60 protein-coding genes, 2 tRNA genes and 3 pseudogenes (2 of these 65 running past the window's edge) are annotated in these 53,807 nt (G+C 57.5%); 32 read left to right on the forward strand and 33 right to left on the reverse strand.

Translation table 11 applies throughout. From position 1 onward, the window contains the following. The 3 genes from MEB48_RS10320 to MEB48_RS10330 form a co-directional block, all read left to right on the forward strand. Positions 1-521: the end of a cyanate transporter gene (locus MEB48_RS10320; RefSeq protein WP_237884170.1), read on the forward strand. Its footprint begins 664 nt before the window's first position; the window shows 521 of its 1,185 coding nt (coding positions 665-1,185); the start codon falls outside the window, past its left edge; the stop codon is at positions 519-521. Positions 522-535: 14 nt separating this feature from the next. Next, positions 536-1,483 carry a DMT family transporter gene (locus MEB48_RS10325; protein ID WP_237884171.1) on the forward strand — a complete coding sequence of 316 codons (948 nt, stop codon included), beginning with the start codon at positions 536-538 and terminating at the stop codon, positions 1,481-1,483. Positions 1,484-1,630: 147 nt separating this feature from the next. Then, positions 1,631-2,566 (forward strand): LysR family transcriptional regulator, encoded by a 936-nt coding sequence (locus MEB48_RS10330; protein ID WP_237884172.1) that lies wholly within the window; start codon positions 1,631-1,633, stop codon positions 2,564-2,566. Positions 2,567-2,569: 3 nt separating this feature from the next. Here MEB48_RS10330 and MEB48_RS10335 read toward each other — a convergent pair whose 3' ends face one another. After that, positions 2,570-2,935, reverse strand: coding sequence for a 5-carboxymethyl-2-hydroxymuconate Delta-isomerase (locus tag MEB48_RS10335; RefSeq protein WP_237884173.1), 366 nt, complete (start codon positions 2,933-2,935; stop codon positions 2,570-2,572). Between the two features lie 126 nt (positions 2,936-3,061). Beyond that, on the reverse strand, positions 3,062-3,253 hold the full coding sequence (locus MEB48_RS10340; protein ID WP_237884174.1) for a YegP family protein: 192 nt from the start codon (positions 3,251-3,253) through the stop codon (positions 3,062-3,064). 441 nt (positions 3,254-3,694) lie between these two features. Between MEB48_RS10340 and MEB48_RS10345 the strand changes: the two genes are divergently transcribed. Beyond that, positions 3,695-4,441 (forward strand): hypothetical protein, encoded by a 747-nt coding sequence (locus MEB48_RS10345; protein WP_237884175.1) that lies wholly within the window; start codon positions 3,695-3,697, stop codon positions 4,439-4,441. A 193-nt stretch (positions 4,442-4,634) separates the two neighbouring features. Here MEB48_RS10345 and MEB48_RS10350 read toward each other — a convergent pair. The 5 genes from MEB48_RS10350 to dapA all read right to left on the reverse strand — a co-directional run bounded on the left by MEB48_RS10350 (position 4,635) and on the right by dapA (position 8,324). Then, positions 4,635-4,724: transfer RNA gene (locus MEB48_RS10350), tRNA-Ser, on the reverse strand. An 83-nt stretch (positions 4,725-4,807) separates the two neighbouring features. Continuing rightward, a complete protein-coding gene (gene purC, locus MEB48_RS10355; RefSeq protein WP_007898671.1) occupies positions 4,808-5,521 on the reverse strand; it encodes a phosphoribosylaminoimidazolesuccinocarboxamide synthase in 714 nt (237 codons plus the stop codon). 28 nt (positions 5,522-5,549) lie between these two features. After that, complete coding sequence (locus MEB48_RS10360; RefSeq protein WP_237884176.1) at positions 5,550-6,308, reverse strand: MBL fold metallo-hydrolase; 759 nt, start codon at positions 6,306-6,308, stop codon at positions 5,550-5,552. Positions 6,309-6,312: 4 nt separating this feature from the next. Then, positions 6,313-7,428 (reverse strand): outer membrane protein assembly factor BamC, encoded by a 1,116-nt coding sequence (gene bamC, locus MEB48_RS10365; protein ID WP_237884177.1) that lies wholly within the window; start codon positions 7,426-7,428, stop codon positions 6,313-6,315. A 17-nt stretch (positions 7,429-7,445) separates the two neighbouring features. After that, complete coding sequence (dapA, locus tag MEB48_RS10370) at positions 7,446-8,324, reverse strand: 4-hydroxy-tetrahydrodipicolinate synthase (protein ID WP_007898664.1); 879 nt, start codon at positions 8,322-8,324, stop codon at positions 7,446-7,448. Between the two features lie 324 nt (positions 8,325-8,648). On the opposite strand from dapA, the gene MEB48_RS10375 reads away from it, so the two are divergent. Both MEB48_RS10375 and MEB48_RS10380 read left to right on the forward strand, forming a co-directional pair. Next, positions 8,649-9,209 (forward strand): glycine cleavage system protein R, encoded by a 561-nt coding sequence (locus tag MEB48_RS10375; protein ID WP_030132651.1) that lies wholly within the window; start codon positions 8,649-8,651, stop codon positions 9,207-9,209. Positions 9,210-9,219: 10 nt separating this feature from the next. Next, positions 9,220-9,693 (forward strand): peroxiredoxin, encoded by a 474-nt coding sequence (locus tag MEB48_RS10380; RefSeq protein ID WP_237884178.1) that lies wholly within the window; start codon positions 9,220-9,222, stop codon positions 9,691-9,693. Positions 9,694-9,834: 141 nt separating this feature from the next. Here MEB48_RS10380 and MEB48_RS10385 read toward each other — a convergent pair whose 3' ends face one another. Both MEB48_RS10385 and MEB48_RS10390 read right to left on the reverse strand, forming a co-directional pair. Beyond that, complete coding sequence (locus tag MEB48_RS10385) at positions 9,835-10,905, reverse strand: AI-2E family transporter (protein WP_237884179.1); 1,071 nt, start codon at positions 10,903-10,905, stop codon at positions 9,835-9,837. Between the two features lie 31 nt (positions 10,906-10,936). Beyond that, a complete protein-coding gene (locus MEB48_RS10390) occupies positions 10,937-11,176 on the reverse strand; it encodes a sulfurtransferase TusA family protein (RefSeq protein ID WP_237884180.1) in 240 nt (79 codons plus the stop codon). Positions 11,177-11,273: 97 nt separating this feature from the next. Between MEB48_RS10390 and MEB48_RS10395 the strand changes: the two genes are divergently transcribed. Continuing rightward, positions 11,274-12,707 carry a M48 family metalloprotease gene (locus MEB48_RS10395; RefSeq protein ID WP_095051507.1) on the forward strand — a complete coding sequence of 478 codons (1,434 nt, stop codon included), beginning with the start codon at positions 11,274-11,276 and terminating at the stop codon, positions 12,705-12,707. 76 nt (positions 12,708-12,783) lie between these two features. Here MEB48_RS10395 and MEB48_RS10400 read toward each other — a convergent pair whose 3' ends face one another. The 4 genes from MEB48_RS10400 to rpoE form a co-directional block, all read right to left on the reverse strand. Next, complete coding sequence (locus tag MEB48_RS10400; RefSeq protein WP_237884181.1) at positions 12,784-14,214, reverse strand: DegQ family serine endoprotease; 1,431 nt, start codon at positions 14,212-14,214, stop codon at positions 12,784-12,786. Between the two features lie 242 nt (positions 14,215-14,456). Next, complete coding sequence (locus MEB48_RS10405; RefSeq protein ID WP_237884182.1) at positions 14,457-15,419, reverse strand: MucB/RseB C-terminal domain-containing protein; 963 nt, start codon at positions 15,417-15,419, stop codon at positions 14,457-14,459. Positions 15,420-15,427: 8 nt separating this feature from the next. Next, complete coding sequence (locus MEB48_RS10410) at positions 15,428-16,015, reverse strand: sigma-E factor negative regulatory protein (RefSeq protein ID WP_237884183.1); 588 nt, start codon at positions 16,013-16,015, stop codon at positions 15,428-15,430. Between the two features lie 31 nt (positions 16,016-16,046). Then, on the reverse strand, positions 16,047-16,628 hold the full coding sequence (rpoE, locus tag MEB48_RS10415; protein ID WP_003172477.1) for an RNA polymerase sigma factor RpoE: 582 nt from the start codon (positions 16,626-16,628) through the stop codon (positions 16,047-16,049). A gap of 560 nt (positions 16,629-17,188) precedes the next feature. Between rpoE and nadB the strand changes: the two genes are divergently transcribed. After that, complete coding sequence (nadB, locus tag MEB48_RS10420; RefSeq protein ID WP_237884184.1) at positions 17,189-18,805, forward strand: L-aspartate oxidase; 1,617 nt, start codon at positions 17,189-17,191, stop codon at positions 18,803-18,805. Here nadB and MEB48_RS10425 read toward each other — a convergent pair. After that, a complete protein-coding gene (locus MEB48_RS10425; RefSeq protein ID WP_237884185.1) occupies positions 18,774-19,226 on the reverse strand; it encodes a protein YgfX in 453 nt (150 codons plus the stop codon). The genes nadB and MEB48_RS10425 overlap by 32 nt on opposite strands. Further along, positions 19,210-19,464, reverse strand: a complete 255-nt coding sequence (locus MEB48_RS10430; RefSeq protein ID WP_030132661.1) for an FAD assembly factor SdhE — start codon at positions 19,462-19,464, stop codon at positions 19,210-19,212. Before MEB48_RS10430 ends, MEB48_RS10425 begins: the two co-directional genes overlap by 17 nt. Before the next feature lie 149 nt (positions 19,465-19,613). On the opposite strand from MEB48_RS10430, the gene ygfZ reads away from it, so the two are divergent. Both ygfZ and MEB48_RS10440 read left to right on the forward strand, forming a co-directional pair. Then, positions 19,614-20,555: a CAF17-like 4Fe-4S cluster assembly/insertion protein YgfZ gene (gene ygfZ / locus MEB48_RS10435; RefSeq protein ID WP_237884186.1), complete on the forward strand. Its 942-nt coding sequence runs from the start codon at positions 19,614-19,616 to the stop codon at positions 20,553-20,555. Between the two features lie 35 nt (positions 20,556-20,590). Continuing rightward, the gene (locus MEB48_RS10440; RefSeq protein WP_237884187.1) at positions 20,591-21,412 is read left to right on the forward strand and encodes an HDOD domain-containing protein; all 822 of its coding nucleotides are present in this window, start codon (positions 20,591-20,593) and stop codon (positions 21,410-21,412) included. 126 nt (positions 21,413-21,538) lie between these two features. Here MEB48_RS10440 and MEB48_RS10445 read toward each other — a convergent pair whose 3' ends face one another. Continuing rightward, positions 21,539-22,924, reverse strand: a complete 1,386-nt coding sequence (locus tag MEB48_RS10445; RefSeq protein ID WP_237884188.1) for a sensor histidine kinase — start codon at positions 22,922-22,924, stop codon at positions 21,539-21,541. Next, entirely contained in the window at positions 22,917-23,588 is a 672-nt protein-coding gene (locus MEB48_RS10450; protein ID WP_007898613.1) for a response regulator, read from the reverse strand. Before MEB48_RS10450 ends, MEB48_RS10445 begins: the two co-directional genes overlap by 8 nt. Positions 23,589-23,823: 235 nt before the next feature. Here MEB48_RS10450 and MEB48_RS10455 point away from each other — a divergent pair, with 235 nt between their 5' ends. Genes MEB48_RS10455 through MEB48_RS10475 form a run of 5 tightly spaced genes read left to right on the forward strand, consistent with a single transcriptional unit; the run spans position 23,824 to position 29,203 of the window. Then, positions 23,824-25,116 (forward strand): OprD family porin, encoded by a 1,293-nt coding sequence (locus MEB48_RS10455; RefSeq protein WP_237884189.1) that lies wholly within the window; start codon positions 23,824-23,826, stop codon positions 25,114-25,116. Between the two features lie 43 nt (positions 25,117-25,159). Beyond that, positions 25,160-26,137 (forward strand): Bug family tripartite tricarboxylate transporter substrate binding protein, encoded by a 978-nt coding sequence (locus MEB48_RS10460; RefSeq protein ID WP_237884190.1) that lies wholly within the window; start codon positions 25,160-25,162, stop codon positions 26,135-26,137. A 58-nt stretch (positions 26,138-26,195) separates the two neighbouring features. Beyond that, positions 26,196-26,654, forward strand: coding sequence for a tripartite tricarboxylate transporter TctB family protein (locus tag MEB48_RS10465; protein ID WP_237884191.1), 459 nt, complete (start codon positions 26,196-26,198; stop codon positions 26,652-26,654). Position 26,655: 1 nt separating this feature from the next. Next, the gene (locus tag MEB48_RS10470) at positions 26,656-28,170 is read left to right on the forward strand and encodes a tripartite tricarboxylate transporter permease (protein ID WP_237884192.1); all 1,515 of its coding nucleotides are present in this window, start codon (positions 26,656-26,658) and stop codon (positions 28,168-28,170) included. Continuing rightward, positions 28,163-29,203: an AbrB family transcriptional regulator gene (locus MEB48_RS10475; RefSeq protein ID WP_237884193.1), complete on the forward strand. Its 1,041-nt coding sequence runs from the start codon at positions 28,163-28,165 to the stop codon at positions 29,201-29,203. The genes MEB48_RS10470 and MEB48_RS10475 overlap by 8 nt, the downstream gene beginning before the upstream one ends. 257 nt (positions 29,204-29,460) lie before the next feature. Here the strand turns inward: MEB48_RS10475 and ung are convergent, their stop codons facing one another. Next, positions 29,461-30,153 carry a uracil-DNA glycosylase gene (ung, locus tag MEB48_RS10480; RefSeq protein ID WP_237884194.1) on the reverse strand — a complete coding sequence of 231 codons (693 nt, stop codon included), beginning with the start codon at positions 30,151-30,153 and terminating at the stop codon, positions 29,461-29,463. A 132-nt stretch (positions 30,154-30,285) separates the two neighbouring features. On the opposite strand from ung, the gene MEB48_RS10485 reads away from it, so the two are divergent. Continuing rightward, positions 30,286-31,398, forward strand: a complete 1,113-nt coding sequence (locus MEB48_RS10485; RefSeq protein WP_237884195.1) for an enoyl-CoA hydratase/isomerase family protein — start codon at positions 30,286-30,288, stop codon at positions 31,396-31,398. Positions 31,399-31,449: 51 nt separating this feature from the next. Here the strand turns inward: MEB48_RS10485 and MEB48_RS10490 are convergent, their stop codons facing one another. Continuing rightward, positions 31,450-31,938: a hypothetical protein gene (locus tag MEB48_RS10490; RefSeq protein WP_237884196.1), complete on the reverse strand. Its 489-nt coding sequence runs from the start codon at positions 31,936-31,938 to the stop codon at positions 31,450-31,452. Positions 31,939-32,148: 210 nt separating this feature from the next. Next, positions 32,149-32,388 carry a hypothetical protein gene (locus tag MEB48_RS10495; RefSeq protein WP_237884197.1) on the reverse strand — a complete coding sequence of 80 codons (240 nt, stop codon included), beginning with the start codon at positions 32,386-32,388 and terminating at the stop codon, positions 32,149-32,151. Between the two features lie 190 nt (positions 32,389-32,578). Here MEB48_RS10495 and MEB48_RS10500 point away from each other — a divergent pair, with 190 nt between their 5' ends. From MEB48_RS10500 to MEB48_RS10525, 6 genes are all read left to right on the forward strand, one after another. After that, complete coding sequence (locus MEB48_RS10500) at positions 32,579-32,797, forward strand: cysteine-rich CWC family protein (protein WP_052964783.1); 219 nt, start codon at positions 32,579-32,581, stop codon at positions 32,795-32,797. A 32-nt stretch (positions 32,798-32,829) separates the two neighbouring features. Then, positions 32,830-33,522 (forward strand): pseudouridine synthase, encoded by a 693-nt coding sequence (locus MEB48_RS10505; protein WP_237884198.1) that lies wholly within the window; start codon positions 32,830-32,832, stop codon positions 33,520-33,522. Positions 33,523-33,837: 315 nt separating this feature from the next. Beyond that, positions 33,838-34,722: an alpha/beta fold hydrolase gene (locus MEB48_RS10510; RefSeq protein ID WP_237884199.1), complete on the forward strand. Its 885-nt coding sequence runs from the start codon at positions 33,838-33,840 to the stop codon at positions 34,720-34,722. Positions 34,723-34,903: 181 nt separating this feature from the next. Beyond that, positions 34,904-34,977, forward strand: a tRNA-Gly gene (locus MEB48_RS10515). 333 nt (positions 34,978-35,310) lie between these two features. Beyond that, entirely contained in the window at positions 35,311-36,855 is a 1,545-nt protein-coding gene (locus tag MEB48_RS10520; RefSeq protein ID WP_237884200.1) for a Fic family protein, read from the forward strand. Between the two features lie 225 nt (positions 36,856-37,080). Next, positions 37,081-37,641, forward strand: a complete 561-nt coding sequence (locus MEB48_RS10525) for a magnesium transporter (RefSeq protein ID WP_237884201.1) — start codon at positions 37,081-37,083, stop codon at positions 37,639-37,641. 32 nt (positions 37,642-37,673) lie between these two features. Here the strand turns inward: MEB48_RS10525 and MEB48_RS10530 are convergent, their stop codons facing one another. Genes MEB48_RS10530 through MEB48_RS10550 form a run of 5 tightly spaced genes read right to left on the reverse strand, consistent with a single transcriptional unit; the run spans position 37,674 to position 42,693 of the window. Further along, complete coding sequence (locus tag MEB48_RS10530; protein WP_237884202.1) at positions 37,674-37,991, reverse strand: cytochrome C oxidase subunit IV family protein; 318 nt, start codon at positions 37,989-37,991, stop codon at positions 37,674-37,676. Positions 37,992-38,004: 13 nt separating this feature from the next. Beyond that, entirely contained in the window at positions 38,005-38,718 is a 714-nt protein-coding gene (locus MEB48_RS10535; protein ID WP_237884203.1) for a heme-copper oxidase subunit III family protein, read from the reverse strand. Between the two features lie 6 nt (positions 38,719-38,724). Further along, complete coding sequence (locus MEB48_RS10540; RefSeq protein WP_237884204.1) at positions 38,725-39,417, reverse strand: cytochrome c oxidase subunit 3; 693 nt, start codon at positions 39,415-39,417, stop codon at positions 38,725-38,727. Then, positions 39,414-41,189 carry a cytochrome c oxidase subunit I gene (gene ctaD, locus MEB48_RS10545; RefSeq protein WP_237884226.1) on the reverse strand — a complete coding sequence of 592 codons (1,776 nt, stop codon included), beginning with the start codon at positions 41,187-41,189 and terminating at the stop codon, positions 39,414-39,416. Before ctaD ends, MEB48_RS10540 begins: the two co-directional genes overlap by 4 nt. 49 nt (positions 41,190-41,238) lie before the next feature. Beyond that, on the reverse strand, positions 41,239-42,693 hold the full coding sequence (locus MEB48_RS10550; RefSeq protein WP_237884205.1) for a cytochrome c oxidase subunit II: 1,455 nt from the start codon (positions 42,691-42,693) through the stop codon (positions 41,239-41,241). Between the two features lie 280 nt (positions 42,694-42,973). Here MEB48_RS10550 and MEB48_RS10555 point away from each other — a divergent pair, with 280 nt between their 5' ends. The 3 genes and pseudogenes from MEB48_RS10555 (at position 42,974) to MEB48_RS10565 (ending at position 44,343) form a co-directional block, all read left to right on the forward strand. Beyond that, complete coding sequence (locus tag MEB48_RS10555) at positions 42,974-43,309, forward strand: hypothetical protein (protein WP_237884206.1); 336 nt, start codon at positions 42,974-42,976, stop codon at positions 43,307-43,309. Positions 43,310-43,721: 412 nt separating this feature from the next. Continuing rightward, positions 43,722-43,899: pseudogene (locus MEB48_RS10560) on the forward strand (type II toxin-antitoxin system HicA family toxin). 60 nt (positions 43,900-43,959) lie between these two features. Further along, positions 43,960-44,343 (forward strand): type II toxin-antitoxin system HicB family antitoxin, encoded by a 384-nt coding sequence (locus MEB48_RS10565; protein ID WP_237884207.1) that lies wholly within the window; start codon positions 43,960-43,962, stop codon positions 44,341-44,343. Positions 44,344-44,399: 56 nt separating this feature from the next. Here MEB48_RS10565 and tam read toward each other — a convergent pair whose 3' ends face one another. Beyond that, entirely contained in the window at positions 44,400-45,170 is a 771-nt protein-coding gene (gene tam / locus MEB48_RS10570) for a trans-aconitate 2-methyltransferase (protein ID WP_237884208.1), read from the reverse strand. Between the two features lie 392 nt (positions 45,171-45,562). Here tam and MEB48_RS10575 point away from each other — a divergent pair, with 392 nt between their 5' ends. Together MEB48_RS10575 and MEB48_RS10580 are read left to right on the forward strand one after the other, a co-directional pair. Continuing rightward, the gene (locus MEB48_RS10575; RefSeq protein WP_237884209.1) at positions 45,563-46,066 is read left to right on the forward strand and encodes an inclusion body family protein; all 504 of its coding nucleotides are present in this window, start codon (positions 45,563-45,565) and stop codon (positions 46,064-46,066) included. A gap of 125 nt (positions 46,067-46,191) precedes the next feature. Next, on the forward strand, positions 46,192-46,731 hold the full coding sequence (locus MEB48_RS10580; RefSeq protein ID WP_237884227.1) for an AidA/PixA family protein: 540 nt from the start codon (positions 46,192-46,194) through the stop codon (positions 46,729-46,731). Between the two features lie 197 nt (positions 46,732-46,928). Here MEB48_RS10580 and MEB48_RS10585 read toward each other — a convergent pair whose 3' ends face one another. Next, complete coding sequence (locus tag MEB48_RS10585; protein ID WP_008074520.1) at positions 46,929-47,075, reverse strand: hypothetical protein; 147 nt, start codon at positions 47,073-47,075, stop codon at positions 46,929-46,931. Positions 47,076-47,271: 196 nt separating this feature from the next. On the opposite strand from MEB48_RS10585, the gene MEB48_RS10590 reads away from it, so the two are divergent. Then, complete coding sequence (locus MEB48_RS10590) at positions 47,272-47,673, forward strand: low affinity iron permease family protein (protein WP_237884210.1); 402 nt, start codon at positions 47,272-47,274, stop codon at positions 47,671-47,673. A gap of 56 nt (positions 47,674-47,729) precedes the next feature. On the opposite strand, the gene MEB48_RS10595 is transcribed toward MEB48_RS10590, so the two are convergent. From MEB48_RS10595 to fos, 5 genes and pseudogenes are all read right to left on the reverse strand, one after another. After that, complete coding sequence (locus MEB48_RS10595) at positions 47,730-48,233, reverse strand: DUF4142 domain-containing protein (RefSeq protein ID WP_237884211.1); 504 nt, start codon at positions 48,231-48,233, stop codon at positions 47,730-47,732. 73 nt (positions 48,234-48,306) lie between these two features. Next, on the reverse strand, positions 48,307-48,462 hold the full coding sequence (locus tag MEB48_RS10600; protein WP_237884212.1) for a KGG domain-containing protein: 156 nt from the start codon (positions 48,460-48,462) through the stop codon (positions 48,307-48,309). 123 nt (positions 48,463-48,585) lie between these two features. Beyond that, a complete protein-coding gene (locus MEB48_RS10605) occupies positions 48,586-49,935 on the reverse strand; it encodes a sensor domain-containing protein (protein ID WP_237884213.1) in 1,350 nt (449 codons plus the stop codon). A gap of 103 nt (positions 49,936-50,038) precedes the next feature. Further along, positions 50,039-50,248, reverse strand: a pseudogene (locus MEB48_RS10610) (LysE family translocator); the annotation flags it as partial. Between the two features lie 138 nt (positions 50,249-50,386). Then, positions 50,387-50,803: a fosfomycin resistance glutathione transferase gene (gene fos, locus MEB48_RS10615; protein ID WP_237884215.1), complete on the reverse strand. Its 417-nt coding sequence runs from the start codon at positions 50,801-50,803 to the stop codon at positions 50,387-50,389. 168 nt (positions 50,804-50,971) lie between these two features. Here fos and MEB48_RS10620 point away from each other — a divergent pair, with 168 nt between their 5' ends. The 3 genes and pseudogenes from MEB48_RS10620 to MEB48_RS10630 all read left to right on the forward strand — a co-directional run. After that, positions 50,972-51,211 (forward strand): CopG family ribbon-helix-helix protein, encoded by a 240-nt coding sequence (locus tag MEB48_RS10620; RefSeq protein ID WP_237884216.1) that lies wholly within the window; start codon positions 50,972-50,974, stop codon positions 51,209-51,211. Continuing rightward, positions 51,201-51,485 (forward strand): type II toxin-antitoxin system RelE/ParE family toxin, encoded by a 285-nt coding sequence (locus tag MEB48_RS10625; RefSeq protein ID WP_237884217.1) that lies wholly within the window; start codon positions 51,201-51,203, stop codon positions 51,483-51,485. The genes MEB48_RS10620 and MEB48_RS10625 overlap by 11 nt, the downstream gene beginning before the upstream one ends. Positions 51,486-51,542: 57 nt before the next feature. Beyond that, positions 51,543-51,708: pseudogene (locus MEB48_RS10630) on the forward strand (MFS transporter); the annotation flags it as partial. Between the two features lie 77 nt (positions 51,709-51,785). Here the strand turns inward: MEB48_RS10630 and yiaY are convergent. Beyond that, positions 51,786-52,934, reverse strand: a complete 1,149-nt coding sequence (yiaY, locus tag MEB48_RS10635; protein ID WP_237884218.1) for an L-threonine dehydrogenase — start codon at positions 52,932-52,934, stop codon at positions 51,786-51,788. Between the two features lie 156 nt (positions 52,935-53,090). On the opposite strand from yiaY, the gene MEB48_RS10640 reads away from it, so the two are divergent. Continuing rightward, positions 53,091-53,807: the 5' portion of a DUF4917 family protein gene (locus MEB48_RS10640; RefSeq protein ID WP_237884219.1), read on the forward strand. Its footprint extends 303 nt past the window's final position; only the first 717 of its 1,020 coding nucleotides appear in the window; the start codon lies at positions 53,091-53,093; its stop codon lies off the right edge, out of view.

Below are 53,807 nucleotides of genomic sequence, written 5' to 3' on the forward strand. Positions count from 1 at the left end.
CGTCCTATACCTGTGTGCTGGCCTGGCTGGCGCCGTACTACGTGGAAAAAGGCTGGAGCGAACAACAGGCCGGTTTGTTGCTGGGCTTTTTGACCGCCATGGAAGTGTTGTCGGGGCTGTTGGTACCCGCCATCGCCAATCGCAGTCGCGACCGGCGGCTGGTGCTGGTGGTATTGCTGACGCTGATCATGGCCGGTTTCTGCGGGCTGATTCTGAACCCGCAACACCTGAGCCTGTTGTGGCCCTGCCTGCTTGGACTGGGCATCGGCGGGCTGTTCCCGATGAGCCTGATTGTGTCATTGGATCATCTGGACAATCCTCAACGCGCGGGCGGGCTGACCGCCTTCGTACAAGGTATCGGTTACCTGATTGCCGGCCTCTCGCCGCTGATGGCCGGGATAATTCGCGATCAGTTGGGCAGTTTCGAATGGGCCTGGTGGTCACTGACTGGCGTCATGGCGTTGATGATCCTGATGGCTCTGCGCTTCGATCCGCGGCATTACGCCAAACACATTCACTGACCCGGCCCCCCATCATGAAACGCACAGGTTTTGTTGCCGCTCACGTCGGCATGCTGCTCTGGGCACTGTTGATTGCCGTCTCGTTTTCCGCGGCAGCCCAGGTCAGTCAGGCCATCGACCCGATTCTGCTCACCGGTTTGCGCTTGCTGTTTTGCGCCCTGGTGTTTTTCCCCCTGCTGCTGTTCAAGGGCGATACCGCCATGAACATCCAAGGACTGCTCAGTCATGCGGTGCTCGGTATGCTGCTGGCGCTGTATTTCGGCTCGTTGTTCGAAGCGCTGCGCTACACCTCGGCAGTGAGCACCGGAACGATGTTCGCGCTGGTGCCGTTGCTGACGCTGCTGTTCGAAGCCTTCCTGATACCCGACAACAGACTGAAACAACGCGTATTGCCTATGCTGATTGCCGCAGCCGGTGCCGTGCTGCTGGTGTGGAAAGGTGCAGGCCCCGGCGAACTGCCATCGCTGTATGCAGTGTCGGTGTATGGGGTCGGTTGCCTGGCGATGGCGCTCTACTCGCCTCTGAGTCAACGATTCAAGGCCAATAGCCTCAAGGGGCGCGGCCCGGTGGGCATGACTTTCTGGAACATGCTGTTCGGGGCGCTGTTTCTATTGGCGTTCTGTGGGTTCAGCGGCGGCTGGCGATCGGCGTCGTTGCTGACGGTGAGCGATCTTTGGTGGTTGATCTATCTGGCACTGTTCGCCACCTTGGCGACCTTCTGGTTACTGCATCGAGCCATTGGCGTCATCGCACCCTCCTCGGTCATTTCCTACATCTACCTGAGCACTCTATTCATCACGCTGTTCCACTGGTTCTGGCTAGGCCAATCGCCACTTGCCCAGGAAATCATCGGCGCGTTACTGGTAGGCGCTGGCATGTTGGCGCTGCTAATATCCAGCCGCGACGCGATCCCCGCGCAGCCATCAGCGTTAAAGGCCTCTGGCCAGCTTTCGAGAGATTGAATTCATAGGTCGTGTTCGTAACATTTTCTGTCCCACAACTGACCATGAAAAATCCTACAAGGCATTCTCTTGGCACCATCGTTCCGTTAGGATCGTTCGCACACGTTTGCGCACAGTCAGCGCAAAGGGCACAGCGAGACAGAATGGATGCTGAACAGTAACTTGCTTAGAAAGCTCGACATGCAGGACCTCATGGTGTTTGTCGCCGTGTATGAGCAAAGCAGCGTCACCGGTGTATCGGAGGCGCTCTGCGTCAGCCAGTCCACAGTGAGTTACTGCCTGAAAAAACTGCGCACCAGCTTCGAAGACGAGTTATTCATCAATACCCGCATGGGGATGCGCCCCACCTACAAAGCCAGCACCATGCATACCCATGTGCTGAAAATTCTCGAAAGCATCAACCTGTGTCACGCCGGGACACCAACCTTTGACCCGACCTTGCAACCGGTCACCTTCAATATCTGCGCGCCGGAGTACTTCGAGCAGTTGATCCTGCCGCGCCTGCTGAAAAGCTTTGATTTCGCCGACCTGCCAGTGATGGTCAACATGCACAAGTTCGAAACCGACATCCCGGCCGAAGAACTGCGCGACGGCAGCCTCGACCTGGTGATCTGTTTCGGCCCGAATTTTCATCGCAGCCACACCGATTTCAACTTCAGGATGCTGCTGGAAGATGATCTGGTCTGCGTCTTCGACAAACGCGCCACGCCGCTGGAACCGCGCTTGAGCCTGCAAGCATTCACTCAACGCCGGCATGTGTTCCCGACGCCCTGGACGTCCACTACCAATATGGTCGACGGCTGGCTTGCTCAACAAGCCCACAAACGACAGATAGTCGCTCGCTCCAACAGCTACAGCGCGGCGCTGAAGATGATCACCGGCACCGATTTCATCCTGACCCTGCCTCGACGCATCCAGCAATTGCTGGCCAACGAGGCAATTTTCAATCACTGCGAAGCGCCCAACGGCCTGCCGGGCTTCACCCTGAACATGCAGTGGAGTCAAAGCGTCGATCAGGACAGCGCCAACACCTGGCTACGCGAGCAAGTGATCAAAGCCTGCGCCGAGCAGGAAATGGCCTGAAACTTAGTGGCCAATGGCAGTCTTGGTGTAGGACTCTCGATCGATATCGAGGATTTCAACACACAACTGGACCTCAACTCCCGTCGGCCATTCACACACATCCTGCACCACGGCCAGCAGGCTTTCAGACAACTGCTTTTTGATCTCCGGCGAACGACCGCTCAACAGCGCCAGCTTCACATGCACGAACCCCCGCTCGCCGAGCGCAGTGCCCACCCTGAAAGTCTCGACCTTCACGGCACGAGCCTTGATGTCGAACTCAGCGCCAAACTGGCCGGAAGCGACCAATGCGTTGTTGAGTCGCATCAATGCTACATCGGCGTTCAATTCGGGCAAATTGGTGGTGTATTCCATGTGCAGGTGAGGCATTACGGGGCTCCTGAAGATTGGCAGAAAGGTCGTACATATAACACAGTGCCGCCCTACTCACTGGGACAGTGGAAAAGCCCGATCAGAACGAAGCTGCTCTGATTGAGCAGCTTCAACGCCTGCAGCCTATATCTCCTTTACCGGGGTCCGATCCTCAGTCCCTTTGATCAAACTGATGGCATGCACACAATCAGACTTGTTGACGTACGCCTCTCCACTGGCAATCGTTTCATGATTCCCCGCCCGCAAACGCCAGCGCCATTGGCCCTTGCCGGTCTGCGCGGTACCACGGGTTTGCCTGTAAATCTCAAAATACATTGATCGCTCCTTGCGATTGCTGATTACGACAGATCAGTGATCTGCGAAACCAGAGTAGATGAGGAATTTCTAAGGCAACGTCTTTCAATGTGTAGGGATATTTCGAAGAAAACCCCATGATTCACGAAACAATCAATAAATACGGGGGGCGGTAATTAAAGAGACTTGAAGGGATCAATTTTCCCATTAACAGGCATACTTTTCTTACGCTGCTATGCTGATTCATCCGACACTAAAACTTCCTCCCTCAACAGAGTTAGCCGTGCTCGAATCGGTTTTTCCGAAAGTGGACAGGCTGAACCCCTTCACTTACATCAGGACAGGCTGACCTATCACGTTCATAAGCAGCTCCTCTCGATGATCGATCCAACACCTGAAAAAACGACTATGGTTGTAAGTAATCGGTCTACTCCGGACCAGTAGTGCACTGATGGAGTTCTTATGAAAAGAACCAATCTTGCTGCTATTGTCACCACCGTTCTCGCGGGAACCCCATCAACAATCTGTAGCGCTGCACCTTCTACAGATCCGGTTTTCGCATTTGGCTTGCAGGGAAGCTACAGCGTACTAGAATTCACAGGACGCAGAAGCACGGCCACCGAGCACATGCCGGAAGGAGGATTATTTCTCAGTTTCGGCAACAAGATGACCGCTCAGACCGGCCTTGTTTATCATGCAGAAATGAGTGGGCAGTACTCTGAACAACAAAATCAGAAAGTAGAGGATGGTCAAGTCGATCTGGACTTTGGCTGGAGGATTGCTTTGGATGCGCGTAATTTTGTAGATATCTTGCTGGGCGGAGGATACAAATGGAATCGCTTTCAGCCGGACTTTAACAAGTACGACGTCGAACTCACCAGCCGCACCCCCTTCGCTAAAGTTGCTGCTGGCTACAATCATCAGTTCAGCACTACAACCCTGCGTCTTGAAGCGGGAACTCGCAAGGCAATCAATGGTGACTCGAAGCTGAAGATCAATGGCCTCGGCAGCGAGAGCCAGGATTTAAAAAACACCCTCAATCCTTTTGTCGAACTGAGCTTCCTGTTCAATCAGCAAGGAGCGATTCCGGTTATAGCATCCCTATACTACAACCGCTTCAAATATGACCTGGATGGTCAATTTGTGGTGACCGATTTCGACAAACAAACAAGGGACGAGTATGGCCTAAAACTAGGCCTCGCATTTTAACGCTGCGATGAGAATTTCAACGACTAACCGACTGAAACAAGCCTCGCCCTCGAGGCCAGCCCTGAGGCGCAAACAGGATTGAGCGGTCTGTAGAGAGAGCTTTCTGCCCTGAAAAATGCCCTGGATCAAATCGCAGAAACGAAAAAGCCCCTGAAATCTTTAACAATTTCAGGGGCTTAGTCTTATTCAATAATGGCGGAGAGATAGGGATTCGAACCCTAGGTACCGGTGAAGGTACAACGGATTTCGAATCCGTCCCATTCGGCCACTCTGGCATCTCTCCAACGGCGCGCATCATAACAACACTTTTGCCGGAAGCGAACCCCCTAAGCGAAATTTTTCCGTGCTATCAGATGCTTGCGTCGATTACAGCGGTACGCCCAGACGATTGGCGACTTCTTCGTAGGCTTCGATAACGTCACCGAGGCCTTGGCGGAAGCGGTCCTTGTCCATTTTCTTACCGGTGGCCTTGTCCCACAGACGGCAGCCGTCCGGGCTGAACTCGTCGCCCAGGACGATGGAGCCGTCGGAGAACACGCCGAATTCAAGCTTGAAGTCGACCAGCAGCAAGCCGGCGTCGTCGAACAGTTTGCTCAGGACTTCGTTGACCTTGAGCGACAGTTCTTTCATGCGAACCAGTTGCTCGGCGGTGCCCCAACCGAATGCCACGACGTGGGATTCGTTGATGAACGGGTCGCCCTTGGCATCGTCCTTCAGGAACAGTTCGAAGGTGTAAGGATTGAGCTTCATGCCTTCTTCGACGCCCAGACGCTTGACCAGGCTGCCGGCGGCATAGTTACGCACGACGCACTCGACCGGAATCATGTCGAGTTTCTTCACCAGGCATTCATTGTCGCCCAGCAGTTTGTCGAATTGAGTCGGCACGCCGGCTGCTTCGAGTTTCTGCATGATGAAGGCGTTGAACTTGTTGTTCACCATGCCTTTGCGGTCGAGCTGCTCGATGCGCTTGCCGTCGAACGCCGAAGTGTCGTTACGAAACAGCAGGATCAAGCGGTCAGCGTCATCGGTCTTGTAAACCGATTTGGCTTTGCCGCGGTAAAGTTCTTCACGTTTTTCCATGATGGGCTCCGCTTGCTAAGTAGGTGGGCTAGGCGATGTGTCGCCAGTCGAGCCCTGAATCTTGATCGGCCAGTTGCAGCCAGTCCGGGTCGCACCCGAGGGTGTCGACAAAACATTGCCGGGCCAGCTGCGGCAGGTTGTTCTTGCTGCTCAGATGGGCCAGGACCAGGTGTTGCAGGCCTTGCCAGCCCAACTCGGCCACCAGGAATGCCGCCTGATGGTTGTTCAAATGTCCCAATTCACCGCCCACCCGCTGCTTGAGAAAGTACGGGTAGTGACCGCGAGCCAGCATGTCACGGCAATGATTGGACTCGATCATCAATGCATCGAGGTCCCGGTAGCCATCCAGCACTGTATTGCAGTATGAGCCCAGGTCGGTCAACAGGCCGAAACGCCGCTGACCGTCGCTGAAGACATACTGCGTTGGCTCCTGTGCATCATGGGCCACGGCAATGACGCCAATGTTCAGATTGCCTATTTGCAGTTGCTCGCCGCCAGCCAGAAAGCCTGCGGGTTCAATCGGTTTGCGCATCCCGCGCAGGGTTCCGCGACTGAGGTAGACAGGCAGATTGTAACGCCGAGACAGCAAACCCACGCCATGCACGTGGTCGGCATGTTCGTGGGTCACGAGTATCGCGCTCAGCTGTGCAGGGTTCACACCCAGTCGCAGCAGGCGTTTTTCGGTTTCTCGCAAGGAGAAACCACAATCCACCAGTACAAACGTGTCGTCACTGGCTATCAGCGTGCCGTTCCCTTGGCTACCGCTGCCGAGAACGGCAAAACGCATGTGATCAGCCCAGATTGTCCTGAATCACGGTCAACACTTTGCGCGCCACGTCTGCAGGCGCCACGGTGTTGATGTTTTTCTCGACGGTGACTTGTACGTTCTCGCCGACTTTGCTCAGGCGAACCTGGTAACGCTCGGCGCGGGCTTCAACTTCTTCCTTGTTCGGCTTGCTGCCGAACAGGCCGCTGAAGAAACCTGGCTGCTCGTCCTTTTTCTCGGCTTTTTCGGCGAGGTTGATGTAGTACAGGCCCAGGCTGCGGTTGATGTCTTCAACACGCCATTCGCCCTGCTCCAGGGCACGGCCAACGCTCGACCAGGCACGATCCAGGTCATTACCGACGTTCAGCACCGGGTTACCGCTGCCGTCTTCGGTCAGGCTGACACGGCTTGGCGTATCGAAATCACGAGAGGCCAGCATGGAGACCGAACCGCCCTTCTCCGAAGTACGGCTCATGCTCGCGAGCATGTCGTCGACCAGTGCTGCGTCCAGGCCGGTGTTGACCGAACGATTGGTGAAATCCACGTTGGCGGTGCTGCCGGCAGGACGCTCGGCGCTGACCACATAGACTTCACTGGTGTTGCGCTGCACGCCTGGCTCGATACGCACCCGCACGCGGGTTTCGCTGTCGGCACCGACACCGGCTGCGCTCAGGCGCTTGGCCATCGCTGCGGACAGTTCGTCGGAATGCTGCCAAGTGGTGGTGAATTCGCCGGTTTGCGGGCGTTGTTCGTCCAGACGGAAACCATTGTCCTGGAAGAACTGCACGGCCACGGGCCAGACTTCGGCCGGTGGGGTCTGAGCCAGGATCGAACGCGAGTCGCCGCTCTTCTGCAGGGAGTAGGCACTGGCGTCAGCCGATGCAGACAGCGGCTGTGGACGAGGCACGATGTATTCGCCCTTGGCGGTGTCGTCGGCTACGTTGCGCGGGATCGGCAACAGCGGATCCAGACGCTTGGCGGTGCTGACCTCTGGTGGCAGTTGCATCGGTGCAGTCTGTTGCGCTTCCAGGTAATCGCTACCACGGTCACGGAAGTAACCTTCCGGGCCCCAGATCCATCCGCAGCCACTGGTGCTGGAGATAATCAAGGCAAGTGCGGAAAGTCCGGCCATTCGCTTCATGCGTTGTACTTCCTCAATTAAACCAGGACGCCGGACTGGCGCATGGCCTGCCGCAGCGGTTCGTGACAGGCAGCGCTGAGCCAGGTGAGCGGCAGACGGATACCGTCCGGCATCAAGCCCATTTCATGCAGTGCCCATTTCACGGGGATAGGATTGGATTCGATAAACAGGGTTTTATTGAGCGGCATCAGCTTTTCGTGGATTGCCCGGGCTTTGACGGCATCACCGGCCATGGCCGCGGCACACAACTCGCTCATGGCGCGCGGTGCGACGTTGGCGGTCACCGAAATATTGCCCTTGCCGCCGAGCAGCATCAGCTCGACCGCGGTCGCGTCGTCACCGGAATAAACCAGGAAGTCGCTGCTCACGCCGGCCAGAATGTCCTTGGCGCGCTGCAGGTCACCCGTGGCTTCCTTGATGCCGATGATGTTCTTCACGGTCGACAGGCGAATCACCGTCTCGGCTTGCATGTCGCACGCGGTTCGGCCTGGCACGTTGTAGAGGATCTGCGGGATGTCGACGGCTTCGGCGATTGCCTTGAAGTGCTGGTACAGGCCTTCTTGCGTCGGCTTGTTGTAGTAAGGGGTTACCAGCAGGCACGCGTCGGCGCCGGCGTTCTTCGCGTTGGTCGTCAGTTCGATCGCTTCGCGCGTCGAGTTGGCGCCCGTACCGGCGATCACCGGAATACGCCCTGCAACCTGGGCAACCACGCGACGAATCACTTCGATGTGCTCGTTCACGTCAAGCGTGGCCGACTCACCCGTAGTGCCGACTGCCACGATGGCGTTGGTGCCCTCTTGCAGGTGGAAGTCCACCAGTTTGCTCAGGCTGTCCCAGTCGAGACGACCCTGTGCATCCATGGGTGTGACCAGTGCCACCATACTGCCCGCAATCATGCAACCGCTCCTGCCGGAAAAAGAGAGCGGTAATGGTACTGGCGCCAAGATGCTTGTACAAGCGAAGTACTGCGCTGCTGCCATTCCCCTTGGCGCTGCTTTTCGCTACCCTTCAGACTTTGATCGGTACTGATAAGCTCGTACGCCGCGTTCCAGCCTCCATTTTCGGCATCACAAGCCCCGATCCAGCGTTGCCACTCCTCGCTCTCGCCATACTGGAGCACGTTGCAACCTTCGGCCGGGTTTTCTGAATTCGCATCCGCAGGCTCGTCCGGTAAAAAAAGCCCATAAAGTATCGACCGCTCATCGCTTTAGGAATGCTGCATGTCCACCCCCACAGTTCGCGAACAATTCCTTGTCATCAGTGCCCTCGGCGCCAACCCCATGGAGCTGACTAACGTCCTGTGCCGTGCCAGCCATGAAAACCGCTGCGCCGTGGTCACCTCTCGCCTGACGCGCCATGGTGAATGCAGTGCGCTGATTCTCGAAATCTCTGGCAGCTGGGACGCCCTTGCGCGCCTCGAAGGCAGTCTGCCAGTGCTGGCTAAACGGCATGCATTCACTGTCAATGTGATCCGTAGCGCAGCCTTGGAGAACCGTCCCCAAGCCCTGCCGTACGTCGCCTACGTCAGCTCGGCCTACCGCCCGGACATCATCAACGAGCTGTGCCAGTTCTTCATGGATCACAACGTCGAACTGGAGAACCTGACCTGCGATACCTATCAGGCCCCGCAGACCGGCGGCACCATGCTCAACGCCACGTTCACCGTGACCTTGCCGGCCGGCACCCAGATCAGTTGGCTGCGCGACCAGTTCCTGGATTTCGCCGACGCCATGAACCTGGACGCCCTGATTGAACCGTGGCGCCCACAAAACCCAATGTAAGGAAGCTTTCATGGCCGTAGCCATCGACCAACCGGTTGCCGACTTCGAAGCACCCGCCACCAGCGGGCAATCCGTCAGCCTCGCGGGCCTCAAAGGCAAGCAAGTGGTGATTTACTTCTATCCGAAGGACAGCACGCCGGGCTGCACCACCCAGGGTCAGGGTTTTCGTGATCAGCTTGAAGCCTTTAAAGCCGCCAATACCGAAATCTTCGGCGTGTCACGCGACAGCCTGAAATCCCATGAGAACTTCAAGGCCAAGCAGGCGTTCACCTTCGAGCTGATCAGTGACAAAGAAGAAGCGCTGTGTCAGCTGTTCGACGTGATCAAGCTGAAAAAGCTCTACGGCAAGGAATATATGGGCGTCGATCGCAGCACGTTCCTGATCGACAAAAACGGCGTGCTGCGTCAGGAATGGCGCGGCGTGAAAGTGCCGGGGCATGTGGATGCGGTTTTGGCTGCTGCTCAGGCGCTGAACAAGGCCTAAGTTTTTTGGGCGTTTGTTCGGACGCCTTCGCGAGCAAGCCCGCTCCCACATTAGACCGTGCCGGTCTGGACAACTCGGTCAATTGTGGGAGCGGGCTTGCTCGCGAAGAGGCCATCAGCCTCACCGAATAATCACGCTTAGTTAAAGCAGCGGCGCCACCATCGGTTCCTTGCGCGGCCAGGCATCCAGCACGGCTTTGAACAGCGTCGCCAGGGGAATCGCAAAGAACACGCCCCAAAAACCCCATAGCCCGCCAAACAACAGCACCGCACAAATGATCGCCACCGGGTGCAGATTGACTGCTTCAGAGAACAGCAGCGGCACCAGCACATTGCCGTCCAGCGTCTGAATGATCCCGTAGACCGCCATCAAATAGATGAACTGATCACTCCAGCCCCATTGGAACAGCGCAATCAGCAGCACTGGCACGGTCACCACCACCGCCCCGACGTAAGGCACCACCACCGAAATACCCACCAGCAACGCCAGCAGCGCCGAATAGTTGAGCCCTAGCGCCACGAATGCGATGTAAGTCACGCCACCGCAAATGAAGATCTCGATGACCTTGCCGCGAATGTAATTGGCGATCTGCCGGTTCATTTCCTGGGCGACCCGGGTGATCAGCGCCCTCTCGCGCGGCAGATAACCGCGCACCCACTGGCCGATCATCTCCCGGTCCTTGAGGAAAAAGAACACCAGGATCGGCACCAGCACCAGGTAAATCATGATGTTCACCAGCAATGGCAGACTGGACAGCGAGAACGTCAGCGCCCACTGGCCGAACTTGCCGATCTCGCCCCGCGCCACTTCGATCGCCTGCAGCACTTGCTCATCCGACACCAAGTGCGGATAGCGCTCGGGCAGCAGCAACAGCAGCGACTGCCACTTGGCGAGCATGCCGGGCAATTCGTTGAACAACGTGATCAGTTGGTGCCAGAGCAGTGGCACCACGATGATGATAAAGACCAGCAGCAACCCCATGAATAACGCGAAAACCAGCCCCACCGCCGCGCCACCCGGCATGCGCAGGCGCTCGAGGGTCACCACCAATCCCTGCATCAGATACGCTAGCACCATACCGGCCAGTACCGGCGCCAGCATGCCACCCAGGGTGAGCACCGCGGTAAATGCGAGAAACAGCAGCACCGCCAGCACTACGGCTTCTTCATCCGAGAAGTAGCGCTGAATCCAGTCGCGTAACACTTTGAACATCAATAATCCTTAGAAACGAACGCAGCTGATTTCAGGCTTTTTTTAACCAATAACGGTAAACGCCCGCCTCATCTTCTTCACGAAGCAGCGTATGACCGGCCAACCGGGCAAACGTGCGAAAGTCGCGCTGGGAGCCTGCGTCGGTGGCGATCACCTTGAGTACCGCACCGCTGGCCATCCGATTGAGCTCCAGCTTGGCCTTGAGCAACGGCAACGGGCAATTCAGACCGCTGGCGTCCAGTTCGGCATCGTGGGTTACAGCATCAGTCATCGAATCACTCCAGGCGGGGGGTTGAGCCGCTTAGAATATCTGGTCCCAAGCGTAGTGTCCGGCTACAGTAAGGTCTTTGTCGACTAAGGCTTTGTGCATGACTTTTTTGCGCCCTACCCTGCTGACGCTCGCTTGCCTGCTCGCCTCACCGGGCTTCGCCGACGACTTGCCGTCACTCGGTGACGCCAGTTCTGCCATCGTCTCGCCGCAACAGGAACACCAACTGGGCCGCGCGTGGCTGGCGCTATTGCGCAGCCAGGTGTCGCAGCTCAACGATCCGCAGCTCAAGGATTACGTCGAATCCAGCGTCTACCGCCTGGTGGAAACCAGCCAGGTCAATGACCGGCGCCTGGAGTTCATCCTGATCAACAGTCCACAGCTCAACGCGTTCGCCGCGCCGGGCGGGATCGTCGGCGTCAACGGTGGTTTGTTCCTCAATGCCCAGACCGAGGGCGAATATGCCTCGGTACTCGCCCACGAACTGGCTCACTTGTCGCAGCGCCACTTCGCCCGCGGTGTCGAAGCCCAGCAGCGCATGCAAGTGCCGATGATGGCTGCCCTGCTGGCCGGCATCGTGATTGCCGCGGCCGGTGCAGGCGATGCCGGGATCGCGGCCATTGCCGGCACTCAAGCGGCAGCAATTCAAGAACAACGACGCTTCTCGCGCCAGAACGAACAGGAAGCCGACCGTATCGGCATCATGAATCTGGAAAAGGCCGGTTACGATCCGCGCTCGATGCCGACCATGTTCGAACGACTGATGCGCCAGTACCGCTTCGACGCCAAGCCACCGGAATTCCTGCTGACTCACCCGGTGACCGAATCGCGGATTGCCGACACCCGCAACCGCGCCGAACAGGCCAAACCGGGCGGTATCGAAGACAGCATGCGTTATCAGCTGATTCGGGCACGTGTTCAGTTGATCTATGAAGAAACCCCGGGCCTGGGCGCCAAACGCTTTCGGGCCCAACTCGATGAAAACCCGAAAAACGACGTTGCGCGCTATGGCTTGGCGATCGCCCAGATCAAAGGAGGTCAGCTGAATGAGGCTCGCGAGAACCTCAAGCTGCTGCTGGCCAAATCGCCGAACGAGATCATCTACAACCTGGCGCAGGTCGATCTCGATATCACCAATAACCGTCTGCCCGATGCTCAGACACGGGTCGACCGGATGCTCACTCAATACCCCGGCAACTACCCGCTGAACCAGGTGCGTGTCGATCTGCTGCTCAAGCAGAATCGAGCAGCCGAAGCGGAAAAAGCGCTGGAGAACCTGCTCAAGAGCCGACCCGACGATCCGGACGTCTGGTACATGGTGGCCGAGACTCGCGGCCTGTCGGGCAACATCATCGGCCTGCATCAAGCTCGTGCGGAGTACTTTGCACTGGTCGGCGACTATCGCCAGGCGATCCAGCAACTGGACTTCGCCAAGCGTAAGGCTGGCAGTAACTTCCCGCTGTCCTCGCGGATCGACGCACGGCAACGTGAGTTGATGGAGCAGGAACGCATGGTCAAGGACATGATGGGCTGACTGATTCAGAAACAAAATTTCAATCAAAAAAAACCGCCTCTTTCGAGGCGGTTTTTTTATTCAGCCGACAACCGGTTTATTCAGCCAGTTTGAAGGTGATGAAGCTGGCGCGACCCTGGCGCAGGACCCGCATCGACACCGAGCGGTTCTTCGGCAGCGCCTTGGCAATCTCAGTGAACTCCTTGGAGGAGCCGATCGCCTGATTATTCAGGTGAGTGATCACATCGCCCGGCTGCAAGCCGATCAGGGCAGCAGGACCGTCCTGAACTTCCTTGATAACCACTCCACTCTTGAGGTCGAGGGCTTTCTTCTGTTCCTCGGTCAACTCGGCCACCGAAACACCCAGGCGATTGCTGCTGCGCTCGACACTGGATTTAGGCAGGGCTTCCAGTTCTTTGCCTTCTTCGGGGATAGCACCGACGGTCAGCTCGATGTTCTTGCGCTTGCCTTCGCGGATCACTTCAAGATCGGCTTTCGAGCCAGCCTTCAGCGCGCCCACTAGGTGCGGCAGATCGGCGGACATGACGATCGGTTGACCGTTCATGCTAAGGATCACGTCGCCCACTTGCAGGCCACCCTTGGCAGCCGGACCGTCATCCTGGATCTGAGCCACCAGTGCACCGGCCGGCTTCTCGAGACCGAACGATTCAGCCAGATCCTTATTCACTTCCTGGATCACTACGCCCAACCAGCCACGACTGACTTTACCGCCGCTTTTCAGCTGATTGGAAACGTCCATCGCCACATCGATAGGGATCGCGAACGATACGCCCATGAAGCCGCCAGAGCGGGTGTAGATCTGCGAGTTGATGCCGATTACTTCACCGGCCAGGTTGAACAGTGGACCTCCGGAGTTGCCCGGATTGATCGCCACGTCGGTCTGGATGAACGGCACATAGTTTTCGTTCGGCAGGGTACGGCCGATGGCACTGACGATGCCTTGGGTCACCGTGTGGTCAAAGCCGAACGGCGAACCGATCGCCACCACCCACTGACCGGCTTTCAGTTCCTGCGACTTGCCAAGCTTGAGAACTGGCAGGTCTTTGCCTTCGATTTTGAGCAAAGCGACGTCAGAGCGCGGATCGGTACCGATCAGCTTGGCTTTCAACTCACTGCGATCGGCGAGGCGCACGAGAATCTCGTCGGCATCGGCAATCACATGGTTGTTGGTCAGGATATAGCCGTCAGACGAAATGATGAAACCCGAGCCCAGGGATTGAGCCTCACGCTGACGATCGCCGCGAGGGGAACGTGGTTGCTGCGGCATGCCCCGCTCAAAGAACTCACGCAGCATCGGCGGCAATCCTTCAAGGTCAGGCATTTGCTCGCTGGACACCCGGCGGTCCGGCAGTTTTTGGGTAGTGCTGATGTTAACCACCGCGGGCGAGGCTTGCTCGACCAACTGCGTGAAATCAGGCAACTCGATCGCTTGTACAGCGACCGCCTGACCAAGCACCAGCACGGTGGCAAAAATGGAGAGATAAGACTTCAAGCGTGGTATCGACATACGGCTCCCGTTACGACGAGCAGGGTTAAGCGATATGGAGCAAGGAACACCGGAAACGATACGCCGGTATTTTTGTTCCGGGAACAACAAACAAGGCCAGAGCCGAGGGGGCTCTGACCTATAAAAAATTTTCGGGATATTTGCAAATGAAAATGCTGGCAAAACATTTCGAGACATCAACGGCAGGGACAGTCATTGCCAACCTCTCGCACCCTTCAGGCACCGAAGCATGGCTGATCAGCTCATTGCTTGCTGGTGGCCGCAGCATCGTTGCGCATGGAGAGAGCAATCCGTTCAGCAGTGCCGATGGGAATTTCACCGACCACGGTCACCATCATATCGCCTTGCGGGGTAGTCAATCGCCGAGAAACAGCAACGGTTGGCCCCAACTGGGTACGTGTGTCAGTGACTGTTGCGCCATTCAACGGCTCCAGGAACACCGAGAATCGGGCCAGACCATCGTCGAACATCAGACTGCTGACCTGAACCTTGGTTTCCGGGTCCTTGTGAGAGGTACTGCTGGTCAGCTCGAAACCTGGCGGTAACCAGTCCGAATGCCAGACCTGAACAGTTTTGATGGCGGAAGCCTTGTCACTGTCGAGGGTAATGGGTTTGCAATCAGCACCTGCCTGCAAATCGCTGTCGGAAGGCACTTCGGCGGTGTCCAGTCGGGTGAACTGGAATCGCTCCAGCAGTTGCCCTTTGTCATTGAGCAACAATGACTTCAACGGTAAACCGGTTTCCTTGTCCAGATGCAGCTCAAAACCATAGCGATGTTGATCGCGAGGCCTCAACGATACGATCACAGCCGCACGCCCGGCCACACGGGACTTGCCGATGACGGCAAGCTCATACCAATTCTTTAGCTTTTGGGGATCGAGCGCACGAGCGGCGGAGTTGGGTGAGTCCCCCAGCCCGGCTATCAGAGTGCCGCTCACGCATTGAGTATGCCCATCAATGCGTACGACTTCCTGTGCCGAGCCGTCGAGCTGGAGTAAACGCTCGCGGACCTTGCCATCCTGGACGCGATGCCAGATGTTATGGGTAGAGAAACTACCATTACGCTCGTAGACGAAAGTACCGTGAAAGCTCTGCGTTTGCTCGGCCTGTCCCAGACGCTTCAGCCAGTCCTGGGCTTCATCGGCGTGGGCTGGAACAACAAACCAGCCACTGATCAGAAGCGTGAGTAGAGGGATGGCGCGCATGATCCTCCTTAACGGTTTTCCAGGCTTGCTGCACGAGCGTAAGGCAGAGCGCTCTCAGTACCTTTCAGTGCAGCCTGTTGAGCATGTTGACGCAAGTAACCTGGCAAACGCTGATCGTGCCAGCCTGGCTGACCTTGCAATACGCCGTTGGCCATAGGGCCAGTGGCTTGCGAACTCTCATTGTAGCCTGCCAATACAGCGGGACCCTTGACCTGAGGAGCGGTCAGACCCGGTTGACTGGATTGCTGAGCCAGTTCGACACCGGCGATCTCGTCCTGGTTATACAGACGAACACCCGCCAGCACGGCAACCGTCACCGAAGCAGCGACTGCCAGACGACCAAGGCTGCGCCATGGGCCGCGAGAGGCTTTTGCCGGTACGGCTTCGTCAGCCAGCGCAGCAGAGACTGCCGCAGCGATGTCCAGACGAGGAAGCAGCAGATCTTTGTGCATGACTGCCCGAGCGATCTGGTAACGAGCCCAGGTTTCGCGGGTTTCAACATCGTCGAAGGCATTCAATACCCGACGCAACTCCAGCTCATCCGCTTCGTTATCCATCACTGCGGACAGCGATTCCTGCAGGGCTTCACGACTCATGGCGTTCCTCTCTTGGCTGTCGCCGCTGTCTTCAGTTTTCCTGCAACAACGGCTGCAGGGCTTTATCGATGGCCTCCCGAGCGCGGAAAATCCGGGAGCGCACGGTACCCACCGGACATTGCATGACGCTGGCAATGTCCTCGTAACTCAGACCATCGAATTCACGTAAAGTTAAAGCCGTACGCAAATCTTCTGGCAGTTGCTGAATGGTTCGATGGACGGTGCCTTCGATCTCATCCCGCAGCAATGCACGTTCTGGCGACTCGAGATCCTTGAGGCCATGATCGCCATCGTAGAACTCTGCATCCTCGGAACTGACATCGCTATCCGGCGGCCGGCGGCCGCGTGAAACCAGATAGTTTTTCGCCGTGTTAATGGCGATGCGGTAAAGCCACGTATAAAACGCGCTGTCTCCGCGAAAATTACCAAGTGCACGGTATGCCTTGATAAAGGCTTCCTGTGCGACATCCTGGGCTTCATGGGTGTCGTGCACGAAACGCACGATCAACCCGAGAATTTTGTGCTGGTATTTCAGCACTAGCAGATCGAAAGCTCGCTTGTCGCCGCGTTGAACGCGCTCGACCAGCTGCTGATCCTCTTCCTGGGTTAGCATGAACACTCCTCGATAAGCTCGGAGGAGGCTTGCATCACTGAACGACCAGACTTGCAAACATAGACTCGGGCTTTTCGCAAAAGTTCTCCCCCCCTCCAAGCAAGTTTCCTGCGGGCTCTGATTTGGCACGCACGAAAAGCGCAGTGCGGAATAACCCGGCTGCGCGAATAATCTTGTCATCGGATTCGCCAGCTAAGGACCCAACCGCAAGTCCCGCACCGAAGCCGACGCTGTCCCTTGTCTCAGGCAACCGTCTATTGATCTTGAGCCTTTGGCAAAAGTTCCATATTTATAGCTGCCCGAAACCGATAGTGTGCATCCGTGAAGCGAAAAAGACTGTTAAATCCGCGATACAGTCGCCTTGTCTCCAAAGCAGTCAAAAAAACTTCCGACGAAGCGACCGGTCTTTTCCGCCACCGTAGTTTCACAATGCCATGTGGGCCCGGCTATTGTGCCGCGCCCCCCCTCTATATACTAGTGGGCTGTGTGGCTGTCTTGACTCGCCGATCCAGCTGTCTTGCGCCAACCCCGTCCCGGGTCGCTTTGAGCGGAATCCTGAAATGAGCCAACAGTTTCAACACGATGTTCTGGTAATTGGCAGCGGTGCTGCCGGCTTGAGCCTTGCACTGACTTTGCCCGGTCATTTGCGCATCGCCGTATTGAGCAAAGGCGACCTCGCCAATGGCTCGACGTTCTGGGCCCAGGGCGGTGTCGCTGCCGTTCTGGATGACACCGACACGGTCGAATCCCATGTCGATGACACCCTCAACGCCGGCGGTGGCCTGTGCCATGAAGACGCTGTGCGCTTTACGGTGGAGCACAGCCGAGAGGCGATTCAATGGCTGATCGACCAAGGCGTGCCCTTTACCCGCGATGAACAGTCAGGCACCGAAGACGGTGGTTTCGAGTTTCATCTGACCCGCGAAGGCGGTCACAGCCATCGGCGCATCATCCATGCCGCCGATGCGACGGGCGCCGCGATCTTCAGAACCCTGCTCGATCAAGCCAGGCAGCGTCCCAATATCGAACTGCTGGAGCAGCGGGTCGCGGTCGACCTGATCACCGAAAAGCGCCTGGGCCTTGAAGGCGACCGTTGCCTCGGTGCCTATGTGCTCAACCGCGGCACCGGCGAAGTCGACACCTATGGCGCGCGCTTTGTGATCCTTGCATCGGGCGGCGCAGCAAAGGTCTACCTCTATACCAGCAACCCCGACGGCGCCTGCGGTGATGGCATCGCCATGGCTTGGCGTTCGGGCTGTCGGGTGGCGAACCTGGAGTTCAACCAGTTCCACCCCACTTGCCTTTATCATCCGCAGGCCAAGAGCTTTCTGATCACCGAAGCCCTGCGCGGCGAAGGCGGCCACCTGAAGCTACCCAATGGCGAACGTTTCATGCAGCGCTTCGACCCACGGGCCGAGCTGGCACCGCGGGATATCGTCGCCCGCGCCATCGACCACGAGATGAAGCGCCTGGGTATCGACTGTGTTTACCTCGATATCAGCCACAAGCCCGAAGACTTCATCAAGACGCACTTCCCGACGGTCTATGAACGCTGCCTGGAATTTTCCATCGACATCACCAAACAACCGATCCCGGTGGTGCCGGCGGCGCACTACACCTGCGGCGGCGTGATGGTCGATCAGCGGGGGCGCACCGATGTTCAGGGCCTGTATGCGATTGGTGAAACCAGCTTCACCGGCCTGCACGGCGCCAACCGCATGGCCAGCAACTCCCTGCTGGAATGTTTCGTTTATGCCCGCTCGGCGGCGGCGGACATTCTTGAGCAATTGCCAGAGGTATCGATTCCAACCGCCCTGCCCGCATGGGATGCGAGCCAGGTCACCGACTCCGACGAAGACGTGATTATTGCGCACAACTGGGACGAACTGCGGCGATTCATGTGGGACTATGTCGGCATCGTGCGTACCAACAAGCGCTTGCAACGAGCCCAGCACCGAGTGCAACTGTTGCTGGACGAAATCGATGAGTTCTACAGCAACTACAAGGTCAGCCGGGATTTGATCGAGTTGCGTAACCTGGCGCAGGTGGCTGAGTTGATGATCCAGTCAGCCATGGAGCGCAAGGAAAGTCGCGGCCTGCATTACACCCTCGACTACCCGAACATGTTGCCGGTCGCCCTGGACACTATTCTGGTGCCGCCCACCTACGCCGGCTGAACTTGAGCCGAACCCGCAGGCGTCGGTGCACATCCGCCGCCTGCGAATCCCGCGGCACACAGATCGACCTGACCCGTCGTTCATCGCGCAGACGAAAACGCAGCACCACAATCAATGGCAACGCCAGACTGTCCGGGCGCAATTGCACGGCCTGCCAACCCGCCGCCTGATTCCACAACTGCCAGCCATCGGCATTGCGACGCAAGCCGCGAAAGGCCTGCGGGTGTGTCAGCAAAATCTGTCGCGGCAATGCCCAAACGCCATGAACCAGACAGCAAAAAGCGCCGAGCAAACTGGCCCAAACCGGTATGGAAAGAAGAAACAACGAACCCAGCGCGAACAGTTGGGCCAGAAGATAGGCCGCCAGCAACTGCCGTGAGGCATGCCAGCGGCATTCGAACACGTTACTTGGGCTGGACACGATCCAGGATCATGCGAACCATGCGCTGAAGCTCCGGATCTTCGGATTCGTTGCGCTCCATGAACCAGCCGAACATGTCCTGATCCTCACACGTCAGCAGACGGACGTACAGATCACGATCCACCTGGTTGAGGTGCGGATAAACCTCTTTCACAAACGGCACCAGCAACACGTCAAGTTCAAGCATGCCGCGGCGGCTGTGCCAATAGAGGCGATTCAGTTCAACTTGTTCGACCATGGAGCCCTCCTCAAATTTGGCGGCAAGTATACAGCCCCGCGACGGGTCGCACAGTCGGCTTTGGTCGCCCCCGTCGAACCTTTGTGAACTACCCATTTCAAGGGCGCCCCCTTATGATGTCCTTCGGACTCTTTACCCTGCGATGACCCATGGCCGATTCTGCTTTTTTCTGCACCCTGTCTCACGAAGGCGTTCTCGCGGTACGCGGCGCGGATGCCAGCAAATTCCTGCAAGGCCAATTGACTTGCAACCTCAATTATCTGAGCGACACCCAGGCCAGCCTCGGCGCGCGCTGCACGCAGAAAGGCCGGATGCAATCGAGTTTCCGCATACTGCTGGAAGGCGACGGTGTACTCATGGCGATGGCCAGCGAACTGCTGGAGCCACAACTGGCGGACCTGAAAAAGTACGCGGTATTTTCCAAATCGAAACTGACCGATGAAAGTGCCAGTTGGATTCGTTTTGGCCTTGAGCGTGGCGATGCGGCACTGGCCAGCCTAGGCCTGGAGCTGCCGGCAGAAACCGACAGCGTGGTGCGCAATGACGGCCTGATCGCCCTTCGCGTCTCGCCTGACCGCACTGAACTCTGGGTTCGCGCCGATCAAGCCGCCCCCATCAAGGGCAAGCTGTCCGCTCTGTTGGCCGAAGGTGAACTGAATCAATGGCTGCTGGGCCAGATCCGCGCCGGGATTGGTCAGGTCATGCCGAGCACCCGCGAGCTGTTCATCCCGCAGATGCTCAATCTGCAAGCTGTCGGCGGCGTGAGCTTCAAGAAAGGTTGCTACACCGGCCAGGAAATCGTCGCACGCATGCAATACCTTGGCAAACTCAAGCGCCGTCTGTACCGCCTGCAACTGGAGGCCAGCGAATTACCGGAGCCCGGTACCCAACTGTTCTCCCCGACCCATGGCAGCTCGATCGGTGAAGTGGTGCTGGCTGCCCGCGCCGAGCAAAACATTGAGCTCCTTGCCGTGCTGCAAGCCGAAGCGGCAGAAGATGGCAACCTGCACCTTGGCGCACTCGAAGGTCCTGGCCTGTATCTGCTTGACCTTCCTTACCAACTGGATCGTGATCGCGAAATCCAGCGTTAACAGCAGCACTTGTCGCAATACCCTAGAGAAAAGAAATGAGTGAGCTGGCGGATAAGGTCCAACAGGATTTGGTTGAGGCCATCGATAATGATGACCTGGTTCTGCCAACATTACCGGAAGTGGCCTTGCAGATTCGCAAGGCTGCCGAAGACCCGGAAATCAGTGTCAGCACCCTGAGCAAGGTGATTGGCCGCGATACCGCGCTGTCGGCGCGTCTGATCAAAGTGGTCAATAGCCCGTTGTTGCGCGCGACTCAGGAAGTGACTGATCTGCACACGGCCATCACCCGGCTGGGCGTCAATTACAGCAGCAACCTGGCCATTGGCCTGGTGATGGAGCAGATCTTCAACGCCCGCTCCGAAGTGGTGGAACAAAAAATGCGCGAGGTCTGGCGCAAAAGTCTGGAAATCGCCGGCGTCAGTTACGCGTTGTGCCGCCGTTATACGCAGCTCAAGCCTGATCAGGCGGCGCTCGGCGGGCTCGTGCACCAGATCGGCGTGCTGCCGATCCTGACCTACGCCGAAGATCATTATGAATTGCTGTCTGACCCGGTCAGTCTCAACCATGTGATCGACCGCATTCATCCGCTGCTCGGCGATAAATTGCTCAGGGTCTGGGAGTTTCCGGAAATGCTGGTGCAATTGCCCGGGCTGTATCTGGATTTCAAGCGGCAATCGGAGCGGATCGATTATGTCGATCTGGTGCAAGTGGCCAGTCTGTATTGCCACAAGGATATCGATCATCCACTGGCCCGTATCGATCCATTCAGCGTGCCGGCTTTCAAAAAGCTGGGATTCGATCTGGAGAACGAGGCGATGTGCAAGGATCTGGAAGAGTCGCGCTCGATGTTTTATTAGTCGAGACCGCAGCGCCCCCTTCGCGAGCAAGCCCGCTCCCACACTTGACCGAGTTCTTCATGGAGAAATGCGATCGAATGTGGGAGCGGGCTTGCTCGCGAAGGGGTCAGCCCAGACACCAAAAAACTATCCCGCGATAAAACTCACCCGCACCTTCAACCCCGCCTGCTCGCCATCGTGCAAACTGATCTGCGCCAGGTGAGCACGGCAGATTTCGCCGACGATCGCCAATCCCAACCCCGATCCAGCCACCTGTTCGTTACGCCGATAAAAACGCTCGAACACCCGATCCCGCTCTTCAAGAGGAATTCCCGGGCCATCGTCCTCGACTTCCAGCACCGCCGGTGCCGTGACCCGCAGGATCACATTGCCGCCCGGCGGCGTGTGAGCCAGCGCGTTGTCCACCAGATTGCTCAACAGTTCGTTCAACAGCGTCGGCTCGCCACGCAGCCATACCGGCTCGTCGGCTTCCAGCGCCAGCGCAACGCCACGAGCATGGGCCAGCGGCGCCATGGCCATGCCCAGATCACGGGCCAACTGACTGAGATCAAGCAAGTGTGCACCACCCTCGGCAATTGCCCGGGCGCCATTCTCGACTCGTGCCAGCGAGAGCAATTGATTGGCCAGATGGGTCAGGCGATCCGTACCCTGGGCGGCGGTTTCCAAAGTATCACGCCAGGTTTCGGGTTCGCTCGACCGCAAGCCCAGCTCGAGTCGTGCCTTGAGCGCCGCTAACGGGGTGCGCAATTCATGGGCGGCATCGGCAATGAATTGCGCCTGACGCTCGAACTGCCCGCGTAAACGCTCGGTAAAGTGATTGAGCGCACGCACCAGAGGCCCCAACTCGTGCTGCACTTCTACCAACGGCAGGGGCCGCAAGTCATCGGGCTGACGCTCTTCCACCGCCGTGCGCAAGCGCTCCAGCGGACGCAGCGCCGCACTGACCGCAAACCACACCAACAGCAGCGCACCGATCGCCAACATGCCCAGCCGCAACAACGTGTCGGCCATCAGGCTGCGAGCCATGCGGACCCGGGCCTCATCGGTTTCCGCCACGCGGATCTCCGCCATGCCGTTCATGTTCGGCTCGCTGACCGCTTTGAGCAGGCTGACCACTCGCACATTCTGCCCTTGATAAGTCGCGTTGTAGAAACGCGCCAGCGCCGGATAGTCATCGGTGCGCGGCGTTCCCGGCGGCGGCGCCGGCAGATTTTCGTAGCCCGAAATCAGCTTTTGATTGATGTCGTTGACCAGGTAAAAAATCCGCCCGGCGCTGTCGTAGGCGAACGTATCGAGGGCCACGTAAGGCACGTTGGCACTGAGGCTGCCATCGCGCTGGGACAGGCCCGCGGCGATGGTCCGCGCCGAGGCCAGCAAGGTCCGGTCATACGCGGTGTCGGCAGCTTCGCGACCGTTCCAGTACGCGCTCAAACCACTGGCGAGCATCAACACCACCAACAACAACGCAAGGTTCCACAGCAACCGCCAACGCAGGCTGCTGAGCTTATGCATCGCGGCTTTCCAGCAGGTAACCAAGGCCGCGGAAGGTCACGATGGCTACCGGTTGGCCGTCGAGTTTCTTGCGCAAGCGGTGGACGTAGATTTCGATGGCATCGGGACTGGCCTCTTCGTCAAGACCGAAGACCTGGGCGGCCAGTTGCTCCTTGCTCATCACCCGACCGGGACGGGCGATCAGGGCTTCGAGCACCGCCTGCTCGCGGGAGGTCAGGGTCAGCAGTTCTTCGCCGAGGGTAAAGCGCCGGGTGTCCAGGTCATAGGCCAGCACGCCACAGCGCTGCTGACGTTCACCGCCGAGCACACTGCGACGCAGCAAGGCTTTGACCCGAGCTTCGAGCTCTGTCAGTTCGAAGGGTTTGGCCAGGTAATCGTCAGCCCCCAGGTTCAGGCCATGGACCCGATCCTTGACGTCACTGCGGGCGGTCAGCATCAGCACCGGCAGGTTCTTGCCCCGCGCCCGCAGGCGCGCCAGCACTTCGAAACCATCCATACGCGGCAGGCCGACATCAAGGATCGCCACGGCGTATTCCTCGCTGCTCAAGGCCAGGTCTGCCGCCACACCATCGTGCAGCACATCCACGGTCAGCCCGGTGCTCTTGAGCGCCTGGGCGACACTTTCGGCAAGCTGCAGGTGGTCTTCGACGAGCAGAACACGCATGGATCTTTACCTCATTCAGGGATGGTCGACGCCATTCTTTGGCGCGGAGTTTACAGCCGCATCCGTCGCTGTGAAGCCCGAAAACCGTGAAAGTCAGCTGAAAGGTTAGCGAAAGGTTGGCCGGTTAGAGTCCAGCCACGGACAGTTTCGACTGCCGTGGCCCTGGATGGCCTGCTTCCCGAAAAACGCCCCGATGCGTTTTCGCAAAATAAGAACAATACCGGAGTACAACACGATGCTATCCATGCAGCCCAAGGCATGCCCGCCTGCTCGCCTTTCCCGTCTCAGCCACACCGCCCTTGCCAGTGCCGCCGCCCTCGCCGGCTTTTCGCCGTTGAGCCAGGCTGCCTTCTTCGAAGACAGTACGGCAACCTTCGAAACCCGCAACATGTATTTCAACCGCGACTTTCGCGACGGCACCAGCGCCCAGCAATCCAAGCGGGACGAATGGGCCCAGGGGTTCATGCTCAACCTGCAATCGGGTTATACCGACGGCACCGTGGGGTTCGGTGTCGATGCGTTGGGCATGCTCGGGGTAAAACTCGATTCAAGTCCGGATCGTACTGGCACTGGCCTGTTGCCGACCCATGACGACGGTCGCGCGGCGGATGAATATTCCAAGCTCGGCCTGACCGGCAAAGTGAAAATCCGGGCCACGGAACTGAAAATCGGCAGCCTGATTCCGGAACTGCCGATCCTCAAGGCCAACGACGGGCGCATTCTGCCGCAGACCTTTGAAGGCGGCCTGTTGACCTCCAAAGAGATCAAGAACCTGACCTTCACCGGCGGGCGTCTGGAGAAAGCCAAGGACCGCGACAGCACCGACTTCGAGGACATCGCCCTCAACAACAAAAACAGCCGCTTCGCCGGCACCGTGGCCGGCAAGCATTTTGACTTTGGCGGCCTGGACTACAAGTTCACCGACAAGATCACCGGCAGTTACCACTTCGCCCAACTCGATGAAGTCTATAACCAGCACTTCCTCGGCCTGGTGGCATCGGAAAAGTTCGGCCCCGGCACCTTCGGCACTGACTTGCGCCTGGCCATCAGTGATGACGAGGGCGCAGCCCGTGGCGGCCCGATCGACAACAAATCCCTCAACGGTCTGGTGAGCTATGCCTTGAGCGGGCATAAATTCAGCGCCGGCTATCAACACATGTCCGGTGACAGTGCTTTCCCTTATGTCGACGGCAGCGACCCGTACCTGGTCAACTTCGTACAGATCAATGACTTTGCCGGTGCCGAAGAACATTCCTGGCAGGCGCGCTACGACTATGATTTCGCCAAACTCGGCATTCCCGGCCTGAGCTTCATGAGCCGTTACGTCAGCGGTGACAACATCAAGCTCAAGAACGGTGACGAAGGCAAAGAATGGGAACGCAACACCGAGATCAAATACGTCGTACAAAGCGGCGCCCTGAAAGACGTCGCCGTACGCTTGCGTAATGCCACCTACCGTTCCAACTACTCCGCTCGCGATGCCGATGAAGTGCGTCTACTGGTGAGCTATAGCGTTGCCCTTTGGTAAACATCACGTTCAATAACAATAATGAATGCCCGTGGAGACTCAAATGAACTTATCACTGCGTAAAGTTGCTTTAGCCGCCAGCTGTGTGCTGTTTGCCGGCCAATTGATGGCCGAACCGAAGCGCCCGGAATGTATCGCTCCGGCGTCGCCAGGCGGCGGTTTCGACCTCACCTGCAAACTGGCGCAAAGCGCGCTGGTGAACGAAAAACTGCTGACCAAACCGATGCGCGTGACCTACATGCCCGGCGGTGTCGGCGCGGTAGCGTACAACGCGGTGGTCGCTCAGCGCCCGGCCGATGCTGGCACGCTGGTGGCGTGGTCCAGTGGTTCGCTGCTGAACCTGGCCCAAGGCAAGTTCGGTCGTTTCGATGAAAGCGCGGTGCGCTGGCTCGCCGCAGTTGGCACCAGCTATGGCGCCATCGCGGTGAAAAGCGATTCGCCTTACAAGACCCTGGACGATCTGGTCAAAGCCCTGAAGAAAGATCCGAGCTCCGTGGTGATCGGTTCCGGCGGCACTGTCGGCAGCCAGGACTGGATGCAGACCGCACTGATCGCCAAGGCGGCCGGGATCAACCCGCGCGACCTGCGCTATGTCGCTCTCGAAGGCGGTGGTGAAATTGCTACCGCCCTGCTCGGTGGCCACATTCAGGTCGGCAGCACCGACATCTCCGACTCCATGCCACACATCCAGAGCGGCGACATGCGCCTGCTGGCGGTGTTCTCCGAGAAGCGCCTGGACGAGCCGGAAATGAAAGACATTCCGACCGCTAAAGAGCAAGGCTACGACATCGTCTGGCCCGTGGTTCGCGGTTTCTACCTCGGGCCAAAAGTCAGCGACGAAGATTACGCCTGGTGGAAAGACGCCTTCGACAAACTGCTGGCCTCCGAGGATTTCGCCAAGTTGCGCGATCAGCGTGAACTGTTCCCGTTCGCCATGACCGGCCCGGAACTGGACACCTACGTGAAGAAGCAGGTCGCGGACTACAAAGTGCTGGCCAAAGAGTTCGGCCTGATCCAGTGATCGCCTCTGTCTAGCGGCTACGACCCCGGTTCTCGGGGTCGTGGCCCAGGAGTTCCTCATGCTAATACAACGCATTTTCGCTTCGGTGCTGTTGCTGGCCTGTGTCGGCCTGGCGCTGATGGCGTGGCCGTATCAAGCGGCTTTTTCCTACGAACCGGTCGGGCCTCGGGCCTTTCCTCTGTTGATGCTCGGCCTGATGGGCCTGGCGTTGCTGTACATGGCGTTTCGACCAGCGCCGATAGTACACAGCGACGATGACCCGAAACTGGACCGCGAAACCCTGACCAAAATCGGCATTTGCGTGCTGCTGTTGCTGGTGTTCGCCGGGACCTTCGAGCCCCTTGGTTTCATCGTCGCCAGCATTCTGATCGGCGTCCCGATGGCACGCCTGTATGGCGGTCGCTGGCTACCCAGTGCGGTGATCATCAGCCTGATGGCCATCGGTCTTTATCTGCTGTTCGACAAGTTGATGGACGTGCCACTGCCGCTGGGCGTACTCGACGTTCTGGAGAACTGACATGGATACTCTTGGCTATTTGGGTCAGGGCTTCGGCGTCGCGCTGAGCCCGTACAACCTGGTGACCGCGCTGTGCGGCACCCTGATCGGTACCGTCGTCGGGCTATTGCCGGGGCTGGGTCCGATCAACGGCGTGGCGTTGCTGATTCCGATCGCATTCGCCCTCGGCCTGCCACCGGAGTCGGCGCTGATCCTGCTGGCGGCGGTGTACCTGGGTTGCGAATACGGCGGCCGGATCAGCTCGATCCTGCTGAACATTCCGGGCGAAGCTTCCACCGTCATGACCACCCTCGACGGTTACCCGATGGCCCGCAAAGGCCTGGCCGGTGTGGCGCTGTCGCTGTCGGCGTGGAGCTCGTTCATCGGTGCATTCATTGCGACTTGCGGCATGGTGCTGTTCGCCCCGCTGCTGGCGAAATGGGCGATTGCTTTCGGGCCGGCGGAGTATTTCGTACTGATGGTATTTGCGATTGTCTGTCTCGGCGGCATGGCCGGTGATCGTCCATTGAAGACGTTTATCGCGGCGCTGATCGGTCTGTTTCTGTCCACCGTCGGGATCGATGCCAATAGCGGCGTGTACCGTTTCACTGGGGATAACATTCATCTGACAGACGGTATTCAGTTCGTCGTGTTGGTATTGGGCCTGTTCTCCATCAGCGAAATCCTCCTGCTGCTGGAAAAAACCCATCGCGGCCAGGAAGCGGTGAAAGCCACCGGGCGCATGATGTTCAACTTCAAGGAAGCCTCGGCGGTGTTCCTGGTAAACATCCGTTGCGGTTTTCTGGGCTTCATCATGGGCGTGTTGCCGGGTGCCGGCGCAACGCTGGCCAGTGCTGTGGCCTACATGACCGAGAAACGCATCGCCGGCGCCAAAGGCACGTTCGGTCAAGGCGACATGCGTGGCCTCGCGGCTCCGGAAACCGCCATCGGTGGCGCCGCCTGCGGTGCACTGGTGCCGATGCTGACTCTCGGCGTTCCGGGCTCAGGTACCACGGCGGTGATGATCGGCGCGCTGTCGTTGTACAACATCACCCCTGGCCCGCTGTTATTCCAGCAGCAACCGGACATCGTCTGGGGCCTGATCGCGTCGTTGTTCGTCGCCAACGTGATGCTGGTGATCCTCAACATTCCGATGATCCGCATCTTTACCCGCATCCTCGCCGTGCCAAACTGGGCGCTGGTGCCGGTGATCGCGATCATCACCGGGATCGGCGTCTACGCGGTGCATGCCACCACGTTCGACCTGTTCCTGATGATCGGCATCGGTATTTTCGGCTACATCCTGCGCAAGCTGGACTTCCCGTTGTCGCCGGTACTGCTGGGTTTCATCCTTGGTGGTTTGATGGAGCAAAACCTGCGTCGCGCGCTGTCGATTTCCAACGGTGCGCTGGAAATCCTCTGGTCGAGCCCGATCACGTTCGGTTGCTGGGTACTGACTGCAATCATGTTGCTGATGCCGCTGCTGCGCATCTGGCGCAAACGTTCAGTCGCCCGGCGCGCGCTCGCCGATGTCTGATCGCCCGCCCTTCAAAAGCTGGTGGGGAACACCGCTGGTCGGTCTGCTGGGCGGTTACCTCGCCAGCCAGATCGGCTGGCCACTGCCGTGGATGGTCGGCTCGTTGCTGGCGATCATCCTGGTGCGCTGCCTGACGCCCTGGCAATTGGCGGAAATCCCTGGTGGGCGCAAGTGCGGCCAGTGGATCGTCGGCATCGGCATCGGCCTGCACTTCACCCCGGTGGTGATGGAGCAGGTGCTGAGCCACTTCGGTCTGATCTTCTTCGGTGCGTTGGTTACCAGTCTTTCCGCCGTGGTGGGAGTCTGGTTGATGCGGCGCACCGGGGAAGATCGCGCCACCGCATTCTTTTCCAGCATGCCTGGCGGCTCCGGGGAGATGGTCAACCTCGGCGCCCGCAACGGCGCGGTGCTCAGCCGTGTCGCGGCGGGGCAGAGTTTGCGGGTGCTGGTGGTGGTGCTGTGTGTTCCGGCGGCGTTCAAGTATCTATTGGGCGACGGTGCGCTGGTTTTGCATCCCTCGACTGTCAGTTGGTGGTGGCTGGCCATTCTGTTCCCGTCGGGCGCCCTGGCCGCCTGGATCTGGGAGCGACTGCGACAACCCAATCCCTGGCTGTTTGGGCCATTGCTGGTGACTGCGACGGTGAGCATTGCCTGGGACCTGCACATCGGGCTGCCCAACGGCGGCAGTCAGATTGGCCAGTGGCTGATCGGCAGCGGGTTGGGGTGTCACTTCAATCGGCAATTCTTTCGCCGGGCCCCATCGTTCATGGGCCGAACCCTGCTCGGTACGGTGTTGACCATGTTGATCGCCATGCTGGCGGCGTTAGGACTAAGTGCGCTGACCCAGCTGGATCTGCGTTCGCTGACCTTGGGCATGATGCCCGGCGGGATCGCCGAGATGAGCCTGACGGCGGAGACCCTGCAATTGTCGGTACCGCTGGTGACGGCGATGCAGGTGATGCGGTTGTTGTTTGTGTTGTTTCTGGCGGAGCCGTTGTTTCGGTATTGGAACCGGGGGCCGGATTCTCCCTGAAAGACCGAGTCGCCTGCTTCGCGGGCAAGCCTCGCTCCTACGGGATTGCGGTTGGTCGCGGATTTGCGTTCGACACAAATCTGTAGGAGCGAGGCTTGCCCTAATGCCAGTCAGTTAAGCGCAAATCGGACCTGTAGGAGCCAGGCTTGCCGGCGAAGGCGTCCTTAAGTGCGCTTTCGCCGGCAAGCCTGGCTCCTACGAAGAGCGGTTCATTCGCTTAACTGACTGGCATTAAGGCTTGCCCGCGAAGGCAATCTTCAAACCGACGGCAATCGCCATTCGATCGGCGTCTCGCCATTCTGCTCCAGAAATTTGTTCGCCCGGCTGAAGTGCCCGCATCCGAGGAAGCCGCGATAGGCCGACAGCGGCGACGGGTGGACCGAGGTCAGCACCAGGTGCTTGGTGGCATCGATGAGTTTCTGCTTGCTCTGGGCATGCGCGCCCCATAGCAGGAACACCAGATGTGGCTGATGTTCGCTGACCACTTCGATAACCCGGTCGGTAAAATATTGCCAGCCCTTGCCCGCATGCGCGTTGGCATTCGCACGTTCCACGGTCATGGTGGTGTTGAGCATCAACACGCCCTGCTCTGCCCAACTCTGCAAATAACCATGGTTGGGTATGTCGATGTTCAGGTCGCGCTTTAATTCTTTATAGATGTTCACCAGCGACGGCGGTGCCGGCACGCCCGGTTGTACCGAGAAGCACAACCCATGGGCCTGACCCGGGCCGTGGTAAGGGTCTTGACCGAGGATGACCACTTTGACCTTGTCCAGCGGCGTGGAATTGAGCGCGTTGAAAATCATCGGTCCAGGTGGATAGATCTCCTTGCCCGCCGCGCGCTCCTGTTGCAGGAATGTGCGCAACTCTGCCATGTAAGGCTGGTCGAATTCGGCACGCAGTGCCTCCTTCCAGCTCGGTTCGAGTTTGATACGGTCGTCAGCAGTCATGGTTACATCCGGCAAAAACAATGGGGCGAACCCTAGGAAAGCTGACCCTGCTTGTCAATTCATCTGACGCAGATCCGGCACTTTCCTACATAGCGATCATACTAAACGCTCAAATTCCCGATCGAGGTCATGATGAATCTGCACTTCGAAGAACTCACCGGCACCGACGGCGCACGCATCGGCATCGCCAGCCTGGATGCCGAAAAGTCTCTCAACGCCCTCTCCTTGCCGATGATCAACGCCCTGCGCGATCAACTGGACGCCTGGGCCAAGGAACCACAAATCGTTTGCGTGCTATTGCGCGGCAATGGCACCAAGGCTTTTTGCGCCGGCGGTGAAGTGCGCAGCCTGGTGGAGGCGTGCCGCGCCCATCCCGGCGAAGTACCGCCCTTGGCCGCGCACTTCTTTGCGGCAGAATATCGCCTCGACTTCAATCTGCACACTTACCCGAAACCGCTGATCTGCTGGGGTCATGGGTACGTGCTGGGCGGTGGCATGGGGCTGTTGCAAGGGGCGAGCATTCGGATCGTTACGCCGAGCAGCCGGTTGGCGATGCCGGAGATCGGCATCGGCTTGTACCCGGATGTCGGCGCCAGTTGGTTTCTGTCGCGATTGCCCGGCAAGCTCGGATTGTTTCTCGGCCTTACCGGCGCCCAGATGAACGGTCGTGATGCGATCGATCTGGGCCTCGCCGATCGCTTCATGCGCGATGATCAACAGCGTGAGCTGCTCGAAGGTTTGCTGCAATTGAACTGGCAGGAACAGACAGCCATGCAGCTCAACAGCCTGCTCAAGGCCTTGCAACAGGAAGCGGTCGCGCAGATGCCCGAAGCGCAGTGGTTGCCTCGACGCGAGCAGATCGAAGAATTGTTGGACGTCAGCGATGTTCGTTGCGCCTGGACGGCCATCGGTGCGCTGCTGAATCATTCCGATCCGCTGCTCGCTCGTGCCGCCAAAACCATGACGGAAGGCTCGCCCCTGACCGCTCATCTGGTGTGGGAACAGATCCTTCGCGCCCGGCATCTGTCGTTGGCTCAAGTCTTTCAGATGGAATACACCATGAGCCTCAACTGCTGCCGTCATCCGGAGTTCAGCGAAGGCGTGCGAGCGCGGTTGATCGACAAGGACCAGAAACCTCATTGGCACTGGCCGGACATCAACAATGTGCCGGAGGCGGCGGTGGAGGCGCATTTCCATAAGGTCTGGGAAGGCCGGCATCCTCTGGCTGATCTCTCGGAATACTAAAAATCAGGCACAAAAAAAGCGGCACTTCATGCGCCGCTTTTTATTGAGTGGTTAACGGTGGCCGTCTCCGCCATCGTGATTGCGACCGCGATTATCGCCTCTTCCGTCACGGCGATCCCTGTGGCCTCGATAGTCATTGTCCCGGCCGCCTCGGTTCCGGCCGTCCCAGCCGCCCCGGTGATGACCGTCCCAACCTCTGCGGTCATGACGGTCCCATCCACGATTCTGATAGACCCGGTAGTCTGCTCGTGGCGCCGGCTGGTAATAGCGCGGTGCCGATTGATAAACCCGCGGCTGGTGGTAATAACGCGGTGTTGGCTGGTAATACCGTGCAGGTGGCGAGTAATACCTGCGCGGGGCCGAGTAGTAACGGCCGTCGGAGTAATAAGACCCGCCACCGGAGTAATACGGCGCTGGGGACGTGTAGACCTCGGACCGGTAGTAGTTGCCTCCTCCATCGGAATAGGGCACGCACGCACCAAGTGACAATCCCAATACAGCAAGCAGAAGAATTCGGTGGAGCTGTTTTTGACAGAGCATGGCGGCCTCCTGGACCGCGAGTGAGCCACACCAGCGACGCTGGCAGGCGACAGTCAATGGTTCTGCGACTGTCGAAATATCAGACCGTGAAATCGGAATCTGGTGCGTTCCTGCAACACGTGGAAACAAGTAGCCGATGAAAGGTTTCATCCCTGCCATAAGAAAACGGCGCGTCCGTAAGCCAGACGCGCCGCTGTATTCATGAGCCGGTTATCGGTGCCCTCGATGATGTCCGCCACGATGGTGATGACGGGGACCACTGAAATAATAGTAACGATAACCCCCGTAAAAACGCGGGCCGCCGTAGTAGTAAGGTGAGTAGTAATAACCGGGGTAGTAATAAGGTGTCGGATAGTAATCACCCGAGCCTACGTAGTAGTAACAACTGGACAGACCCAAACCAAAAAACACACTGAGCAGTATGCGACGCAGCTTTGTTTGACAGAACATGGAGGCCTCCTGGAAGACCTGCAACAGCAGTCGGCTGACACCTGCTTTGACTTTAAAACCGACACCGAGTGCCAGAGTGGCGTTGGCCTTCTGATCAATGGCCAGCTCAAGCTGGCTTGCGCATGGTTGCTTGCCGGTCGATCATGCGCGGTCTCGGGCCAGGCAAACCGGCCGTAATCGAATGTTCCTCATGAATAAACCTGACCTCTGCCCGGCCTGCGGCGCCTCCAACGACTGCAGCCTGGCTGACCCGCGAACCGTCGATCGGGCCTGCTGGTGCTACGGCGTCAGCATTGATCCGGCGGTGCTCCAGGCGCTGCCGGCCGAGCTGCGCGACAAATCCTGCCTGTGCCCGGCCTGCGCCCAGGTCGAGATGCAGTTGCAAGCAGCCGCTTGGCCGATCACGTAAGATACGCGACCCTTTTTCACCGATCTCTAGCCATGCGCGTTGACCGTTTCCTCAGCAACCTGCCCCGCTTCAACCGTAAGCAGGTACGGCTGTTGCTGGTGGAAAAACGCGTCAGGATCGATGGAAAAGTCGTCAGCGACCCCCACGCCGAGGTGCTCGAATTCAGCCGTGTGGAAGTCGACGATGAGGTGCTGCAGGTTGGCAAACCCGCTCGCTACTTCATGCTGCACAAACCACCCGGCTGCGTCAGCGCCACCCGCGACCCGCAACACCTGACGGTGCTCGACCTGATCCATGAGCCGGACATGGATGACCTGCACATCGCCGGTCGTCTGGATTTCAACACCACCGGCCTGATGTTGATCACCAACGATGGCAACTGGTCGCGACGCCTGACCCAACCGCAGACCAAACTGCCCAAGGTCTACTACGTCGAGACGGAGCAGGACATCACTGCCGACTACGCGATTACATTCGCCAACGGGCTGTATTTCGCCTTCGAAGACCTCACCACCCAACCGGCCGAACTGGTCGTGCTCGGGGCAAAATCGGCGCGCCTGAGCATCGTCGAGGGCCGCTATCATCAGGTCAAACGGATGTTCGGCCACTTCGACAACAAGGTGTTGCGCCTGCACCGAGAACGCATGGGGCCGCTGCTGCTCGACGACGCGTTGAAGCCCGGCGAATACCGGCCGTTGAGCGATGAAGAGATCCGATTGATCTAAGCAGACGACCGCTCAGCAGAAGTTATCGAACATTTTTCGAAAGATACTTGCGCGATGACGTGACCCCTGCTTGAATCAGGACGTCGGCGCAAAACGTGACCGACGAGTCACCAAAACTACTCTAAGAAACTTTTTGCCGGCAGAGAACCCTCAGGTTCCGCCTTCCCCCGGCAAACTGCCCGCTTATAACAATACCCGTCGACCGGCCTGCAATGGATCGACATGGGCCTTCAAAATTCCAGGCGTATGCCTACCTGTCACAAAGCTCGTGCAATCTGATTTGCGCGCATACCCGCTTGCCAGGAGTCTTATGTCATGAGGCCAGAAATCGCTGTGCTGGATATACAGGGTCAGTATCGGGTCTACACGGAGTTCTATCGCGCAGACGCCGCAGAGAAGACCATCATTCTGGTCAACGGCTCGATGTCCACGACTGCGTCGTTTGCACAGACCGTGAAAAACCTTTACCCAGAGTTCAATGTGGTGTGCTACGACCAGCCCTACGCGGGCAAGTCAAAAGCCCACAACCTGCATGAGAAAATGCTCACCAAGGAAATCGAAGGGCAGATTCTTCTGGAGCTGATCGACCACTTCGCCGCCGAACACGTGCTGTCGTTTTCCTTTGGTGGCGCCGCCACGCTGGTCGCCCTCGCCCAGCGGCCACGGCGCATCGAAAAGGCTGTGATCAGTTCATTCTCGCCGGTGGTCAACGAGCACATGCTCGATTACCTTGAGCGCGGTGTCGATTATCTCGGCAGCCGGGACGGTAACCAGGTCGGCCACTTGGTGAACAGCACCATCGGCAAACACCTGCCCTCGCTGTTCAAGCGTTTCAACTACCGTCACGTCAGTTCATTGGCCGAACATGAATACGGGCAGATGCATTTTCACATCAGCGACGTGCTCAACAGCGACCGCCAGTGCTACCTGAACGCGGCGAAAGAAATCAACGTGCCGGTGCTGTTCATGAACGGCGAATGGGACGAGTACACCGCCGCCGCCGATGCCAGGCTGTTTGCTGGCCACGTGCAGCACAGCACTTTCAGCACCCTTCAGGCCACCGGCCACTTTCTCGACATGGAGCACAAAGCTGCCTGCAGAGACAGCCGCAACGCACTGCTGGGCTTCCTGAAACCGGCGCAACACGAAAGCCGGCCGCGTTACCACTACGTCCAGGACCACCATGCATTGGCAATCTGAAACAGAGTCATCGCGAGCAAGCCCCGCCCTACAGCGTTGAACGCACTCCTGTAGGAGCGAGGCTTGCCCGCGAATGACCGCTACGCGGTCGATGCTTTCGTTTCACCCGTGCTAAAGCCATCGCGCGCAAAGAAAAACTTCATTTTCACGCTCACATCTGGTACAAAGTCAGCCGCTCTGAGCGGGTGTCGTATAATGGCATTACTCCAGCTTCCCAAGCTGATAACGAGGGTTCGATTCCCTTCACCCGCTCCAATCGAATTTTTGTCTCACGTCAGTTTTTTTGACGGGGATGCAGGAACACAAAAAAACCGGCCTCGATGGCCGGTTTTTTTGTGTCTGGGGTTTGGTGGGATCGGGCACTGAGACAGAGCCAAATTTTCATCCATTATCCGCTGATCGATGAGTAAGTGTGCTCTCGGGGCGTGAGCGACTCCCCTGAAGTCTGTTAGCGTTTTTTTCGAAAAGCACTGATTTATTATCAAATTTCATCAGGTGTTAATGTTTTCACATCTGTGAAAATTAACGTTTTCGCATATGATCGATCGTCTGTTAGCGTTTTTCTTGCCCCAGTAAAGGATTTCGTCAATGCAAGTCGGTTTCAAGACCCTCGCGAACCGTTACAACATCGCACTGGCACAGCCTCTACGAGTCGACTCGATGATCGGCACTGTACGTGTCAGTCGCGCAAGTGACGGAAATGTGGAGAACCGGTATCCGGCAAGCTATCGGCCCGCAGACGATTTCGCAGGACATTTCGAATTCGGCCTCAAATACGAAGAGATCCATCTCGAGTTCTTCACCCGCCTGTTTGCGGCCATAGGTCCGCAGCCTATCGAAGACTGGTGTCGACGGGAGCCATTCGGCCAGTACGCCCGTCGCACGGGATTCCTCTACGAATGGCTGACAGGGCAACGTCTGGATGTGCCAGACGTGACCAATGGCGGCTATGTTGATGTACTTTCGCCACAAGATTACCTGACTCGTCGCGAAGCACTGCGAACGCGGCGCTGGCGCGTCAATAACAATCTGCCGGGGACGGCTGAGTTCTGCCCCTTGGTTCGTCGTACGGCGCCAGTGCAGGACGCTCTGCAATTCGATCTGCGCGAGGCACTGGATGAATTGGATCAGGCCTTTGGCCCCGACATCCTGATGCGCACCGCCAGTTGGCTGACGTTCAAGGAATCGCGCGCGAGCTTTCTCATCGAAAAGGAAGCCGACCAGGCCGATCGCATCCAGCGGTTTGCCCATGTCATTGCCCAGTACTGCGGACATATCGAAGACCCGTTGAGCAACGACAGCCTGCACTCCCTGCAAGCCGGTATTCTGGGGCGTGACGCCATTGGACTAGGCTTGCGGTGCTCCCCTGTGTTTGTGGGGCAGGCCACGATGCGCGAGGACATCGTGCATTACATTGCCCCCCATTTCGCGGATCTTGCGCAGCTATTGGCAGGACTCAACGAGTTTGAGGTCGCAACGCGTGGTGCGGAGTCAGTGGCACGTGCCGCGGTGTTGGCATTTGGCTTCGTGTACATCCATCCCATGCGCGATGGCAATGGCCGGATTCATCGCTTCCTTATCAACGACACCCTGATTCGGGATAAAGCAGTGCCCGACGGCGTAATACTGCCGGTATCAGCCACAATCACGAGTTCGATCGACTTCAGAGCCGGCTACGACCGTACACTAGAAGTGTTCTCGCGACCGTTCATGCGACGTTACGCAGCGGCCTATCGGTTCGGCGAACTCGTGACCTACGAGGACGGGACTCGCAGCAACTTCATCTTCGATGAATACGAGGACGCACGCTTTGCTTGGAGGTATCCCGATCTGACCGAACACGTCCTGTACACCGCACGCGTCGTCGAGCACACGATTCGAAAGGAAATGGCGGATGAAGCCAGAGTATTGGTGATCTTTCAGCGAGCTCAGGAGCAGCTGAAAGAGGTACTGGAAATGCCAGACCTGGATGCGAACCGCATCATCCGTTCCATCAAGGAGAACGGCTGGGTGGTGTCCGGCAAGCTAAAGAAAGGGTACCCGCAACTTGAAGGCGAGGGCATGGCGGAACGTGTGGTGGAGGCCGTGCGCTCCGCGTTCGAGGATCGAGAGATGGAGGTCGGCGAAGAGTAATTCTTTGGCGGCTTCGGATAAGCCTTTGATTCCCCGTTTTTCACGCCCCTAATGCTGCCGCTGAATCTTGACACTGCCAATCCTGCATACTAGCGAATGCTATACTTCCTACGAATTGCATGAAGTGTGCAACGTTCCCCACGGACACAGATACCGACTGCAAATCTCAGTTAACGGCTGCACGACAGAGGAGGTCTACAGCCAATACGAGATGGGAGGTGTGGCATGAATCGACACTATTATGTCAGTGACAATCTCGACGATCTTGAAGCCCTTGAAAATGAACTGGAAGCCAACGGCATCAATACCGAACAAATTCATGTGCTCAGTGAACAAGTCGCTGAGGTTGAAGAACATCACCTCCACGAGGTTAACTCGTTAATGAAACAGGATGTTGTCCACTCTGGCGAGATTGGTGCTGTGGTTGGTTTGCCACTTGCAGCGCTGGTCCTTGGCGGCGCCTATTGGATGGGCTGGACCGAATCCGCCGCAGGCTGGGTGCCTTTTATCTTCCTGGCCATTGTTGTATTTGGCTTCTGCATCTGGGAAGGCGGATTTTTTGGTATCCAGGTGCCGAATGCTCACTTCCGCAATTTCAAACAGATGGTAGAAGAGGGAAAACATATCTTCTTCGTGGATGTTGAACCGAATCAAGAATCGATATTGGACCGGGTTATCGAACATCATCCAACGCTGAAGATCGCCGGCACGGGAACGGCAGCCCCCCACTGGACAGTCGCCTGGCAGCACAAATGGCATCAGTTCAAGCGAGTGATATCGGGTTAGCCCCCGCAGACTCAAGGCCATCCGGAAGCTGCTTATTGGCCGAAGAAAATGACCCGGCTGAGGAAAACATAGTCCGCTTCGGAGGCCATCAGTCCGATGAGCACCAGTAAACACAACGGTGGCATCAATATGGCGTAAACCAAGGCCAACCGTTCCCAGGCCATGTGCATGAAGATGGAGACAATCAGACCGGCCTTCAACAACATGAAGGTGATAATCAGGGACCACCGAAGGTAGCCATGAAACTGGAAGTAGTCGACAAGGTACGACAGCGTGCTGAGGACAAATAACAGCCCCCAGATTTTAAGGTACAAACTGATTGGATGTTGCTGACCCTGAGCATGTGCCATCACCCGTGCTCCTCTACCATAAATAGAAGAAAGCAAAAATAAACACCCACACCAAATCCACGAAGTGCCAATAAAGCCCGGCTATCTCGACGTTCTGATAGTTGCCGGAGCGTTCATAATCTCCCCGCCATACTTTCATCGCGACAATGCTTAAGTAGAGGGCGCCGATTGACACATGCAGTCCGTGGAAACCGGTAATCATGAAAAAGCTGGCACCAAATTGCGCCGCCCCCATGGGGTTTCCCCAGGGACGCACCCCTTCTGCGATGAGCTTGCTCCATTCAAAGGCCTGCATGCCGACGAAGGCCACCCCCAAGGCAGCGGTCGCCAGCATCAGGGCTGTGGTTTTCGCGCGATCACGGCGATAGGCGAAATTGACGGCCATGGCCATGGTGCCGCTGCTGCTGATCAGCACAAAGGTCATGATGGCGATCAAAATAAGCGGGATTTCTTTACCGCCGATCGTCAATGCGAACACTTCACTGGGGTTCGGCCAGGCAGTGGTGATGGCCATGCGTACCGACATGTAGCCGGTTAAAAAACAGCTGAATATAAACGTATCGCTGAGCAGGAATATCCACATCATCGCCTTGCCCCAGGGGACCTGCTTGAAGGCCTCCCTATCCGAGGACCAGTCGCTGGCGATGCCCTGCCATCCCGGTGCAGGCGGTGAGTCTGGTGGATTGGATGAACTGGACTCGTCCGGGGCAAGTGGGAGCGATGCCATGGCTTTTCACCTCAGGCCGCAGAATCTGGCGATGGCTGCATAGGTCTCCGGCGTGCTGGCCAGCAAAGCGAATAGCACGAACCAAAGACCCAGTAAGTAATGCCAATAGATGGCACACAGCTCTACGCTGGCGCCAAGTTGCGCCAACGGCACGCGATGCAGGAATTTAGCGACGATTATCCCCCAGGCTATCAGCCCGCCCAGCAGGTGGAGCCCATGCAGGCCGGTCAACAGGTAGAAGAAACTGTTGGCCGGGTTGCTGGCGACAAAGTAGCCCCAGACGACAAACTGCTGCCAGACCCAGAGTTGCCCCACCAGAAAGGCAATGGCAAAGACGCCCCCCAATGCAAAACCAATAACCGTTGCGCCCGGTCGAGCCTGTCGGGCAGCCATGCGCGACCACTGCAGTGCGATACAACTGAACACCAGAAAAGCCGAGTTCAGCCATAACTGCCAAAGATTGGCTAACGGCGCCCAAGGCTCTGTCAGGGGTAGCCAGTCAGCCATTTGTGAGCGGGCGATGAAGGCGAATAGAAAGAGAAAGAATAACGAGCTCACCACCACCAGAAACAAGCGCAGGCCTACTTTTGCAATATGGCTTCTATCGGCACCCTCGGCGGCCTGAATCCCCCCAGGATCATGACCCCAACTACCACCGGGGTCGGCGCCGTCGGCGTTTCTCAATAGCAGTCTGTTCATGTTTTAACGTCCGCTATTTTAATTCCGGCATTGAGTTCCCGCATGTGCTCCAACTCCTCGGCGGAGACCGTTTGCGGAACGAAATCCTGTTCTATCCCCGGCACACTGTAGTCATAGGCCCAGCGATGCACGACCGGCAACTTCTCACCCCAGTTCCCATGAATCGGCGGGGTATTCGGCGTTTGCCATTCCAGACTGGCCGCGCCCCAGGGATTGCTGCCTGCGGGCTTGCCCTTAAATGCACTCCAGGCCAGGTTGAACACGAACAGCAGCTGGGAAACGCCGACAATCAATGCAACCACCGTAATAAAGGCATTCAACTCTTGCGCCGATTGCGGGATGAACGCGTAGTTTTCATAAGCGTAATAGCGGCGTGGCATGCCCTGAAAACCCAGGTAGTGCATGGGGAAGAAAATGGCGTAGGTGCCCAGAAAGGTAATCCAGAAATGCAGCTTGCCCAGGGTGTCGTTCAACATGCGCCCGGTGACTTTCGGGTACCAATGATAAATGCCGCCGAACACCACCAGTACCGGTGCGACTCCCATGACCATATGAAAATGGGCCACGACGAAATAGGTGTCCGAGAGCGGTATATCCACGATCACATTGCCGAGAAACAACCCGGTCAGACCGCCAACCAGAAAGGTGACGATAAAGGCCAGGGCAAACAGCATCGGCACGGTCAGATGGATGTCGCCCCGCCATAGGGTCAGCACCCAGTTGTAGACTTTCAGTGCGGTCGGCACCGCGATGATCAAGGTGGTGACGGCGAAGAAAAAGCCAAAGTACGGGTTCATTCCGCTGACATACATATGGTGCGCCCAGACCACGAAGCTGAGTACACCGATCGCAATAATGGCCCACACCATCATTCGGTAGCCGAAGATATTTTTACGCGCATGCGTGCTGATCAAGTCGGAGACCAGACCAAACGCAGGGAGAGCAACGATGTAGACCTCCGGGTGGCCGAAGAACCAGAACAGGTGCTGGAATAATATTGGGCTGCCCCCCTGGTGATCGATCTGCTGCCCCAGCGAGATCATCGCCGGCATGAAGAAGCTGGTGCCCAACAACTTGTCGAACAGCATCATGACCGCACTGACGAACAACGCCGGGAAAGCCAGCAAGGCCATGATCGAGGCCATGAAAATTCCCCATACGGAGAGCGGCATGCGAAACAATGTCATGCCGTGTGTGCGCGCCTGCAACACCGTGGTGACGTAGTTCAACCCGCCCATGGTGGCGGCGACAATAAAAATCGCCAGTGAGATAAGCATCAGGACGATGCCCCACTCGACCCCCGGTGTTCCCTGAGAAATGGACTGTGGCGGATAGAGCGTCCAGCCCGAACCGGTGGGGCCGCCAGGCACAAAAAAACTGGAGAGCAACACCACTACCGCCAGCAGGTAGAACCAGAAACTCAGCATGTTGACATAGGGGAAGACCATGTCACGGGCGCCCACCATCAGCGGGATCAGATAGTTGCCGAAGCCACCCAGAAACAACGCCGTCAGCAAGTAAATGACCATGATCATGCCGTGCATGGTCATCGCCTGATAGTAAGCACTGGCGTCCATGAACTCCAAGCTGCCGGGGAAGCCTAGCTGTATGCGCATCAAGCCGGACAACACCACAGCGATAAGGCCCACGAATATAGCCGTCACGGAATATTGAATGGCTATGACCTTGTGGTCCTGACTCCAGATATATTTGGTCAGGAAGCTTTTGGGCTCGTGCAGTGCTTCTGTTTCGGCTTGCTCCGCATAGGCCATCACGTCATCCTCCTGTCGAAGTTTCGGTGCATTCCTGGCTGCTTTACGGCTACTTCCCTGGCTCCGCCTTGCTCGCATCAGCGTCGGCATTCGCTTTGGATTTGATAAAAGCGATCAGTGCGTTCAATTCCTGATCACTCGGAGTAAAGACCGGCATGACGGCTGCGTAGCCTTTGACGATTTTGGCGCCGGGATTAAGAACCGAATCCTTTATATAGCCCTCATCGGCCTTGATATTCGTCCCGTCGGCAAGGGTTACTGTCTTGCCATACAAGCCCTGCCAGCTGGGGCCGACACCCTTGCTGCCGTCGACACTGTGGCAGGCCAGACAGCCGAGCGATTCGGCCAGCCGCTGCCCCTGCGTCGCCAAGTCGTCACCTGGGTCCAACGCTTCGCTGGCAGAAGGTTCACCCAGTGATTTGATCAGGGCGACGACAGCACCCAGTTCATCTTCAGTGAGAGTATAGGCCACCATGACCGGTGGGTAGCCCTGTACCAGCCGGGCTTTCGGATCGAGAATCGACTCTTTCAGGTAGGCCTCATCGACCAGCGCACTGGTGCCATCGGCAAACTGTTCGGTGCGGCCGTACAGCCCCTTCCATCCCGGGCCGAGACGGGTACTGCCATCCTGGCTATGGCAGGCACCGCAGCCGTATTGTTCGACCAACAAGCGACCTTTTTCCAGCACGCTGTCCTGACCGGGTTTGGCAGCTGTCGTTAATGACTGCGCAAAAGTCGGTTGGTTGTTCAGCCATTGATCGAAGGCACCCTGCTCTTCCACGATCATCTGGCCGCGCATGTTGTAATGACCTACGCCACAATATTCAGCGCAAAGGATTTCATATTTCCCGGTTTTGGTCGGTGTAAACCAAAAGTACGACACCATCCCCGGCACCATGTCCATCTTGCTGCGAATTTGCGGTACATAGAAGTTATGCAGCACATCTTTGGAGCGCAGCAAAACCTTCACTGGCTGATCGAGCGGAAGGCGAACTTCGTTGTTTTTTATCAGCACATCGTCCTGACCAACAGGATCCCTGGGATCGAGGCCGAGGGGATTGGCGGCATCGACAAACTTGATATCCGATTTGCCCAGCTTCCCGTCTTGGCCGGGAAAACGAAAGGCCCATTGCCACTGCTGGGCGACCACTTCAAGCTCATAGGCATTTTTCGGCACCCGGATGAAATCGCTATAAACGACGAGCCCCGGTGCCAACATCGCGGCAATACCTACCGAAGTCACGATAATTAACCAGGTTTCCAACTTTTTACTTTCTGGCTGATAGTGCGCCCTGGCACCCTCCTTGTGACGATAACGCATCACGGCTACCGCCATGAATACCGTGATGGCGATGAAAAATATTCCGCTAATGATCAGGGTGATGAACAGGGTCGTATCGATTGACCCCCAGTTGGAAGCTGCCGGTGTCGCATGCCAAGGCGCTACCAGGTGGAACAGTACTGAGGCAATAACGATAAGTATCAAGATAATTGCTATTGCCATTTCCTCTTCATCCTATTCCTGTTGCTCGTTGGTTATGCAAAAAGCATCGCCACTGACGTCCCAGGCAGGGCAGACAAGTACCGTCCATCCAGGCGGTAAAGTCAGTAAGAAGTATAGAGCCATCGGGTTGGACCGCGAGGTTGGCAAGCGTGGCCCGGCTGCCAGCTATACTCAGTTTCTGATGACGGACGGCAGAGATCGGCCAGAAGTGGCCCCGAAAGACCAACCTGCCTATGCGTAGGTAAGAAATGGCATTAACAGTCACGACGGAGGTTTCGTCATGAGTAACCTGACGATCGAAGGCTGGTGCAAAACCAGCGGCGCCCAAAAGTCCATCCCGATGGGTGAGGTCAGCTTTGATGTCGATGGGTCCCTCCATCTGCGTCTAGAGGAAGCTGAAGAACGCCTACAGAAGACCCATGAGCCTGAAGCCATGGTCGATGTCGACATGAGCTCAATGGATTTGATCTTGCCAGAGGGATACGGCCCCTTGTCCGACTGCCAAATGCGCGTCTACTTGCACCACGAGCGCGGCCAGTTCCATTTGGTCGGGCACCGAGCGAGCGATGGAAGCCTGGTCTATACCAACGCGGTGTTGATTGATCAGCTGATTTAGAAGCAACCGCTTTTCGTAGGAGCCAGGCTTGCCGCAATGCCAGTCAGTTAAGCGCAATTCTGTAGGAGCGGGCTTGCCCGCGAAGGCGGCGGTACAGTCAACATTGATGTCGCCAGATATGCCGCTTTCGCGAGCAAGCTCGGCTCCTACAGGGTTCCGTGTCTTAACTGACTGGCATTGAGGCTTGCCGGCGAAAGCGCTCTTAAGGACGCCTTCGCCGGCAAGCCTGGCTCCTACATGTCCGATTCGCCCAATACAGAAAGCCGGCCTTCCCCAAACCATCGCCGAATGCCCCTCCTAGACTGATTTCATGCCGCTAGCCCATCAGTGCTCAAAATGTATTGGTGGTTATAGTGTTGATTAATAAATTTCAGTAGGTATAGCAACCACAAGCACACCACAGGGAGGTGATGTGAATAGCCGGTTTTTGATAAGCCAAATCGTTGCAGACGGCTGGTATCTGGTACGAATCAGGGGTAGCCATCATCACTTCAAGCATCCGACCAAGCCAGGGCTGGTAACGGTTCCTCATCCGAAAAAGGATCTGCTCAAAAACGGCCATCAGTATTTTGCAACAGGCGCTGCTCTGACTAACCAATGGACAGCGCCTTCGGAGGATGACGAACATGCTTTAGCCGATTGCAATTTCCATGGGCGATGACGAACACGCCTGGGGCGTGGAAGTACCGGATATTCCCGGCTGCTTCTCCGCCGGGGCGGATCTGGATGACGCCATGGCCATGGCTCGCGAAGCCATCGAAGGCCATTTCGAAGTGCTGGCCGAAGACGGGTCACCGATTCCGCCCGCCAACAAAGTGACCTTGCACGCAGCCAATCCACAGTACGCAGGGTGTACGTGGGCGGTGGTGGACATCGATGTCACCAAATACCTGGGCAAGGCCCAGAAACTCAATATCACCCTGCCCGGCTACCTGCTTAACCGCATCGATGAGTACGTACTGCATCATCCGGAAGAGAAAAGTCGCTCCGGGTTTCTGGCCTCGGCGGCACTCAAGGTTTTGCAGCAGGGTTGATGCTCGAAGACCCTGACGTACAAAGGGACAAACGATCGGGCATGTCCCTTTGTACGTCAGCGCGTCACCACCATGAACAACCGCGGAAACGGCAACAGCACTGAACCATCGCTCAGCGCCGGATAGGCCTGCTCGATCGCCGCCTGATACTGCTGGAGATACTGAACCCGCTCCGCCTCATTCAGCGGCTCAAGAAAAGGCCTTAAACCGCTGCCCTTGAACCACTCGACCACGCCCGATGCGCCGTCCGCGAGCGAATGATAGTAAGTGGTGCGCCATACATCGACCCGGGTGCAATGGGCACGCAGCATCGAGTAGTAACCACCCGCATCCTCCATTTCCGTTCGCAGGCCAGCGGCCCTTGTCAGTTTGTCAGCCCAAGAGCCATTCGCTGCGACCTCGCGCATCAACCGATGCGACGGCTCGTTGAGGTTGTCGGGCATCTGAATCGCCAGGCTACCGCCCGGCGCAAGCCTGGTCACCAATGACGGCAGCAACCGGGCGTGATCGGGCAGCCACTGCAATACCGCGTTGGCGAAAATCACGTCGAACGGGCCGGTCTCGTTCCAGGTATCAATATCAGCGGTGTCGAAACGCAAGTGGGGCAAGCGCCTGCGGGCGGCCTCGATCATATCGGGTGAACTGTCCAGACCTCGCACCACGGCATTGGGAAAACGCTGCACCAGCAGCTCGGTGGAATTACCGGGGCCGCAACCGATGTCGATTGCCGATTGGACATCCACTGAGGGGATAGCGGCCAGCAAATCACGCGCCGGGCGCGTGCGTTCATCTTCAAAAGCTACGTATTGTTTGGCGGACCAACTCATATCGCTCTCCTGTCGGTGCAGTTGTAGCCAGAGGCTGACAATCGGTTCGCTACGATACATCGACCGGTATGCTCTGCCCCCCGACTTTTGGAGAGCATAGAGATCTGACCGAATCTTTTCCTATCGCCGGCTCATTGAAAATCATAATCAAAAAGGACCGTTCGTCGACCGACAAGCGAAGCGATTTTGACAGTATAAAAATGGCATCTATAGTCCTATCGCGGCCTGTTGGAAGGAACCCGACCCGTCATTTCAAGGCAAGGAGCAAGGCCAGCTCGTACCCCGTGATCGAGTGGGTTCCCCAGTAGTGTGTTCGCAACGGCCGCAAGGCAAACAAGCGTTGTCGTGCCTGGTAGGTAGCCAGGTAAACACTAAATTCAAGGAGCTTTACCATGTCTCGAGTCACGGATGTACTTGTCTCCATCGACACCGAAACCATTCTGAAAAACTACCCGAACATCAGCACAAACCCTGCTGCCCCGACGATGATCGACGTCAATCATGTCTACATGGTCACCAATCAGAACAATGTGGTGAGTGGCCAGGCCGGTGGCGAACTCAACCTGAAAGCCCAGGTAGGCGATTTGATTCGCTGGCGTGAAGCCAGCCTGTCGCTGGGCTTCGAGCAAGCAGTGATTTTCTACAAATTCGTCGGTAACGCAGGCAACGAGTTGATCTCTACGCCCACGCCACGCAAGGCTACCGCCTCCTTTGCAGTCCCGAACACCAGCAATCCGTCGGTGCCCAGCTGCCAGAAGGTCGATAACCATTACTGGTCTTCGGAAACCCTTGCCTGCGGCAGCGTGACCTATCACTTCCAGTTTCTGATCGTGAATCGCGACTGCCAGATCATCGGCTGCTGCACATGGGATCCGTTCATTACCATCCGTAACTGATGCTGGGCCGGGCCCCTTGGCAACGAGGGGTCTACCGAGCTCGTTGCCGCCTCGGCTGGAACAGGATGTCTCGCTTGAACCGAAGCGGTTACCGTTTTGCGTCAACATCATGAAAGGATTCCATGATGACTTCCGAACCGATTAGCTCCCCTTCGGCGGGCGCCGTAATAGCCAGTAGCGTGCTTCTGATTGTCGATGCCGAATCGTTGCTTTCACGTTATCCGCAACCTAGTCTTGAATCGCAGAACCCGACTGTGATTGAAGATGGTTTCATCTTCCCCGTGAGTAGTAGCACGACGACACAAAGTACTGAAAGTGACAGTAAAATAACGCTGACAGTCAGTAACGGAAAGGTCTTCCATATTCGCGGCAGGACCGTCAGCCTGCTGACCGAACATACGGTGGTATTTCACGACCTGACGGTGGACGATGCCGGGGTCCTTTCCCCGCCCAAACTGATCGTTCACAGCGACCAGACAGTCCCCGCGCCCGACCCCGCCAACCCGACCCAGCCTGGCAGCCACAGTGCCGACGATCATTATTGGGAGTGTTCGCAACTGAGCACGGGCATGACAGCCTGCGAATTGAACTTCATGCTGATCAACCAGCGCTGTGAAGCGGTGGGCTACTTCAGCTGGAAGGCTGAGGTGACGCTGTCGGCGTGAATAGATAGAGACAAAAAAACCAATGCCAGTTCAGGCGCGGAACCTGTGGGAGCGGCGGTGCGGCGATCCGACTTGCTCGCGAATGCGGTGTGTCAGGCGACATCTATATTGACTATGCCGACGTCTTCGCGAGCAAGCCCGCTCCCACACGGATTCGCACTTATTTCTTGGGGTGCAACGGTAGCAGCGACTCACCGCTATTTACTATCCGCCCCCTTCTCCTGCATCTGCACCGAAGACTTGGTGCCATCCGTATTGTCTTTGGTCTCGTTATCCGAGTTATCGAAGCAGCCCTGCAATGCAAGCAGGCAGCAACAAAGGTAAAACGTGCGGGCGAGGTTCATGCTGTTCTCCAGTTTCAGGGGCTTGAAGTAGTGACCCATGTCGGTGGAAATGGTTGCGACTTTCTCGGCCCCGAGGGATGAGCACTGACAGAGGATTCAGCACATCGGCTTTTCATCCCGCAGGCAATATTCAGCAGAATTTTCGTCATGCCCGTGCTGTCTGAAAATCAGGCGCATCCCTATAAGGAACACGGCAATGAAATTCGCAGATATTGCACAGAAACTCTCCCTGTGGGCCGGCCTGCCCCGGACATTTCTGGGGGCGATCGTTCTGATTATCCTGTGGGGCTTGAGCGGGCCGATTTTCCATTTCAACGATACCTGGCAGCTGATCATCAACACCTCGACCACCATCATCACCTTCCTGATGGTGTTTCTGATCCAGAACACTCAGAACCGCGACACGGATATTTTGCACTTGAAGATCGATGAGTTATTGCGAGTCACGAAAGAAGCGCAGAACGCGATGCTGGGACTCGAATCGCTGGATCTCAAACAGTTGGAAGAATTGAGAAAGAAATATCGCCACCTCGGCGAGGGCGAAACGATTCCCCTGGATGGCACTGTCGTTCCCGAGAAGACCAAGAAACAGGATTGAATGAATGTTGATCCATGTGCCGCGGGTGACCGACGATGTCACCCGCGCCTTTGCTGCTAACGACTGGCTTGCAGAGCCTTGGCCATTTGCAGGTGGTTTTGCAGTTTGGGCAGGGTTTCTTCGGCGAACGCTTTGATTTGCGGCACGTCCGAGGTCTGCGCTTGTTGTTGGAGCTGTTCGATGGATTCCTGGGTGGTTTTCACCTGACTGGCGGCGTACACCTGATCGAAGGACGCGTCGTCCTTCACCTCCGGGATCAGTGTTTTCGCCTTGTCCATCACCTCTTCACGTGGCGCGACCGGCAAATCGAGTTGCTTGGCAATTTTCGCCAGATGCTGATTGGCGGTGGTGAGGTCGTTGATCACCACGATGGTGTAATCCTTGACCTCTTTGGACTCGGTTTTCTGGTGCGCCAGGCGACTGGCTTCGATGTCGGCCATGCCTTTGGCCGATGCTTCGTTGATGAATTCGGCGGCTGACTGGGCAAAGGCACTGCTGGCAAACAGACCCAGTAACGTGACAAAACCGGCATTGCGTAAACGGGTGGCCATCCGGCTCATGGTCGCGCCCTCCTTCTTTGAAAATTCCAACGGGGGCTTTCGCCCCCGTCTTTTAATAAAACCAACTTCACTATTACCGGGATTTCTGACCACCTTTGCGGCCCATGCCGCTTTTCGCGGAGTCTTTATCAACGGTCGTCGTGGTGGTTTTCCCACCTTTGCGACCGGCTTCAGACGCCTTCGTTCGATCGTGGGCACTACCCGGACTCGGATTTTTTGAAGTAGGCATGGTTTTCATCCTCTTGATGATGAGAGCAGCGAGCAGCGAGCAGCCGCCCGCATAGGATAAGAATTTCCATCGTCAAAAAGGTTTAGAAAAACTGGCAACGCTGCGACGAACGGTGACGGGCTTTCAAGCCCCGAGACGCAGGTGATGCTGGCGCTTGGCGATGTACATCGCCTCATCGGCATGCCTGAACAGCTGATTTTCTTCAGTGCCATGCTCAGGGTATCGCGCGACGCCGATGCTCGGTTGGATGTTCAGGTTATGCCCGTCCAGGCGCAGGGGCTGAACCAGCACCTGACGGATTTTTCCCGCCACACCCTCCGCGTCATCCGCGGCGTGGATGCTGTGCAACAACACGACAAATTCGTCACCGCCGATACGCGCTACGGTGTCGGTTTCGCGCACGCAGCCCTTGAGCCGATTGGCGACCGCTTGCAACAGCATGTCACCGACCGCATGACCGTGGGTGTCGTTGACTTGTTTGAAGCGGTCGAGGTCGACGTAGAGCAACGCCATTCGACCGGAGTCTGTCCGGGCCAGCGCCAGTGAGGCCTTGAGGCGTTCGCGCAGCAATTCGCGATTGGGCAACTGAGTCAGTTGGTCGTACTGGGCCATATGTTGGAGCCGGGCATGCAATTGCTTGCGCTCGATAGCGGTCGCGACTTGGGCGCAAACATACTGCAGCAGCTCCTTGTCTTGCTCGGTGTAACGCTCGCCGCCCGCTACGCTTTTAACGATCAGCGCGCCAATGGTGCCGTTCTGCGAACTCAGTGGCACGCCCAGCCAGCAGGGCGAATCCTGGCCCGCGACCAGTGCCTCAAACCCCACCGGCGGATCGTTCTGATCCGGGGTCAGCAGCAGCGGCAGGCCACTGCGGATCACTTCACTGCAAAGACGTCCGGTCACCGTCCCGGGCTGCTCGGGCTGCAGCTCACGGTCGTCGACGTGATAGGGAAAATTCAGCTGCGCGCAGTGCTCGTCATACAGCGCCACGGAGAAATTCAACGCTGGAAGCCATTCGCCGATGATCGAATGGACGCGTTTGAACAGCGTTAACAGATCTTCCGCCGCGTGGGCCGCTTCGGAGATCGCATACAGCGCCGCTTGCCGGGACTCGGCCTGTTTGCGCTCGGTAATGTCACGCGCCACGGCAATGCGCAACTGATCGACCTCCGACCAGCGCGCCGACCAGAGAATGTGCACCACCCGGCCGTCCTTGCGCAGGTAACGGTTTTCAAAGTTGAGCTTGGGCTCGCCCCCCATGATCTCCCGCGCGGCGTCGAGGGTGCGCTGTTGGTCGGCGGGGTGTACCAGTTCGATCATCGGCTGGCCGATCAGCTCGTCGGGGGTGTAACCGAAAATGCGCTCGCAGGCCGCGCTGACAAATACGAAGCGACCTTGTTTGTCCACCGCACAGACGGCGTCCAGCAAGAGGTCGATGTAGCTCGCCAGTGGTGCGGAATGTCTGGTTTCCATGATGCCGAGAGCGTGTCCGGACAATGCAACATTGAACAAACCTCCCTGACCGGTCATACGCCCGAGCGATGACTGTGCAACTGACGCGTCCCTGCGATCAGCCTCAAGCCTTGTTCGTCACCAGCCCCGGCAGCGCATGCACCAGGGCGTTGATGGCAAAACCGATGAACATTACACCGCACAACCGGGTGATAGCCAGTTCATGGCGCTGATACAACATGCGCACCTGACGCGCACCGACCATGCCTATGAGAATAGCGTAGGCCAAAAGGCCACCCATGAAGCCCAGGATGATCAACCATGGCAGCACCGCCAGCACACCCGGCCCCGGCGTGATGCCATAAATGAAGCCCGAGGCGAGAACGGCCATTAGCAGCGATGGGTCATGGGAATTCCTGTTGAGACGCCAAGTGAATGGACGCAAGTCTATCCCAGGTCTCCGAGTATCGACTTAACGATCGTCGAAGAACTTCATTCCCGCATACGGCCGTTGCCGACAAGCCGCCAGCCGCGACGCCAGATCCCCGACATGCGCCTCAAGCTTGTGCCCGTCCGGATCGAGAAAATAGAAAGACGCGCCTTCGCTGCGGTTGTCCCGCCATTCCTGCACGTGGGCGGATCGCAGGCGCTCGACGAACAACGGGAAGTCCGTAGGGCCGATACTGAAGGCGTAATGGGTGTAGTCAGCGGCGGGCGTAGATTTGCGCAGCGGATCGAGAGAAAGGCACAACCACAGACCGGGTAGTGAGAGATAAGCGCCGGTGTCCCAAGTAGCTTCAAGCTGAAGTTGCAGCAGATCGCGATAGAACGCCACGCTACGGTTCAGGTCGGTGGCAACGAGGGTCAGATGATTGAGGCCGGTTAGCATGGGTTTAGTAACCTCTAAGTGATTCCGGAGCAATGTACTGGTTAAACAGTGGGCGGGATGCGACTCCTGACCATTAAATCAATTGTTACGACAGACGAACGGGACTGGTTTTCACCCCCTTATGACGTTGTAGTATGTTGTATTACAAACCACTATATCGAGACTCCCATGTCCGTCATGTCGCTGCGTCTGCCAGACGAACTCGCCGATACCCTCGCCCATCTTTCCAAAGCGACGGGCCGCAGCAAGTCATTTCTTGCCGTGAATGCGCTGCGTGAGTATCTGGCCCGGGAAGCCTGGCAAGTCGAGGAGATTCAGAAAGCGTTGAGTGAAGCCGATGCAGGTGACTTCGCAACGCCAGAGGAAGTGAAAGCAATCGCTGACAAGTGGACAGCCAATGCACGTTGAGTGGTTGCGTACCGCATTAAAGAACCTGGATGACGAAGCCGCATACATCGCGATGGAAAATCCAAAAGCTGCAGCAGACTTCGTCCAGGCCATTCTCATCAGCGTCGAACATCTTGCTCGCTTCCCGGCTACGGGTCGCGAAGGTCGACTGCCCGGCACCAGAGAGTGGGTCTTGCCAGATCGGCTCTATCTGACTCCCTATCGAGTTCGTCAAGGGCGCTTACAGGTACTGAGGGTCTTCCATACTCGGCGTCTTCCCCCCACCACTTGGTAATGGCAACGGAGGCACTGGGTAGTCACGTTCCAGGTGCTGGCAGAAGAGAACACACCGTCATCCGCCTGGACGAGCTACGGGCACATTCTGCGTCATCGGGCCTTCCTGTTGCCGGCCCTTGTCGGCGGCCTGGGATACGGGGTGATCCGTCGCGTTCAACACCGCGGCACCGTTGATTCTGCAAGGTCCCTTCAACTGGTCAGCGGTGGAATACGGATTGTTGGCCTGTTGATGGCGGTGGTGGTGACGCGCCGTGGGCGCGCTACTTTGCGTAGTGTTCGCGCCCGGCCGTCGAACCACTTAGAACGCGCTGCGGAAAATCTCCTCGATCTGCCGCTGATCCGCCATCCGTGGATTGGTCAGTCCGCAGGCGTCTTTCAAGGCATTGGTGGCAAGCACCGGGATGTCGTTGAGCCTGGCACCGAGCTCGCGTAAACCGGCGGGGATTTCCACGTCCCTGGCCAGGTTGCGAATGGCCGCGATCGCTGCCTGCGCGCCCTCTTCCGAGCTGAACCCGCGAATGTCGGCGCCCATCGCGCGGGCAACATCGGTCAGGCGGTCGGCGCAGACCAGCGCGTTGAAACTTTGCACATGAGGCAGCAGCACCGCATTGCACACGCCATGAGGCAAGTCGTAGAACCCGCCCAACTGGTGAGCCATCGCATGGACATAACCCAAGGATGCATTGTTGAACGCCATACCAGCGAGGAACTGCGCGTAAGCCATGTTTTCCCGCGCAATCATGTCACTGCCGTCATGTACGGCGAGGCGTAGATTAATGCTGATCAACGTAATGGCTTTCAGCGCACAGGCATCGGTAATCGGATTGGCCGCCGTGGAGACGTAGGCTTCGATGGCGTGGGTCAGTGCGTCCATGCCAGTGGCGGCAGTCAGGCCCTTGGGCATGGCGACCATCAGCGCCGGATCGTTGACTGACAGCAGCGGCGTGACGTTGCGATCGACGATGGCCATTTTCACGTGACGGGATTCGTCAGTGATGATGCAAAAACGGGTCATCTCGCTGGCAGTGCCGGCGGTGGTGTTGATCGCGATCAGCGGCAGTTGCGGTTTGATCGACCGGTCGACACCTTCGTAGTCACGAATCGTCCCACCGTTGGTGGCGCACAAGGCGATGCCCTTGGCGCAGTCATGAGGCGAACCGCCGCCCAGCGACACCACGAAATCACAGCGACTTTCCTTGAGCAGACCCAGACCACGCTCGACGTTGGCAATGCTCGGATTCGGCTTGGCGCCGTCGAAGATCACCGAGTCGATGTCCTCGATCGCCAGTTTCCCGGCAATCATCTTCGCCACGCCAGCCTCGGCCAACCCGGTGTCGGTGACGATCAGCGCCTTGCGAAAACCATACTTGCGAATGGCGTCCATGGCTTCGTCGAGGCAGCCGGTGCCCATGATGTTGACGGCGGGGATGAAAAACGTACTGCTCATGCATAAGTCTCCTGGCTTAAGCCGAATCGACAGCACCGATTTGGCGGGTGTGCACAGGGTCGACTGATCAGTCACGCCATACCTTGATCTGGCTCAACACCGGGGCGTGATAAAGTCGCCGTCCATCAGACCCTTTGTTTTGAGACGACTAACGCAATGACCGATTTCCAGGATGTCGATGCCCAACTTGAAGACTGGAACGCCTTGCACAGCACTGCCTCGTTCGGCGGATTGCTGGTGGGTAACGGTGCCAGTCGTGCGGTATGGGACGACTTCGGCTACGACTCGCTGTTCGAAAACGCCCGTACCGTCGAAGAAAAGCCTCTGAGCCAATCCGAACTGAGCGTGTTCGACGCGATGCAGACACGCAGTTTCGAACAAGTGCTTGGGGCGCTGAAAACCACCAGCCGGGTCAACAAGGCGTTGGCCGTCAGCTCTGCCGCCCCGCGCAATCGCTATTACGCGATCAAGGAAGCGCTGATCAACACCGTGCATGCGGTGCATATCCCTTGGCGGTTGGTAGTGCCCTCGACGCTGGCGACGATCAGTCAGGAACTGGGCAGGTATCGGACGGTGTTCACCACCAATTATGACTTGCTCAATTACTGGGCGATCCAGCACCGGCCTGACGCCATTACCGATCTGTTTCAAGGCAGCGAGCCGCGTTTTGATCTGAGCATCACCGCGACAGACAAAACCCGACTGCTGTACCTGCACGGCGGCCTGCATCTGGTGCGCAATCAGGACGGCACGGCACGCAAACTGATGTCGACCGAGGGTACGTTGCTGGGCAGTTTCGCCATCAACAATACGATCAAGACCCTCGACGATGTGCCGCTGTTCGTTAACGAAGGTCCGGTTCAGGACAAGCTC

Source organism: Pseudomonas sp. PGPR40 (genome assembly GCF_022014505.1).
Taxonomy (GTDB): domain Bacteria; phylum Pseudomonadota; class Gammaproteobacteria; order Pseudomonadales; family Pseudomonadaceae; genus Aquipseudomonas.

Excerpts from the sequence above, each read along its gene's own strand:
- MEB48_RS10325 (WP_237884171.1), top strand. The coding sequence starts at position 536 with ATGAAACGCACAGGTTTTGTTGCCGCTCACGTCGGCATGCTGCTCTGG.
- MEB48_RS10330 (WP_237884172.1), top strand. The coding sequence starts at position 1,631 with ATGCTGAACAGTAACTTGCTTAGAAAGCTCGACATGCAGGACCTCATG.
- MEB48_RS10335 (WP_237884173.1), bottom strand. The coding sequence starts at position 2,935 with ATGCCTCACCTGCACATGGAATACACCACCAATTTGCCCGAATTGAAC.
- MEB48_RS10340 (WP_237884174.1), bottom strand. The coding sequence starts at position 3,253 with ATGTATTTTGAGATTTACAGGCAAACCCGTGGTACCGCGCAGACCGGC.
- MEB48_RS10345 (WP_237884175.1), top strand. The coding sequence starts at position 3,695 with ATGAAAAGAACCAATCTTGCTGCTATTGTCACCACCGTTCTCGCGGGA.
- purC (WP_007898671.1), bottom strand. The coding sequence starts at position 5,521 with ATGGAAAAACGTGAAGAACTTTACCGCGGCAAAGCCAAATCGGTTTAC.
- MEB48_RS10360 (WP_237884176.1), bottom strand. The coding sequence starts at position 6,308 with ATGCGTTTTGCCGTTCTCGGCAGCGGTAGCCAAGGGAACGGCACGCTG.
- bamC (WP_237884177.1), bottom strand. The coding sequence starts at position 7,428 with ATGAAGCGAATGGCCGGACTTTCCGCACTTGCCTTGATTATCTCCAGC.
- dapA (WP_007898664.1), bottom strand. The coding sequence starts at position 8,324 with ATGATTGCGGGCAGTATGGTGGCACTGGTCACACCCATGGATGCACAG.
- MEB48_RS10375 (WP_030132651.1), top strand. The coding sequence starts at position 8,649 with ATGTCCACCCCCACAGTTCGCGAACAATTCCTTGTCATCAGTGCCCTC.
- MEB48_RS10380 (WP_237884178.1), top strand. The coding sequence starts at position 9,220 with ATGGCCGTAGCCATCGACCAACCGGTTGCCGACTTCGAAGCACCCGCC.
- MEB48_RS10385 (WP_237884179.1), bottom strand. The coding sequence starts at position 10,905 with ATGTTCAAAGTGTTACGCGACTGGATTCAGCGCTACTTCTCGGATGAA.
- MEB48_RS10390 (WP_237884180.1), bottom strand. The coding sequence starts at position 11,176 with ATGACTGATGCTGTAACCCACGATGCCGAACTGGACGCCAGCGGTCTG.
- MEB48_RS10395 (WP_095051507.1), top strand. The coding sequence starts at position 11,274 with ATGACTTTTTTGCGCCCTACCCTGCTGACGCTCGCTTGCCTGCTCGCC.
- MEB48_RS10400 (WP_237884181.1), bottom strand. The coding sequence starts at position 14,214 with ATGTCGATACCACGCTTGAAGTCTTATCTCTCCATTTTTGCCACCGTG.
- MEB48_RS10405 (WP_237884182.1), bottom strand. The coding sequence starts at position 15,419 with ATGCGCGCCATCCCTCTACTCACGCTTCTGATCAGTGGCTGGTTTGTT.
- MEB48_RS10410 (WP_237884183.1), bottom strand. The coding sequence starts at position 16,015 with ATGAGTCGTGAAGCCCTGCAGGAATCGCTGTCCGCAGTGATGGATAAC.
- rpoE (WP_003172477.1), bottom strand. The coding sequence starts at position 16,628 with ATGCTAACCCAGGAAGAGGATCAGCAGCTGGTCGAGCGCGTTCAACGC.
- nadB (WP_237884184.1), top strand. The coding sequence starts at position 17,189 with ATGAGCCAACAGTTTCAACACGATGTTCTGGTAATTGGCAGCGGTGCT.
- MEB48_RS10430 (WP_030132661.1), bottom strand. The coding sequence starts at position 19,464 with ATGGTCGAACAAGTTGAACTGAATCGCCTCTATTGGCACAGCCGCCGC.
- ygfZ (WP_237884186.1), top strand. The coding sequence starts at position 19,614 with ATGGCCGATTCTGCTTTTTTCTGCACCCTGTCTCACGAAGGCGTTCTC.
- MEB48_RS10440 (WP_237884187.1), top strand. The coding sequence starts at position 20,591 with ATGAGTGAGCTGGCGGATAAGGTCCAACAGGATTTGGTTGAGGCCATC.
- MEB48_RS10445 (WP_237884188.1), bottom strand. The coding sequence starts at position 22,924 with ATGCATAAGCTCAGCAGCCTGCGTTGGCGGTTGCTGTGGAACCTTGCG.
- MEB48_RS10450 (WP_007898613.1), bottom strand. The coding sequence starts at position 23,588 with ATGCGTGTTCTGCTCGTCGAAGACCACCTGCAGCTTGCCGAAAGTGTC.
- MEB48_RS10455 (WP_237884189.1), top strand. The coding sequence starts at position 23,824 with ATGCTATCCATGCAGCCCAAGGCATGCCCGCCTGCTCGCCTTTCCCGT.
- MEB48_RS10460 (WP_237884190.1), top strand. The coding sequence starts at position 25,160 with ATGAACTTATCACTGCGTAAAGTTGCTTTAGCCGCCAGCTGTGTGCTG.
- MEB48_RS10465 (WP_237884191.1), top strand. The coding sequence starts at position 26,196 with ATGCTAATACAACGCATTTTCGCTTCGGTGCTGTTGCTGGCCTGTGTC.
- MEB48_RS10470 (WP_237884192.1), top strand. The coding sequence starts at position 26,656 with ATGGATACTCTTGGCTATTTGGGTCAGGGCTTCGGCGTCGCGCTGAGC.
- MEB48_RS10475 (WP_237884193.1), top strand. The coding sequence starts at position 28,163 with ATGTCTGATCGCCCGCCCTTCAAAAGCTGGTGGGGAACACCGCTGGTC.
- ung (WP_237884194.1), bottom strand. The coding sequence starts at position 30,153 with ATGACTGCTGACGACCGTATCAAACTCGAACCGAGCTGGAAGGAGGCA.
- MEB48_RS10485 (WP_237884195.1), top strand. The coding sequence starts at position 30,286 with ATGAATCTGCACTTCGAAGAACTCACCGGCACCGACGGCGCACGCATC.
- MEB48_RS10490 (WP_237884196.1), bottom strand. The coding sequence starts at position 31,938 with ATGCTCTGTCAAAAACAGCTCCACCGAATTCTTCTGCTTGCTGTATTG.
- MEB48_RS10495 (WP_237884197.1), bottom strand. The coding sequence starts at position 32,388 with ATGTTCTGTCAAACAAAGCTGCGTCGCATACTGCTCAGTGTGTTTTTT.
- MEB48_RS10500 (WP_052964783.1), top strand. The coding sequence starts at position 32,579 with ATGAATAAACCTGACCTCTGCCCGGCCTGCGGCGCCTCCAACGACTGC.
- MEB48_RS10505 (WP_237884198.1), top strand. The coding sequence starts at position 32,830 with ATGCGCGTTGACCGTTTCCTCAGCAACCTGCCCCGCTTCAACCGTAAG.
- MEB48_RS10510 (WP_237884199.1), top strand. The coding sequence starts at position 33,838 with ATGAGGCCAGAAATCGCTGTGCTGGATATACAGGGTCAGTATCGGGTC.
- MEB48_RS10520 (WP_237884200.1), top strand. The coding sequence starts at position 35,311 with ATGCAAGTCGGTTTCAAGACCCTCGCGAACCGTTACAACATCGCACTG.
- MEB48_RS10525 (WP_237884201.1), top strand. The coding sequence starts at position 37,081 with ATGAATCGACACTATTATGTCAGTGACAATCTCGACGATCTTGAAGCC.
- MEB48_RS10530 (WP_237884202.1), bottom strand. The coding sequence starts at position 37,991 with ATGGCACATGCTCAGGGTCAGCAACATCCAATCAGTTTGTACCTTAAA.
- MEB48_RS10535 (WP_237884203.1), bottom strand. The coding sequence starts at position 38,718 with ATGGCATCGCTCCCACTTGCCCCGGACGAGTCCAGTTCATCCAATCCA.
- MEB48_RS10540 (WP_237884204.1), bottom strand. The coding sequence starts at position 39,417 with ATGAACAGACTGCTATTGAGAAACGCCGACGGCGCCGACCCCGGTGGT.
- ctaD (WP_237884226.1), bottom strand. The coding sequence starts at position 41,189 with ATGGCCTATGCGGAGCAAGCCGAAACAGAAGCACTGCACGAGCCCAAA.
- MEB48_RS10550 (WP_237884205.1), bottom strand. The coding sequence starts at position 42,693 with ATGGCAATAGCAATTATCTTGATACTTATCGTTATTGCCTCAGTACTG.
- MEB48_RS10555 (WP_237884206.1), top strand. The coding sequence starts at position 42,974 with ATGAGTAACCTGACGATCGAAGGCTGGTGCAAAACCAGCGGCGCCCAA.
- MEB48_RS10565 (WP_237884207.1), top strand. The coding sequence starts at position 43,960 with ATGGGCGATGACGAACACGCCTGGGGCGTGGAAGTACCGGATATTCCC.
- tam (WP_237884208.1), bottom strand. The coding sequence starts at position 45,170 with ATGAGTTGGTCCGCCAAACAATACGTAGCTTTTGAAGATGAACGCACG.
- MEB48_RS10575 (WP_237884209.1), top strand. The coding sequence starts at position 45,563 with ATGTCTCGAGTCACGGATGTACTTGTCTCCATCGACACCGAAACCATT.
- MEB48_RS10580 (WP_237884227.1), top strand. The coding sequence starts at position 46,192 with ATGACTTCCGAACCGATTAGCTCCCCTTCGGCGGGCGCCGTAATAGCC.
- MEB48_RS10585 (WP_008074520.1), bottom strand. The coding sequence starts at position 47,075 with ATGAACCTCGCCCGCACGTTTTACCTTTGTTGCTGCCTGCTTGCATTG.
- MEB48_RS10590 (WP_237884210.1), top strand. The coding sequence starts at position 47,272 with ATGAAATTCGCAGATATTGCACAGAAACTCTCCCTGTGGGCCGGCCTG.
- MEB48_RS10595 (WP_237884211.1), bottom strand. The coding sequence starts at position 48,233 with ATGAGCCGGATGGCCACCCGTTTACGCAATGCCGGTTTTGTCACGTTA.
- MEB48_RS10600 (WP_237884212.1), bottom strand. The coding sequence starts at position 48,462 with ATGCCTACTTCAAAAAATCCGAGTCCGGGTAGTGCCCACGATCGAACG.
- MEB48_RS10605 (WP_237884213.1), bottom strand. The coding sequence starts at position 49,935 with ATGGAAACCAGACATTCCGCACCACTGGCGAGCTACATCGACCTCTTG.
- fos (WP_237884215.1), bottom strand. The coding sequence starts at position 50,803 with ATGCTAACCGGCCTCAATCATCTGACCCTCGTTGCCACCGACCTGAAC.
- MEB48_RS10620 (WP_237884216.1), top strand. The coding sequence starts at position 50,972 with ATGTCCGTCATGTCGCTGCGTCTGCCAGACGAACTCGCCGATACCCTC.
- MEB48_RS10625 (WP_237884217.1), top strand. The coding sequence starts at position 51,201 with ATGCACGTTGAGTGGTTGCGTACCGCATTAAAGAACCTGGATGACGAA.
- yiaY (WP_237884218.1), bottom strand. The coding sequence starts at position 52,934 with ATGAGCAGTACGTTTTTCATCCCCGCCGTCAACATCATGGGCACCGGC.